The 57,671-nt window shown below is 36.4% G+C and carries 50 protein-coding genes, 1 pseudogene, 1 riboswitch and 1 other annotated feature (2 of these 53 cut by a window edge); of the genes and pseudogenes, 7 read left to right on the top strand and 44 right to left on the bottom strand.

The window, feature by feature from the left end:
- From trmL to GZ996_RS02250, 3 genes are all read left to right on the top strand, one after another.
- A protein-coding gene (gene trmL, locus GZ996_RS02240) for a tRNA (uridine(34)/cytosine(34)/5-carboxymethylaminomethyluridine(34)-2'-O)-methyltransferase TrmL (RefSeq protein WP_156805420.1) crosses the window boundary here: on the top strand, positions 1–16 show its 3' end. 494 nt of this gene lie to the left of the window's left edge; only the last 16 of its 510 coding nucleotides appear in the window; its start codon lies off the left edge, out of view; it ends in the stop codon at positions 14–16.
- 135 nt (positions 17–151) lie between these two features.
- A riboswitch (FMN riboswitch) is annotated at positions 152–350 on the top strand.
- A 74-nt stretch (positions 351–424) separates the two neighbouring features.
- A complete protein-coding gene (locus GZ996_RS02245; RefSeq protein ID WP_162011239.1) occupies positions 425–994 on the top strand; it encodes an ECF transporter S component in 570 nt (189 codons plus the stop codon).
- Between the two features lie 22 nt (positions 995–1,016).
- Positions 1,017–1,667: a phosphatase PAP2 family protein gene (locus tag GZ996_RS02250; RefSeq protein ID WP_162011240.1), complete on the top strand. Its 651-nt coding sequence runs from the start codon at positions 1,017–1,019 to the stop codon at positions 1,665–1,667.
- Between the two features lie 53 nt (positions 1,668–1,720).
- On the opposite strand, the gene GZ996_RS02255 is transcribed toward GZ996_RS02250, so the two are convergent.
- Positions 1,721–8,317 (bottom strand): pullulanase, encoded by a 6,597-nt coding sequence (locus GZ996_RS02255; protein WP_162011241.1) that lies wholly within the window; start codon positions 8,315–8,317, stop codon positions 1,721–1,723.
- Between the two features lie 189 nt (positions 8,318–8,506).
- Positions 8,507–9,409, bottom strand: coding sequence for an HAD family hydrolase (locus tag GZ996_RS02260; protein WP_156805424.1), 903 nt, complete (start codon positions 9,407–9,409; stop codon positions 8,507–8,509).
- 162 nt (positions 9,410–9,571) lie between these two features.
- Between GZ996_RS02260 and lysS the strand changes: the two genes are divergently transcribed.
- On the top strand, positions 9,572–11,062 hold the full coding sequence (lysS, locus tag GZ996_RS02265) for a lysine--tRNA ligase (protein WP_156805425.1): 1,491 nt from the start codon (positions 9,572–9,574) through the stop codon (positions 11,060–11,062).
- Between the two features lie 724 nt (positions 11,063–11,786).
- Positions 11,787–12,737 (top strand): IS30 family transposase, encoded by a 951-nt coding sequence (locus tag GZ996_RS02270; protein ID WP_162011242.1) that lies wholly within the window; start codon positions 11,787–11,789, stop codon positions 12,735–12,737.
- A 46-nt stretch (positions 12,738–12,783) separates the two neighbouring features.
- Here GZ996_RS02270 and sstT read toward each other — a convergent pair whose 3' ends face one another.
- From sstT to GZ996_RS02395, 25 genes and pseudogenes are all read right to left on the bottom strand, one after another.
- Entirely contained in the window at positions 12,784–13,992 is a 1,209-nt protein-coding gene (sstT, locus tag GZ996_RS02275; protein ID WP_162011243.1) for a serine/threonine transporter SstT, read from the bottom strand.
- Positions 13,993–14,811: 819 nt separating this feature from the next.
- Positions 14,812–16,053, bottom strand: a complete 1,242-nt coding sequence (locus GZ996_RS02280) for a CapA family protein (protein ID WP_156805427.1) — start codon at positions 16,051–16,053, stop codon at positions 14,812–14,814.
- Positions 16,054–16,206: 153 nt separating this feature from the next.
- A pseudogene (ldcB, locus tag GZ996_RS02285) lies at positions 16,207–18,642 on the bottom strand (LD-carboxypeptidase LdcB/DacB).
- A 344-nt stretch (positions 18,643–18,986) separates the two neighbouring features.
- A complete protein-coding gene (locus tag GZ996_RS02290) occupies positions 18,987–19,391 on the bottom strand; it encodes a helix-turn-helix domain-containing protein (protein ID WP_443255848.1) in 405 nt (134 codons plus the stop codon).
- A gap of 200 nt (positions 19,392–19,591) precedes the next feature.
- On the bottom strand, positions 19,592–20,116 hold the full coding sequence (locus GZ996_RS02295; RefSeq protein ID WP_238385915.1) for an ABC transporter permease: 525 nt from the start codon (positions 20,114–20,116) through the stop codon (positions 19,592–19,594).
- A 121-nt stretch (positions 20,117–20,237) separates the two neighbouring features.
- The gene (locus tag GZ996_RS02300) at positions 20,238–20,975 is read right to left on the bottom strand and encodes a lantibiotic ABC transporter permease (protein ID WP_156805430.1); all 738 of its coding nucleotides are present in this window, start codon (positions 20,973–20,975) and stop codon (positions 20,238–20,240) included.
- Between the two features lies 1 nt (position 20,976).
- Positions 20,977–21,663 (bottom strand): ATP-binding cassette domain-containing protein, encoded by a 687-nt coding sequence (locus tag GZ996_RS02305; protein ID WP_161980115.1) that lies wholly within the window; start codon positions 21,661–21,663, stop codon positions 20,977–20,979.
- A 113-nt stretch (positions 21,664–21,776) separates the two neighbouring features.
- Positions 21,777–23,120, bottom strand: coding sequence for a sensor histidine kinase (locus GZ996_RS02310; protein ID WP_162011244.1), 1,344 nt, complete (start codon positions 23,118–23,120; stop codon positions 21,777–21,779).
- Positions 23,113–23,796 carry a response regulator transcription factor gene (locus GZ996_RS02315; protein WP_162011245.1) on the bottom strand — a complete coding sequence of 228 codons (684 nt, stop codon included), beginning with the start codon at positions 23,794–23,796 and terminating at the stop codon, positions 23,113–23,115. The genes GZ996_RS02310 and GZ996_RS02315 overlap by 8 nt, the downstream gene beginning before the upstream one ends.
- A 218-nt stretch (positions 23,797–24,014) precedes the next feature.
- Positions 24,015–24,380 carry a 50S ribosomal protein L7/L12 gene (rplL, locus tag GZ996_RS02320; protein WP_156805434.1) on the bottom strand — a complete coding sequence of 122 codons (366 nt, stop codon included), beginning with the start codon at positions 24,378–24,380 and terminating at the stop codon, positions 24,015–24,017.
- 74 nt (positions 24,381–24,454) lie between these two features.
- Complete coding sequence (rplJ, locus tag GZ996_RS02325) at positions 24,455–24,949, bottom strand: 50S ribosomal protein L10 (RefSeq protein WP_156805435.1); 495 nt, start codon at positions 24,947–24,949, stop codon at positions 24,455–24,457.
- 28 nt (positions 24,950–24,977) lie between these two features.
- Positions 24,978–25,111 (bottom strand) — a sequence feature (ribosomal protein L10 leader region).
- Positions 25,112–25,218: 107 nt separating this feature from the next.
- Positions 25,219–26,265, bottom strand: coding sequence for a dTDP-glucose 4,6-dehydratase (gene rfbB, locus GZ996_RS02330; protein WP_161978573.1), 1,047 nt, complete (start codon positions 26,263–26,265; stop codon positions 25,219–25,221).
- Between the two features lie 206 nt (positions 26,266–26,471).
- Positions 26,472–26,960: a phosphoribosylanthranilate isomerase gene (locus GZ996_RS02335; RefSeq protein WP_162011246.1), complete on the bottom strand. Its 489-nt coding sequence runs from the start codon at positions 26,958–26,960 to the stop codon at positions 26,472–26,474.
- A 1-nt stretch (position 26,961) separates the two neighbouring features.
- Positions 26,962–27,555, bottom strand: a complete 594-nt coding sequence (locus GZ996_RS02340) for a dTDP-4-dehydrorhamnose 3,5-epimerase family protein (protein WP_162011247.1) — start codon at positions 27,553–27,555, stop codon at positions 26,962–26,964.
- Positions 27,555–28,424: a glucose-1-phosphate thymidylyltransferase RfbA gene (gene rfbA, locus GZ996_RS02345; RefSeq protein WP_162011248.1), complete on the bottom strand. Its 870-nt coding sequence runs from the start codon at positions 28,422–28,424 to the stop codon at positions 27,555–27,557. The genes GZ996_RS02340 and rfbA overlap by 1 nt, the downstream gene beginning before the upstream one ends.
- Before the next feature lie 54 nt (positions 28,425–28,478).
- On the bottom strand, positions 28,479–29,573 hold the full coding sequence (locus GZ996_RS02350) for an NAD(P)/FAD-dependent oxidoreductase (protein ID WP_162011249.1): 1,095 nt from the start codon (positions 29,571–29,573) through the stop codon (positions 28,479–28,481).
- Between the two features lie 3 nt (positions 29,574–29,576).
- Complete coding sequence (locus tag GZ996_RS02355; protein ID WP_156805441.1) at positions 29,577–30,395, bottom strand: ZIP family metal transporter; 819 nt, start codon at positions 30,393–30,395, stop codon at positions 29,577–29,579.
- A gap of 23 nt (positions 30,396–30,418) precedes the next feature.
- Positions 30,419–31,210 (bottom strand): Nif3-like dinuclear metal center hexameric protein, encoded by a 792-nt coding sequence (locus GZ996_RS02360; RefSeq protein WP_161978577.1) that lies wholly within the window; start codon positions 31,208–31,210, stop codon positions 30,419–30,421.
- Positions 31,194–31,883, bottom strand: a complete 690-nt coding sequence (locus tag GZ996_RS02365) for a tRNA (adenine(22)-N(1))-methyltransferase (RefSeq protein WP_162011250.1) — start codon at positions 31,881–31,883, stop codon at positions 31,194–31,196. The genes GZ996_RS02360 and GZ996_RS02365 overlap by 17 nt, the downstream gene beginning before the upstream one ends.
- A 77-nt stretch (positions 31,884–31,960) precedes the next feature.
- Positions 31,961–32,701, bottom strand: coding sequence for a cyclase family protein (locus tag GZ996_RS02370; RefSeq protein ID WP_161980122.1), 741 nt, complete (start codon positions 32,699–32,701; stop codon positions 31,961–31,963).
- Between the two features lie 32 nt (positions 32,702–32,733).
- Positions 32,734–34,014, bottom strand: coding sequence for an O-acetylhomoserine aminocarboxypropyltransferase/cysteine synthase family protein (locus GZ996_RS02375; protein ID WP_162011251.1), 1,281 nt, complete (start codon positions 34,012–34,014; stop codon positions 32,734–32,736).
- An 89-nt stretch (positions 34,015–34,103) separates the two neighbouring features.
- Positions 34,104–34,928: a metal ABC transporter permease gene (locus tag GZ996_RS02380; RefSeq protein WP_156805446.1), complete on the bottom strand. Its 825-nt coding sequence runs from the start codon at positions 34,926–34,928 to the stop codon at positions 34,104–34,106.
- Entirely contained in the window at positions 34,921–35,778 is an 858-nt protein-coding gene (locus GZ996_RS02385) for a metal ABC transporter permease (protein ID WP_162011252.1), read from the bottom strand. Before GZ996_RS02385 ends, GZ996_RS02380 begins: the two co-directional genes overlap by 8 nt.
- Positions 35,771–36,541: a metal ABC transporter ATP-binding protein gene (locus tag GZ996_RS02390; RefSeq protein WP_161978581.1), complete on the bottom strand. Its 771-nt coding sequence runs from the start codon at positions 36,539–36,541 to the stop codon at positions 35,771–35,773. Before GZ996_RS02390 ends, GZ996_RS02385 begins: the two co-directional genes overlap by 8 nt.
- Positions 36,542–36,553: 12 nt before the next feature.
- Positions 36,554–37,483 (bottom strand): metal ABC transporter solute-binding protein, Zn/Mn family, encoded by a 930-nt coding sequence (locus GZ996_RS02395; RefSeq protein ID WP_162011253.1) that lies wholly within the window; start codon positions 37,481–37,483, stop codon positions 36,554–36,556.
- 142 nt (positions 37,484–37,625) lie between these two features.
- Between GZ996_RS02395 and GZ996_RS02400 the strand changes: the two genes are divergently transcribed.
- Positions 37,626–38,267, top strand: coding sequence for a metal-dependent transcriptional regulator (locus GZ996_RS02400; protein WP_156805450.1), 642 nt, complete (start codon positions 37,626–37,628; stop codon positions 38,265–38,267).
- A 242-nt stretch (positions 38,268–38,509) separates the two neighbouring features.
- On the opposite strand, the gene GZ996_RS02405 is transcribed toward GZ996_RS02400, so the two are convergent.
- From GZ996_RS02405 to GZ996_RS02430, 6 genes are all read right to left on the bottom strand, one after another.
- Positions 38,510–39,466, bottom strand: coding sequence for a sensor histidine kinase (locus GZ996_RS02405; RefSeq protein ID WP_162011254.1), 957 nt, complete (start codon positions 39,464–39,466; stop codon positions 38,510–38,512).
- Positions 39,463–40,128 carry a response regulator transcription factor gene (locus tag GZ996_RS02410; protein WP_161978584.1) on the bottom strand — a complete coding sequence of 222 codons (666 nt, stop codon included), beginning with the start codon at positions 40,126–40,128 and terminating at the stop codon, positions 39,463–39,465. Before GZ996_RS02410 ends, GZ996_RS02405 begins: the two co-directional genes overlap by 4 nt.
- Positions 40,129–40,135: 7 nt before the next feature.
- Positions 40,136–40,399, bottom strand: a complete 264-nt coding sequence (locus tag GZ996_RS02415) for a type II toxin-antitoxin system RelE family toxin (protein WP_156805453.1) — start codon at positions 40,397–40,399, stop codon at positions 40,136–40,138.
- Positions 40,389–40,628, bottom strand: coding sequence for a type II toxin-antitoxin system RelB family antitoxin (gene relB / locus GZ996_RS02420; protein ID WP_156805454.1), 240 nt, complete (start codon positions 40,626–40,628; stop codon positions 40,389–40,391). The genes GZ996_RS02415 and relB overlap by 11 nt, the downstream gene beginning before the upstream one ends.
- 95 nt (positions 40,629–40,723) lie before the next feature.
- Entirely contained in the window at positions 40,724–42,694 is a 1,971-nt protein-coding gene (locus GZ996_RS02425; protein ID WP_162011255.1) for an FtsX-like permease family protein, read from the bottom strand.
- Position 42,695: 1 nt separating this feature from the next.
- Positions 42,696–43,448 (bottom strand): ABC transporter ATP-binding protein, encoded by a 753-nt coding sequence (locus tag GZ996_RS02430; protein WP_161978586.1) that lies wholly within the window; start codon positions 43,446–43,448, stop codon positions 42,696–42,698.
- A gap of 435 nt (positions 43,449–43,883) precedes the next feature.
- Between GZ996_RS02430 and GZ996_RS02435 the strand changes: the two genes are divergently transcribed.
- Positions 43,884–44,363, top strand: a complete 480-nt coding sequence (locus GZ996_RS02435) for a hypothetical protein (RefSeq protein ID WP_156805457.1) — start codon at positions 43,884–43,886, stop codon at positions 44,361–44,363.
- A gap of 277 nt (positions 44,364–44,640) precedes the next feature.
- On the opposite strand, the gene GZ996_RS02440 is transcribed toward GZ996_RS02435, so the two are convergent.
- The 11 genes from GZ996_RS02440 to GZ996_RS02490 form a co-directional block, all read right to left on the bottom strand.
- Positions 44,641–46,530: a GBS Bsp-like repeat-containing protein gene (locus tag GZ996_RS02440; RefSeq protein ID WP_238386380.1), complete on the bottom strand. Its 1,890-nt coding sequence runs from the start codon at positions 46,528–46,530 to the stop codon at positions 44,641–44,643.
- Between the two features lie 560 nt (positions 46,531–47,090).
- A complete protein-coding gene (locus GZ996_RS02445; protein ID WP_162011256.1) occupies positions 47,091–47,591 on the bottom strand; it encodes a GtrA family protein in 501 nt (166 codons plus the stop codon).
- Position 47,592: 1 nt separating this feature from the next.
- Positions 47,593–48,525 (bottom strand): glycosyltransferase family 2 protein, encoded by a 933-nt coding sequence (locus GZ996_RS02450; protein ID WP_156805459.1) that lies wholly within the window; start codon positions 48,523–48,525, stop codon positions 47,593–47,595.
- An 8-nt stretch (positions 48,526–48,533) separates the two neighbouring features.
- Positions 48,534–49,319 carry a glycosyltransferase family A protein gene (locus GZ996_RS02455; protein WP_156805460.1) on the bottom strand — a complete coding sequence of 262 codons (786 nt, stop codon included), beginning with the start codon at positions 49,317–49,319 and terminating at the stop codon, positions 48,534–48,536.
- A 4-nt stretch (positions 49,320–49,323) separates the two neighbouring features.
- A complete protein-coding gene (locus tag GZ996_RS02460) occupies positions 49,324–50,238 on the bottom strand; it encodes an NAD-dependent epimerase/dehydratase family protein (RefSeq protein ID WP_162011257.1) in 915 nt (304 codons plus the stop codon).
- Between the two features lie 16 nt (positions 50,239–50,254).
- Positions 50,255–51,610: a DUF6056 family protein gene (locus GZ996_RS02465; RefSeq protein WP_162011258.1), complete on the bottom strand. Its 1,356-nt coding sequence runs from the start codon at positions 51,608–51,610 to the stop codon at positions 50,255–50,257.
- Positions 51,607–52,104 (bottom strand): hypothetical protein, encoded by a 498-nt coding sequence (locus GZ996_RS02470; protein ID WP_156805463.1) that lies wholly within the window; start codon positions 52,102–52,104, stop codon positions 51,607–51,609. The genes GZ996_RS02465 and GZ996_RS02470 overlap by 4 nt, the downstream gene beginning before the upstream one ends.
- A gap of 12 nt (positions 52,105–52,116) precedes the next feature.
- Positions 52,117–53,727: an LTA synthase family protein gene (locus GZ996_RS02475; protein ID WP_156805464.1), complete on the bottom strand. Its 1,611-nt coding sequence runs from the start codon at positions 53,725–53,727 to the stop codon at positions 52,117–52,119.
- On the bottom strand, positions 53,724–55,481 hold the full coding sequence (locus tag GZ996_RS02480; RefSeq protein WP_156805465.1) for a rhamnan synthesis F family protein: 1,758 nt from the start codon (positions 55,479–55,481) through the stop codon (positions 53,724–53,726). The genes GZ996_RS02475 and GZ996_RS02480 overlap by 4 nt, the downstream gene beginning before the upstream one ends.
- Entirely contained in the window at positions 55,481–57,205 is a 1,725-nt protein-coding gene (locus GZ996_RS02485; RefSeq protein WP_162011259.1) for a glycosyltransferase, read from the bottom strand. Before GZ996_RS02485 ends, GZ996_RS02480 begins: the two co-directional genes overlap by 1 nt.
- Before the next feature lie 15 nt (positions 57,206–57,220).
- Positions 57,221–57,671 carry the end of an ABC transporter ATP-binding protein gene (locus tag GZ996_RS02490; protein WP_156805467.1) on the bottom strand. 743 nt of this gene lie beyond the right edge of the window, so the window shows 451 of its 1,194 coding nt (coding positions 744–1,194); its start codon lies beyond the right edge, outside the window; the stop codon is at positions 57,221–57,223.

Raw genomic sequence — 57,671 nt, forward strand, 5'->3', positions numbered from 1 at the left:
AGATAAACTCAAATAATTAGCATTTGTAACCATATTTCAAGGTAATTCCCTTCCTTGTGGCTGGCAAAATAGTGATACCAACTTTCAAAAACACTAATTAGTTGTTTTACGTGAAAAGTCTTGCAATGTTAAGACTTTTTTGTTATGATGAAATTGTCTTCAGGGCAGGGTGTGATTCCCGACCGGCGGTGACAAGCACAACTATTTTCTTTGAAACTAGTTAGCGATGAGTATATCGAGATAAGCTAATAACCTATGAGAGAAAAAGAGATTGTTTGAAGTCCGTGAGCGCAAGCTGATGTGGTGCGATTCCACAACCGACAGTAAAGTCTGGATGGGAGAAGACCAATGCTTTTTGTGCTACTTTTTGGGTGCAAAAATACTTGGAACTTCTTTCAAATTGTAAAATTTGGAGGAATTTTTTATGTCTACACAGGCAAAGCAAACGCGTCGTTTGGTGTATATCGCCATTTTATCTGCACTGTCATTCTTACTTCTGTATGTACAGTTTCCACTTATTCCAGGAGCAGATTTTTTAAAAATTGATTTTTCAATTTTACCACTTCTAGTTGTTATGCTAGCCTTTGATCTTAAAAGTGCTTGGCTAGCTCTTATTCTACGAAGTGTTTTAACATTGATTCTCAACAATAGTGGTCCTACTACACTCATCGGTATTCCTATGAACATTATGGCCCTTGGTGTATTTATCACTACCTTGGCCTTTCTTTGGAAAAAAGAGCAGAGCCTTAAAAATTATGTCATCGCTTCAATTATTGGAACCTTACTTCTAACACTCGTAATGGTTGTACTAAATATCTTCTATGCAGTACCAGCCTATGCAGCCTTTGCAAACTTTGACATCAACAAATTTATAGGTCTATCAAAATATATTTTTGCCATGGTTATTCCATTTAACATTGCTGAAGGAACTATCTTCGCAATTTCTTTCTATCTTGTTCACCTTACAATGAAACCATTAATTACAAAATTATAAATGATTATGTTATAATCAATACATGAAACAAAAACAAACTTATTTTGTGAAAGCTAGTTTTGCTATTCTAGTTTTCGTCATGTTGGGCTATGTTGTTAAATTCTATCCTGAAGTTCTTACTGGATTTGACAACTCTATTCAATCTACTATTCGAGGACAGTTACCACAACTAGCGACTCACTTTTTTTCAGCAATTACGCTTATTGGCAATGCATCAACACAGATTGCCCTTGTGATCATCACTTTTGCATTGTTACTGAACCAAAAATGGTATGCAGAAAGTGGATTTGTAGCTATCAGCGGGATTTTAGCTGCTATCGTCATTGCAGGGTTCAAAAACATCTACCAACGTCCTAGGCCTAGTCTCGAACACCTTGTTCATGCAGGAGGATTTTCATTTCCAAGTGGTCATTCCTTAGGGACTATGCTTATTATCGGTAGTTTAATTGTTATCCTAAGTCAAAGAATTAAACAGCAACAGTTAAAACTAGTCCTTCAAATCATTTTAGAATTGACTATCTTACTCGTTGGACTTTCTCGGATTTACCTAGGTGTTCATTACCCAACTGATGTGATAGCTGGCTTCACTCTAGGATATGGGCTTTTAAATCTTCTCTATCCTATTTATGATCAAAAACGTTTTGAATGGCGTTTTCAAAATAAACAAAAATGAAGTTGGAATAATCCAGCTTCATTTTTGTTTATAGTCACTGAGACATTTCATTTTTAGCCTTGGTGATATTTTTGGGTTAGTACACCACCAAGTGCTAGCAACTGTACCAAACCAGCCAAAGCAAGATAAACACTATCATCATCTCCCGTGTCTGGCAAAGTTTGTGAATCTGAATGTGACGTTTGATTAGCAACTTTATGAAAAACATTATTAGAAACTTGATTTAGAACAAGCTGTGAACTATTATATGACAGCTCTTTCTCTAAATCCTGCTTCAATGGGTTTTCTTTCTGAGTTACAGACGTGTTACTCATCATCTGATAAATGATACCATAGTGGCTAAAATGCTCCGCAGTAAAGAACACACCAATTTGATTATCATAGACAGTCTCTGTAAACTTAAGTTTTTCAGCCGTTTGCCCATTTGGCAAATAAACAACTGCCTTGACTTTTTTACCAGAGTCAGTTGGTAAGAAAACTTGAGCAGGGGCCGTTAACTCTAAAACACGACCAGCGGCATCTACCACTTCAATATCATAAAGATCAAAATCTATGCCTTCTAAGATTTGGGGAATCTGATCTGATGTTGGCTCTAAGTGAGTAATCTTAAGACCCGCAACAGGAACACTTTCCTTCTTATCCACCAAAACACGTACTCCCGTAGCAGCATCTGTTAATTCAAGAGAGGTTTTTTCATCATTTTTAGCTTTCAGGCGTAAAATGGTTGCTGTTAGAGCATTCAAGCGAATTCCTTTTTCTGTCCATGCAATACCAATAGGATTTTCAATAGCAATAACACCTGCTTGTTCAGCATCGGCAAGTACCTCTGCTCCTCTCAAAGCCTTGAAATCATCCGCCAAGGTAATCACTCGTTCTTTATCATCAGCATTTATCAAAACAGCATAGGTATCACCATTACTTGCTTTTACTTGATAGCCAATAACCAAATCATTTTCTGCTACGCCATTTTCCCCAGGAATTGTTAACAAAGTAACCTGTTTATTAACACTTGCCAAATCTTTGAGACGGAAAGCATCTGTTGATTTCCTTAAGGCAATCACCCCTTTTGTATATGCTTGGCTTTTTGTATTTTCAGGGAAAAGCTGAGCATCGGTTGCTTTTGCCCAGTCAAAATGGTTAATAGCGTCCGTTGAATCATAAGAGTCATGGATAAAGTAAGGATATACAAATGGTTTGCCATCCTTATCAGTCAATAGATGTGATTTATTTGGTACCAGTTCTGCTGAGACAGGCGTTTTATAAGCCTCATCTTTAAATTGCTTGGTTCTTCCGTACTCTTGACCAGAGTGGATAAATGGTGTTCCCTGAGATGTCAAAATTAAAAGGTTTCCTAAACGCAAACGACGGTGAATTTCAGCATTATTCTCAGGAATTGATGGATCTTTCTTAATAGATTGTGCAATAATGTCAAACAAGGTCAAATTGTCATGTGCTGCAATATATTGAATCACATCACCTGGATCATCTGCGGTGAAATTCGTTGGTTGTGCCTTAATATTTTTGAAGATTGTTCTAATATCACGCGCACCTCCTGTCAGAAAGGCAGGCGTTCCTTCATTTGGATAACCTGATTTTAGCTGGTTACGAATATCATCAGAGAAAGATGCTACAGTATCTGTTAATTTCATCCATGTTTGATCTGCTGGTTGACGCTCATCATTAGCATCACCTGTGTAAGTTACCCAACCCTCACCCAGCATCAAGATATTTGGATTGATGGCTTGCGCAGCTTTAAAGGCTAGTTCAATGCTTTCAGCATCATGATCCCCCATCATATCAAAACGGAAACCATCTACTTTATACTCAGATACTAAATACTTAATCGAATCAATCAGAACTCTGCGACTCATGTGATGCGTTGTTCCAAGTCGACCACCGCCAAAACTTGATTTTGCCTTACCTTCACCATCCATAAAGTGGTAATAATTTGGTTCTAAATCTTCAAAGAGATCGACTTTTGCCGTGTGATTGTAAACGACATCTAAGATAACCCCCATCCCCCGCTCGTGAATGGCATTCACTAATTCTTTAAATTCAGAAATGCGCTTCTCAGGATCTTGAGGTTCTGTTGAATAGGCTCCTGTCAAGGCAAAATAACTTTGTGGGTCATATCCCCAGTTATAGTTGGTATCACTAGAATCATAACCTGTCATACGTTCACGTGTTGACAGTTCATTGATAAAATAATAACTCATCACTGGTAGAAGTTGAATGTGGGTAACACCAAGGTCTTTAAGGTAATCCAATTTTTCGATAAAGGCTGAGAAGGTGCCAAATGGATGTGATAATTTTCCTTCAAGAGCTTGATCTGATGTAAAGTCACGCACATGTGCTTCATAAATAATAGCATCTTCACGACTAGTATATCCTTTTATCTTAGCTTCGCTAACTTTTGGCCCAATTGAACTTGGATCTACAAATGCTGCTTTAGCAACTTTAGAAGCAGGATTATCATCACTAACTAAATCACTGTTCCAAGCCGCTAAAGATTTGGCATATGGATCTAACACGAGAACCTCTTTGCCATCTCGGTTAATCTTGTAATGGTAATAATAGCCACGATAATCTGAAATTCCCAAATCATTTTGGTCAGTCAATGATAATTGCCAAATCCCCTTTTCAGAAGCAACCATGGCTACTTCACCCAGCATCTTAGTTTGGTCACCTTTGTCATAAATAACCACAGAGATGCTATCTGCACTCGGTGACCACAAGGTCATCTCAACTGTTTTACCACCATTTTTAACTCGTGAACCCAACTCACCATCATAGGCATAAAGAGAGTCTTTGTACTGCCAACTTTGGCGTGTCATCACGCTATCAGAATGGTAGGACACTTTAAACGGTGCCAATGTTTCCTTGAAATCACCAGTCAAAATAACTTTTTTACCTGCTGTATCCAGTTCAACATCTGTAACAGCAATTGTTTTACCAGCTTGATCTGTTACTTTAATCTCTTGCAACAAGCTTGCGCTATCAATCTCAGCTAGAGTGCTAAAGTTTGCTTCAATTTTACTTTGGCTTAATTGAATGGCACCAGTTACACGAACTAGGTTTGTAAAATATGGATTAGTATAAATGGTTGGATCCTCATTTCTTAAGAAAATTTGTGTGTGGTTTTGTAAATCCTTAAAACTGTAATTATTAGGATTGATTTTTGCAGCATCACCATCCTTACTTTCATCAAGAAGTAAGAAACCAAGTTCATCAAAATTAGCCAATGGCACATCGATATAGACACCATATTTTCCTTTGTTTTCAAAGTCAACACCATTCGGCCAAGTGCCTAATTTATTTGTTATGGATGACTCAGCGCTTCCCCATAACCATAGAGCTTTCTTATCATAATTACCATCTGTACGGAAATAATTGATACGGATGGTTCCCTTAGCTTGTGGACGATAATAGTGGGCTTTGAACTCCTCATCCAACCAAACTTCATTCATCTCTTGACTAATAATATCGATAGATTTATCACCAGTCAGATTAGTGCCACCCACATTATTGATTAAATAAGAAATCTTTGATCGGTTGGTATCAATCAGTTTGACATCTAGATAGTAACCGTAATCATCTTCTTTAGCATCTGCGAAACTTGTCGCACCTGTTGGCCAACCTGCTACCTTTTCAGAAGGTGTTTCCACATCACCCCAAGTCCATAAGCCAAGTGATTTCACGTCTTCACTTGCTAATTTCTTAAAGTGCATACGAAGGGTATTCTCAGCAATTGGAGCCTCATCGGTCGTCGGACTAGTCACACCGACAATGTTTCCAGCGCTTGTGGTCAAAAGCATCGTACCACCATCTGAAAGGCTTGGAACTTCTACCGTAACAAACCATTTTCCTGAGCTATCTTGAGTCGCTTGATAAGATTTCTGACTATAGGCATCTGTGACTATTGCTTGTTCACTGACTTCTAACTGCAAGGTTTGTACTTGGTCTTTTAATTGGTAGAGCATGTAGGCAGAGTCTTTATCTATCTCACGTTTTGCTAAAAGCCATTGCTGGCTATCATTGGCAGCAACCGTGGAACGATTACCTCTCGCCATCAACTCACTATGCGCATTTCGAAAGGCAAGAAGTTTTTGGTAATGGCTGAGCACTGAGCTTGTTGCGACCTTATCCCAATCAAAAAGATAACGATTATCATAAACTGGCCAGTTATTAGCTCCGCTTTGTCCCAACTCTTCCCCATAATAAATCACAGGTTGACCTTTAGCTGTCAATAAAAGGCTTGCAGCTAGTTTTAGCTTTCCTTCATCTCCGCCAATACTGTACAAGAACCCGTCTTCATCATGACTTCCTAGAAATTGTGCTAGAGTATAATTGCTAGAAAGAACATCATTTCTAGCTACTAACTCTTCATTAGCAGCTTTTAGACGTCCACCAACAGCTAATTTAGCGATCTCTTTAAAACCAAAGTCAAGAAGACTATCCATGGTTCCTGTTCCTAGATCCCCCTTGGTATCTTTATAGTTTGCTCCCCAAGATTCCCCAACTAAATGGAAGTCTGGATCTTTCAGAGCCAACTCATTTTTAAAATGTTGCCAGGTCACATCATCAACATGCTTCACCGTGTCAACACGAAAACCATAGATACTATTTCCTTTTGGTGTCGTTGCTGTTTTTAACCATGCGGTTTGCCAGTTGACCAACTGTTGACGCACAGTCATTTCCTCTGTTTTAAAATCAGGAAGATTTGATAAGGAGCTTTTTTGGTCATCTCCTGAAATTTCTTCTTCTGGTTTTCTAACTAACCCTGAGAACTGATCGGTTGTTCCGTAACCAGAATGATTCAATACCACATCAACGATAATATTTATACCACGCGCTGCAGCTTCATCAATCAAGGTATGAAAGTCTTTTAAAGTCCCTAGATGTGGGTTCAATTTTTCAAAATTTTTAGCCCAGTAACCATGATAAGCATAGTATTCACCATCTTTTTCTGTTCCAAAATTATCAGAAACATTTTCAACAATTGGCGTAATCCAAATTGACGATACCCCTAGTTGCTTCAAATAATCTAACTTATTCGTAACACCTTTAAAATCGCCGCCTTGATAAGCACCCGCTTTATTTTTTACGGATGACAGCACTTTAGCATCATCATTAGAAGAATCCCCATTGTTAAAACGATCCGTCACCATAAAATAGATCACTTGCTCGTCCCAGTCACGCTCACCTTTTACTTTGTTACGCTCTTTCACAGTCACAGTTACCTTGGTATCGTAGTGACCATTATTTTCGTCATAGACTCGAACTGGTAACTCATAATTACCTGCTGCGGTAGTTGAAGAGGCCGTAATCGTAACGCGATTAAGTTCACTTGATATTTCAATCACACCACCACCAATAGCTTTTGTATCAACCTCCATGCGTGTTACTTTTACCTGATTAGGATTGATAACGGAAAGGTCAATGAGACCTGTTTCATTGTAGTGGAATGGTCGGTAACTACTAGCTGAGACTGTGATGCCACCTTGACCAGGTGTTGCCTTGCTGAAATCTTGTGTAGTCTGTGTTGCAACACCATACGGATTTGTATAGACAGCATCATCACCTGCTGTAATAAAGACATGACTGTGATTTTCACGGTCAGCAAATGCTAGGTCTTTTGTTTTATTTCCCGGTGCTTGATCATCCTTTTGATTAACGAGTAAAAAGCCAATATTTGAAGCTTTGCCTTTTGAAAGAGGAATATCTAGATAAACACCTTTATCATCACGTCCAGTGAAATCTAAAGCATCGCTCGGCCATTTTTCAAATGAAGCTGATGTATCACCCCAAGCCCAAACACCCCAACCATCATATTTTCCATCCTCTCGTTTGTAGTGCAAGCGAAGTATGTTTTCATCCATTAGCGGTTTATAGCTGTAGGTCGTAAAATCTGAACGAATCCAAACCTCATTCATTTCTGGGGTTAACGGTATAAGCTCACGATCATCTTCACCTACTTTTTCACCATTTTTTAGAAGAAGATAACCAATTTTCCCCAGCGATTCACTTTGTTTAACATCAATGTAGTAACCAAAATCATCTTTTTGAGATTCGACAAATGGTTTAACATCCGTTGGCCATTTGTTACCATCTGATGGCTCTGCAACTGCTCCCCACATCCAAAGTCCGTAAGAGGAAATATTATCCTCTTCCAAGCCTTCAAAGTGCAAACGGATACGCTGCTTTTCAATTGGAGTTGCCTTTTCTTGATCTGTCTCACTAGCCGTGTTTAATGGAGTGGCTGAAACTGTCTCAGAAGTTTTAGCAGGTATCGCTTCTAACTCTTCAGGAGTTGTCACTGCAACCGGTTCCTCTATAGAGGTTGTACTAGCTTCCACAGGAGATACTTGCTCATCAACTGTTTCAGATGTAATGGGTTGTAATGTCTCATTACCTGTCTGATTTGAAGTCTTCGTATCAGTTGTTACTGGTATTTCCTTCTTCGGTACAATAACAGTCTCAGTGTCTTCGACTAAAACATCTGCCGATACAGTTCTATTTCCGACTGTTGTTCCTAGAAAAAGAGCTGAGGCAATCGTGACAGAAGCGACGCCTACTTTTAAACGACGAATGCTGAAAACAACTCGTTTTTCTGAGTAGGAACGTCCTTGTTTTTTAGGATTGAAAAACATATTAACTCTCCTTAAAGTAAATGTTATGATAGTACATACATTATAGCATTCATTTCAAATTATGCAATCGCTTTCTGTTGTTTTTATAATTTTATTTTCACTTTTTAAACTATTTATTTAGAAAAATCAATTCAAAATAAAACAATCGATTGCTTTAAAAATATGGAAAAAGCCTAGCATTGCTAGACCTTATTTCACATATTTCAATCGCAAAATTTTCTCTTGACTTTTTGTCAAGCGTAATAAGATAACAACCTTGTCAATAGACATATTACTTTCCAAAAGACGTTCTGCTGCCATCATGAGACCGTTATTGATTCCCATTTCAAGAACAGGATTCTTCTTATCATTAACATCAAAGATAAATTTATTATCTGGTAAGTCGAAAAGGACCTTGACTGCACCAAAGAGTTGTTCAAAGTTATCAATCGCCACATCATAAACCGGTTTTGTCCCAGGCTTTAAAGTACGTCCACGATGGTTAAACCACATTGAGTGCCAACCACCATTATGCGCTCCCATAATGTCATTATCGTAAGAATCACCAACATAAAGGGTTGTCTGTGGATTCATATCAAACTGCTCTGCTGCAAGGTTAAAAATCTCTTTTTCTGGTTTTTGGAAACCCGTTGCTTGACTAACAATAACACGTTTAGGATCTACATAATCATAGAGACCCAACTTCTTAACTTTTTTTAGTTGATGCTCAGTTGGTCCGTTAGTAATAATTCCCATCGGAACACCTTTTGACTTAAGGAAATCTAAAGTCATGCGCATTTCATCAAGCATGGTAATATTTTCAAGCTCACGCTCATAAACCTCTTGGAAATGATTTCCTTCTTCTTCCGTAATGTCATGATGTCCAAATTCTAAAAGGGTCTCTTTACAACGCCAAAAACGGAAATACTCAGTCGTCCACTCTCCAGCCATTACACGTGGGAAACCAACATCAGAATAATGACGAAAACGAATGTAGGCTTGTTTGATATAACTCATGTCAAACTCAGGAAAACATTTTTTCATCGCAATACGATAAGGTGCCTGCTGATCGTAAATTGTATCATCAACGTCAAAAACAATTGAAGTTATCATTACAGTCTCTTTTCTTCAAGATTTTTCAATACAGCTTAATTATACATTGTTTCAGAACTTTTTTCAATCTTTCCTCCATTTTCAAAACTAGAACTGTTAAAAATACGTGTATTCTCTTGATTTTTATGGTAGAATAGATAAGAATATCTATTGGAGGATAACATGTCAAACGAACATATTGAAGAATTAAATGATCAACAGATTGTTCGCCGTGAAAAAATGGCGGCCCTTGCTGAACAAGGTATTGATCCTTTTGGAAAACGTTTCGAACGTAGCCACAATTCCGCGAAATTAAAAGAACTCTACGCAGATAAAGATAAGGATCAATTGCATGACCTTGGTGAAACGGCTACGATTGCTGGTCGTATAATGACCAAGCGTGGTAAGGGGAAAGTTGGTTTTGCCCACATCCAAGACCGCGAAGGCCAAATTCAAATTTACGTGCGTAAAGACGCTGTTGGTGAAGAAAATTACGAAATCTTCAAAAAAGCAGATCTTGGGGACTTCCTTGGTGTTGAAGGTGAAGTGATGCGTACCGATATGGGTGAGCTTTCTATCAAAGCGACAAAACTCACCCACTTGTCTAAAGCTCTTCGCCCACTTCCTGAAAAATTCCACGGTTTAACTGACGTTGAAACCATTTACCGTAAACGTCATCTTGACTTAATTTCAAATCGTGAAAGCTTTGAACGTTTTGTAACTCGTTCAAAAGTGATTTCTGAAATGCGTCGTTACCTTGACGGACTTGGTTTCCTAGAAGTGGAAACACCTGTCCTTCACAATGAAGCTGGTGGTGCTGCTGCTCGTCCATTTATCACTCACCACAATGCTCAAAATATTGACATGGTGCTTCGTATTGCACTTGAATTGCACTTGAAACGCCTAATCGTTGGTGGTATGGAACGCGTCTATGAAATCGGACGTATCTTCCGTAACGAAGGAATGGATGCAACTCATAATCCTGAGTTTACCATGATTGAACTTTATCAAGCCTATGCTGATTTCCAAGATATTATGAACTTAACTGAAGGTGTCATTCAACATGTTGCTAAAGCAGTTAAGGGAGATGAACCAGTTATCTATCAAGGAACTAAAATCAACATCCACGAACCATTCAAACGCGTTCACATGGTCGATGCAGTTAAAGAAATCGCAGGTGTTGATTTCTGGCAAGAAATGACTGTTGAAGAAGCTATCGCTATTGCCAAAGAAAAACATGTTCCAGTTGAAAAACACTTCACTTCTGTTGGCCATATTATCAACGCTTTCTTTGAAGAATTCGTTGAAGAAACTCTAATCCAACCAACTTTCGTCTACGGGCATCCTGTTGAAGTCTCACCACTCGCTAAGAAAAATGATAAAGACCCACGCTTCACAGATCGCTTTGAACTCTTTATCATGACTAAAGAATACGGTAATGCATATTCTGAGTTGAATGATCCAATAGACCAATTGTCACGCTTTGAAGCACAAGCAGCAGCTAAAGAACTCGGTGACGATGAAGCCACAGGTATTGACTACGACTACGTTGAAGCCCTCGAATACGGTATGCCACCAACAGGTGGACTTGGTATCGGTATCGACCGCCTCTGCATGCTCCTAACTGATACTACAACTATTCGTGATGTGCTGCTTTTCCCTACTATGAAGTAAGAATGAGCTAACATCTTGCTGAAGGATTCACGTATAAACCATGGCTCTCTTGTTTTCAAGCCATAGGCTGAAACAGTGCACTGTACTGTTTCACTCCATACGATAAAATAAGTTGGACTGACTTGCTCGTATCTACTTCACAGTGTGCTCCACTCACTCTTGTGTTTTCAAGCGAGTGGCTGAGGTTGGGACAAAAATATCTCAACCTTTTTTTTGATAACAATAACAGATTGACGCAGTGGTTGATTGGAGGTCTGCAACTGGACACCTCTTCGTTTTCAAGTGTCCACCTAAAACATCCACTGGACTATTTTAGTACTACGCAATCGTTAGCGGTCATCCTATACGAATGTGATGAACATCGTTCATCTTATTTCCAACCTCCAAAGGTCTCTCAGACCTTTGGAGCTGTGCGGAGGTGGGAGTGAAAGTGTCCAGTGGACACTTTCAGCCTGAGCTTAGAGACCAGAGAGCGAGGGGAAGTCAAGACTTCGAAATCATAACTTCTGTCTCACTCTCACTCCTTACAACGAAGTAATTGACATTAAAAAACGTTGATTCAAAAAAATTAAAAACAGAACTATCTCAACCATAGAAACGAATTTCTAAGTGAGATGTTCGTTTTTTTTTATAAACCCAAATTGTAAAATTAAGCTAGACAGAAAAAGCCATCTATGTTAGTCTCAGATAACCTACCACATTTGTCTGAAAGGGACTAACATAAATGACCTACACTCATCTTACCACAAACGAACTCGTAATGATAGAGGCCTATTACCAAGCAGGTAAGAAAGTTTGCGACATTTCAAAGTCACTTGGCAGATCACGACAAACGATTTACAATGTTCTTTCTTTTCTGAAAACTGGTCATTCGGCTTATGACTATTATGAGCGTTACCAAACCAACAAGAAGCGTTGTGGCCGGAAAAACACTCAACTCACAAAACCAGTACAAGACTTTATCCAATCATATTTAGAATTAGATTGGAGTTTCGATGTGATAAAAGGTACCTATCCTGATAACATCCCTTGTTCTATGAGAACCCTCTATCGCTTAGCTGACCGTGGCATCTTCCATAAAAATGATTTACCCTGGCAAGGGAAACGAAACCCCAATGGGAAGAAAGAAACGCGTGGAAAACAAGCTTTTCGCAGAGATATTCGTGAGCGTGCTAAAAGGTATCCAGCGTTCGAAAGTGAATTCGGTCATCTTGAAGGGGACACCATTGTTGGCAAGAATCATAAAAGTGCTGTCATTACGCTGGTTGAGAAGCAGTCAAAAGCCATTATCACACTTCAAACTAATGGACGAAAAGCGAGTGACATTGAGGAATCTGTCAGCAAGTGGATGTCACAGTTTCCAAGACATCTCTTCAAGTCCATTACCTTTGATTGCGGGAAAGAGTTCTCCAATTGGAAATCCATTTCCAATAAACATGACATTGACATTTTCTTTGCGGATCCAGGCTGTCCGGGTCAACGAGGTCTTAATGAACATTCTAATGGTCTATTAAGACGGCACGGACTTCCTAAGCAGATGGACTTCAAGGGTATTTCTCAAAAATGTCTATCAGCTATAGCTGTTAGACGAAATAACATTCCTAGGAAATCTTTAAATTATCAAACACCATATCAAGTTTTTCTGACTAACTTGAAAATGTCTAACTTAATTTGACAAATGAGGAAACATAAACTCACCTCGAACCTGAGGTGAGTTTCTTTTATTTCTTCCAAGCCGATTTTTCTGCGACTGCTGTAAATAAAACATCGGTTGAAGAGTTAAGGGCTGTCTCACAAGAATCTTGAACAACACCAACAACAAATCCTACTCCTACAACCTGCATTGCAATATCATTCGGAATTCCAAAGAGGCTACATGCTACAGGAATCAAAAGAAGTGACCCACCAGCTACACCTGAAGCTCCTGCTGCTGACAGAGCTGCTACAATTGATAGAAGAAAAGCTGACCCAAAATCAACCTGAACTCCTAAAGTATGAACTGCTGCCATTGTCAGCACATTTATCGTAATTGCTGCACCTGCCATATTAATAGTAGCTCCAAGTGGAATAGATACTGAATAAGTATCTGAATCCAGCCCTAGCTTTTCACACAATTTCATATTAACTGGAATATTTGCAGCCGAACTTCGAGTGAAGAAGGCAGTTACTCCACTTTCACGCAAACATTGAAAAACTAATGGGTAAGGATTTGTTCTCATCACCAGCAAAGCGATAATAGGATTAATAACTAGGGCAACAAAAGCCATACTTCCTACCAAAACAAATAAAAGCAAGCCGTAATTTTTTAACGCAGAAAGGCCATTGTCTGACACTGTTGAAAAAACAAGTCCCATAATTCCAAACGGAGCCATGCCAATAACCCAAGTCACCACCTTCGAGGTAACTTCTGCCGCTGATTTCAGCAAATCTTTTGTTGAATCACTAACATGTCGAAGAGCTAATCCAAAAATAACAGCCCAAGATAAAACACCAATATAGTTAGCCGTTGCAAGAGCGTTAATCGGATTATCCACGACATTCAAAAGAAGGGTTTGAAAGACTTGCCCCACACCCTGAGGAGGTGTAATGTCTGTCTTTGCTGTAACGTCTGATAATATCAAATTGATTGGGAAAAGGTAGCTTGCCATAACCGCTACAAGTGCTGCCGCAAAGGTTCCTAACAGGTATAAAAAAACAATCATTTTCATATTAGTTTTTTGACCTTTTTGGGTTTGAGATAAAGCATGCGCTACTAAGGCAAAAACTAGAAGCGGAGCAACTGCTTTTAAAGCACCCACAAATAATGTTCCCAAAAGACCAATTACCTTTACATTAGGCATAACAATACCTAAAATCCCCCCCAAAACAATGCCTAAAAATATCTTTTTAATCAAATCTATTTTTTTCCAAATCGTTATCATAACCAACATTTCCTTATATTTCTAAATAATTATCTGACTATTATAATAATTTTATATTTTATTGTCAATTAATACGAAATTTAAAAAGGTAAAAAAATCATAATTTCCTATGGTTATAGCTTTTAGAGCTTAGTAAAACAGCAGCTTTCCAAAATCTGTAGAAAGGATAGTACTACTTTTTAACCTCATCACACACTTAAAAAGTTCTTTGACTCCTTATAGTGTCCCATACACAATAAGAATAAATACCAATAATCAATTGAGAAATGAATAATTATAGCATATTGATAAATAAAATAGGCTGCAAAATATGTCCCACTCCTTAAAATATAAAGTAACAACAATTCTCTCCAACGAATAGCCAGAAGCCTATCACTGAACACTTCTTCATTTTTAAACATCCATATTAAATAATCCTCTTAACTATCCTCCCTCTTTAGTTTTCAAACCCGAACCTAAAACAGTCCGCACACGATTTTAGTACCACGTGTAATTAATGGTTTGCTTATCCTAGTGCCATGAACTCAAGTCTCATTGATGCTGGCTTTATCACTTCAAAAAAAAAAAAAACTGAGACAAAAAATTTTTAGTTTAGAAAAATCTATATCATTAAATATAATTTTCTTATAAAATGTATATAAAACCGAACAAAGATGCTCTTTAAATATATAAGATACAACCTTTGTTCGGTTTCAGTGCCAAGAATTTTCTCCAAGACTCTTTGAGTAGTGCAGAGGTATTTAGTGGATTATTTCATCCAGAGCTTACAATTAAATTGCCAAAGAAAGTATTGAACTTAAAACAGTAACTTCTGTATCACTCTCTAAATCATTTCCAATGCAATCCGACCAACTCATTCATTTCAGTGTAAGCAATATCAACTTTCTCTTGAATATTAACTGGTATCTCAGAGCGGTATTTACCACCTTCAAGAAAATCTTCCAAAATCATCACTCGGTAATCAAAATTAGGGTAATTATAGTCAAGATTATAAGTTCCTTTATTCCAAGCCCAGACCATTGTTGGATGTGCCTCAGCTGTTTTAATAACCGTCTTATCTCCTTTTTTCTCAAAAGTAACATCCATGAGAAGACCTCTCTCTGTCCAATAATTTCCCAGCATTTCATAGGTCTGATTAGAAATAAAGTTTCCCATTGAGTAGATAATCAACTTTTTGTCACCTTTATGTTCAACAATTTCTGACGGCTCTGCCACATGAGGATGTCCCCCAAACACAACGTCTGCCCCCCAATCAATCATCTTATGATATAAGTCTACCTGCTCTGCTGTTGGCTCCAAGGCATACTCAACCCCCATCTGAGGCATGACAAGCGTCACATCCGCCAATTTCTCAGCTTTTTTAAGCTCCTTTTTAATCTTAGCTTCATCCAAATCAGACATATGCTTCTGGTACTCTTCATCGGTAAGGGTAGTCTCCATGCCATTGTAACCATAAGAATATCCTAAAATAGCAATTTTAATCCCATTGACTTCTTTGATAAGAAAATCTTGTTTTTCCCGATTTTTGGTATAAATACCAATGGTATCAATCCCAAGGGCATTGAAAGTTTCAACCGTATTTAAAGCTCCAGATAAATGTGAATCTAAAATATGATTGTGTGCCAAATCAACAACGTCATATCCTGTCTTTTTAATGGTTTGTGCAATTTCTGACGGCGCATTGAACAAAGGATAACCAGCTAATGGAAAATCTGGGCTTATCGTCCCCTCGTAGTCACCAATTGCTAAGTCAGCAGACTGAATCCACTCCTTAACATAAGTAAAATAAGGATCAAAATGGTAAGAACCATCCTCTTGAGCAGCTGAGGTGTAAAGAATGTCGTGAATCAAAATATCACCATTAGCGACTACACGTGCAGTTTGAACCTTATGTTCCTTAGTTTTTTCCTGTTCTAAACTTGTTTTAATCGTATTGTTTAAAACAAAGTCACCCGTGCTTAGACGTCTTTCGAGTAAAAATGCTAAAAAAAGCACTAATACCAGCAGACTAACTAGCAAGCCCAAACGACGATCTTTTTTTCGTTGTCTCTCTACGTGTCTTTTATCCATTCTTGGTCCTCCTTTGCGACCATTATAACATTTTATCAAAAGATAAGAAAGCGGTTTATAGAAGCATTAAGAACACCCAAATATAAAAAGAGTGAACAAAGAAGTCAATATTTCATAGAAATAGCTTCTCGTTCACTCTCTAACTCAAGCTTGCTAACTAATTGCGATGTATCTTCTATTGCCGCTGTAACTGATGTAAGAAATCCATCGACGCCCTTCAGAGGTTAACACGCTATCATAATTAACGGTTTCTCCAGCATCATAGTAAGCTAATTCTAAACTGGACATCTTTGGCTCTGCTTTGATTGAAGAACGTTTGGTAAAGGTATAAACACCCTTTGGAGCGATTGAAGTGGGACTTGGCTGTAATGTGGTTGCTGATTTCTCATAATCTCCGCCATCAAATCCATAATACTCTTCTAAGGTCTTTCTAGAAGCATAGATTTCCTCAGCTTCTTTACCAATATACCTCACATGCCAAGGTTCATCCATATAACCTGTCACAGCTTCTTTTCCTGGTAAATATCTAATCACAAAACCATATTTATGAGCATTGTGAGACAACCAATCTGCCGCTGCTTTATCCTCAAGTAAACGTCCAGATTTATCTGTAAAATCATAAGCTAAACCTGTCTGATGTTCACTATGCCCAGCACGTGCAGAATAACGATCCGCAGCTGCGTGACCATCACTATTGGCATACGTTTGATAGAGTGAGCGTTGCGTCTCATAACTTCTAAATCCGCTATAGGTTTTCCCAACATTGAATCCTTGATTAATCATATCGTTGCGCAAGCGGATAAATGCTTCCCTAGCTTCTGGTTACTCGCCAGGGTTATAAGTTGATGCCAAAGGATACTTTTTATTGGCAATGATAATCTCATCATATTTCCCTTGAATGCTATAATATGAACCGTTGTAGGTCACTTCCCTAGTAGCTATAGAATCTGTAGCTTTCACATCTGCTGTCGTTTGGCTAACAAATTTTAACTGACCATCATTTTGACGATAGTATAAATGAATATTGTATTCACCACTATTATTTTTATGGTTGCTAACCTTCACAGAAACCTTGTAATTGCCCTGAGTTTGTTTAACAGCTTGATACCACTGAATATCATCTTGACCAGCTGAAGTAGACCATATAGGAACTAACACTTCCTTGATGCATTGCGAAATCCCTACATTAGAAATAACCACATCGAATCCTTCTGTAGTCATATGTTCAACGGTAAGATTTCCTGTGACAACATCTTCCTGTGGCATTTCTACTGTCACTTTTTCTTTAGCGACAAACTTCTGAGTTCCATCTAATAAGGTGTAATAAAGATGAATATGATAATCATCAAAATCATTTTTGTGCTGTTTAATATCTACTCTCGTCTTATAACTACCATCTAGTTGTTTTTCAGCACTATACCAGATAAGATCATCCTGTCCTCCCTTATCTGACCAGATAGGAAGCCTAACTGCTGAAATTTTTTCAGAACTCTTAACATCATTAATGATAACATCAAATCCCTTGTCAGATTTATTTTCAATTTGCATGTGCCCAGAAACTGTAATCTCTTTTGTCTCAGATACAGGTTTGTCAGTTTCTTTTACCTGAGTTGACGAATCATTCTTGACAACTTCCTTTGTCACAACCTGACCTAAATCTACATAGCGTCGAATACCACTATAACTGATATAAGAAATCCAGTTATGATTATCATTGGTTAAAACCTTATCGTAGTTGACACTCTCCCCCTTATCGAAATTAAACTGAACAGGCGCCCCCATACTAGCTTCATTTCTAACATCTGCTGCCTTGTCAAAATGATATGTTCCTTTTTCAGGAATATTTAATTTGACAGTCTCTTTTACAACTGATTTGATTTCTGTCTTTGAAGTATCCTGAGCTGTCGTTTTTGTTTCTGGTTTTGTTTCAACCTTCCCCAAATCTGCGTAGCGACGGATGCCGTTGTAGCTGATGTAAGATAGCCATTGGTGACCATCGTTTACCAAGACTTTATCATAATTAACCTTGTCACCTTTTGGATAATAGAATTCTACTGGTGCTGAAACTTTGGCTTCGTTTTTGACATCCGTGTTTTCTGTGAAGGTGTAACTACCTTGAGGAGCTAGTGTTGGAACAACTGGTTGAACTTCAATTTTATCTTCTGAAGCCTGTGCTTCAACTATTTTAACATCTGCCATTACAGTAGCATTATTGACTACTGGCGCTGGTTCTTTTTCAGGTGTAAGTTGTCCTGTTGTAATATTTTCAGAAGATGTCAAAGCATTATCTACCAGCAGTTCTGAATTAACTTCATTACCTTCATTCGCTTGTGTAGCTTCTTCTGATATAGAAATTTCTCCCCCACTGCCAGTTTTCTCTAGCGATTGATCTACTGGAGTTGTTGGACTTGTTTCTGCAACCACTTGATTTTTCGGTTGACACCCACAGCAACAATGAGACACCTCATCTGCCATAGCAACCTTATGACCAAATATTAACATACTACCAAGTAATACCGAAGCAGCTCCAAAGAAATATTTTCGAATAGAAAAACGTTGTTTTTGATGTCCAAAAAGTTCTTGTTTCATGACTACTTCCTCACTATTCTTTTTTTCACCTTCATTATAATCCTTTATATTTCCATCATCAACACATAATTGTAATTTTTGTCATTTATTTGTAACATTGGTAACTATAAAGAAACTAAAATACTCTAGAATAGATAATTAATTAAACACAAACTGGATCGTTTTTTAAGTAATCAAACACTACTCTGCCATTTAATAATGATATAAGTATAAAGCTGAGATTCTCTTTCCCAGCTTCATATTATTATTCGATTTTTATGATATTTTTCTAACTAATTATTAATGATTATATTATTTTTTAATAACTAATTTATAAAAAATGGATGTAAATCAGCATCCTCTCCCTAGCCAATCACTATACTATCGGGTTGTTTAGGGCTACCAATATGCGGATTAGGTACTCCACTTGGAACAACCAATAAAAGATGCATTATCATATTCTGACTTTGAATTATAAATAGTTGTATAATAACAATCCATGACAAGTACAATTGATCAGAAAGAGGGAGTTTTTGTTTTTTCTCAATTTCTAATTCATATAGATGCTTGAACGATTCGTAGTCCCTATCAGCTAATAATTTATTGGAGAGTATCTTGAAATTCTGAATTGTACTATCTTCTTTTATAACACTCTCATCAAAAAAATAATTCATAGGAACATTCAATTTCAGTGACAATTTATACAATAATTCTGCCCCTGGATTATATTTCCCTTTTTCAATTCTACTAATTTGGCCTTGCTCACAAATTCCTTCTGCTAATTCAGCCTAAGATAAATTTAATTCTAACCTTCTAGCTCTTAAACGAGTTGGTAATAATGTCATTTGTCACCTTCCAAATATCTTTTCATAGTAGAGATTCTAACACGACTTTATTTACTATTCAAGTAAAAATTATCACTATAGTTATTATTTTACTCTGATATATGGACAATTCTCTGACAGTAATTTCAATAGCGCTTGATGTTTGATTTGCTAATCACTATCAACTGACCAATTAGTGATAAAATAATAAAACAAACCAATGCTATAATATACTTTTCATTTCCATATAATAAAATAGCATTTACCGGCAAAGCAATTGGCATCCAAATGACATCTAAAAAGGTTTTATTGGTCGCAAAAATAATGAATAAACACTCAACAAATGATAGGAGAAGATTTCCTCCTTTACCTATAAAAAGGATCAAAAACATGTGGAAATGGTTCAAGAATATGGCCAATAACCATGTGACAACGCCTACAAACATATAATAGGGCACCTTATGTAATTCTAGCCCAATGATTAGCCAAACAATCAAACTTGGTAAGGCTAACAACAAATCAGCTGAAATGATTTTCATTCCCCAGATGGCAACTCGATTTTTATCACTCTTGATATGTTGAAAATGATTGGCTTGTTCTTCTTGTTCCTGAACAAGAATGGAAATAATAGCCACAAATACACAATAACCAAGCATTGATAAAAAGATCATATTTTCCAATATAATAGGATTATGGCTAATAACCAAGATATATGGGACTATGGTTATTAGCTGTAACAGAGATATGGTAATAATGAGATAAAAACTATAAGACCCTTTCCATTTCAAGAGTTCACTTTTTAAATACTTGCTCATGAGACAATCTCCATTTCAATAAAGCTAAAAAAACTATAAATACAATGACTGATAGTACCACAGCTAGTATTGGTGTTGCCATATCAACTCCACGAATCACTGACTCTAAATCACCGGAAGGTTTTAAATGAAGTAGGCCTTGAGCTACTTTGTAATGATAGGTATAAGGAAAGAGATACCAAACATTAGTTTGAGCAATAAAAGGCGCTACCAATAAACAAACTAGTGAATTCACGACTAAAAGAAGATAAGGATTCAACCAGGTAGATAATACATACAAAAATGGTAATACCCAAATAGACGCTAATAACATAAGCAAAAGACATACCAAATCATTGAACAGATTGACATCTATCATACCTTCAAATAAGTGGATTTCTAAGTAAAAAATTCCTAAAAAACATAGACTAGCAATAACCATATCTTTAATTTTTAATAACATTTTAGCGATATAAACCTTAATGGTATCTTTTCCTAGAGAAATGTTTTGAAAATGCCCTGCTTTTTCTTCTACTTTGTAATCATGTAAAAAGAGTAAACCAATAAGTGTGACTAAAAAGATAGCTTCCCACCAATAAATGGAAAAACTTTCGATTAATGTTGGTCCCACCAATAAAAAGGCCACAAAAATAGCTAAAAACGGTACAAAAACTAATTGTTTTTTATCGGCACTAGCTTTTTGTTTGAGCCACTCTGATTGTAAAATTTTAATCATACTAAATACCACCGTGTACAATGTTAAAGAACAATTGCTCTAAATCGTCGTCATGTGAATTAATCTGATTATAAAAAATCTCTCCATCATGCAATATGATAATACGGTCTGCAACCTTGCTCACCTCATGTAATTGATGACTTGATAAGAGAATCGTCATTCCTGATTCTTTTAAGGTTATCATCAAGTCAAGTAATTCTTTAATGCCATCTGGGTCAAGACCGTTCGTCGGTTCATCTAAAATGAGCAAATCTGGATTTGTAATAATGGCCATTCCCAGACCAAGGCGTTGTTTCATCCCTAAAGAAAAATGACCTGCCTTCTTTTTACCGGTATGTGATAATCCTATAAGTTCTAACACTTGATGAATACGTTCATTAGAAATATCATATAACAGAGCTCTCGTTTTCAAATTATCAAAAGCAGAGAGGTTCATGTAAATAGCAGGTGCTTCAATTAAAGCTCCCATTTCATAATCACCATGGGGTGCCTTCTTTTTACCAGAATAACTAATTGTTCCACTATCTATAGCCTCTAAGCCAAAGATAATTTTCATAATAGTAGATTTCCCTGCACCATTCACACCTAAAAGACCACAAATCGTTCCTTCTTCAATCCTAAAAGTGACACCTTTTAAAATCTCTCTATCCTTATAAGCTTTTCGTAAATGATTAATCTGTGCTTCCATTATCAGTACCTTCCTTTCTATATAGAACACTATACTAAGGATTTGTCAGAATTTATTCAGAAAAAAGAAGCTAAGACAAAATTCTCAACTTCCCTATCAATTTTTAATAAGTATTAAATATCATTTTTGATTAAAAGGGTCACCAGTGCACCTCCTTTGGAAGGATTTGATAACACCAACTGTCCTTGGTATCTCTGTGCAACTTTGTGAGCAAAAGATAACCCAATACCATAATGGTTCTTATCTCTGCCTTTATTATCCGTATAAAATAGCCCACTAGCATGAGTTAAGGCTTCTTCTGTAAAAGGTTGCCCATTATTCCATACTTCAAATACTAAAAAATCGTTATCATCTTTCACGGATAGGGTAACCATTCTTTCTCCGGAACTATATCTGACTGCGTTAGCTAATATATTAATGAGAGCACGATTAAGATTTAATTTATTCCCTCTTAAAAACTGTCTTTCAGTTAAGTTATCTACAACTAGAGTCACTTGTTCTGCTGCCATCATCTCCTTTGCTTCACCTGTCAATTCACTAAGAAACTTTGTCAACTCAATTTTTTCTTGATAATCCTTATCTTCAATCAACAATCTTGAATAGTTCACCATTGAATTAAAATATTTTTCAAAAGTTATGACACTATTAGTCATTGAGCTCACAAAATCTACTTGTTTTTCATCCAAATCAGTCATTTCAAGAAGTTCAAGATTTCCTTTTAGCACCGTTAAAGGCGTTTTGACATCATGCGCTAGCGCTGCAACTTGAAAGGATAAGTCTTTTCTATCTTGCCTTTCAGCTTCTAAAAGTGCTACCAATTCATCATCTTTCTGGTAAAGCATGTTTAAAATGGTATTGAACTCAATCATCTCAGTTTCTCTTCGATCAATACTCACATCTTTACTTCCCATATTTAAGGATATGACTTCAATCAATCGGAAATTTCTTGTAAATTCTCTCAACAATTTAGCAACTGACCAAATCAGTAATATCAGTTCTAATCCTGAGATTAGGAAATATGAAAATGTATTATAGGGAATCTGACGTAATTTAGGATTAACAAACTCAGGAAGGATAGGCTGTCTCACAATAAGCAATGCTTCTGAATTTTTATACTCAGTATATCTAACAGAACCTATTTGGACAGAGTTGTTCTGTTTAATGACCCGTTCATAATAAGCCCAATCTGATTTTTGGTAATTTCCCGCAATCTCTTTATTTTTTTCACGATCAATCAAAAGATAATCAAATGTGGATGTTTCCATCAATGATATGGTATCAGACTTAGAAAGTGACTCAATAGGTATCTTAACAGTCAAATCATAGGTATTCAACTGTCCTGAGACCACCAATGCATAACTGACTGCAAAAAATATAAGTAAAATAGCTAGGGTTCCTAAAACAATTTCCCACACTGTCCTAAAAACTCGTTTTTTAATGGAATAGTGTTTAATCATGCCATTGGTACCCCACACCTCTTACGGTTTTGATTGGATTAATATCATAGGGTGAAAACTTATTTCTAATCTGATAAATATATTCAGAAATAGAGCGAAATAGGGTATCGGAATCCTCATCATAAACCTGTTCATAGATGTCCTCTCTTGTAAATACCTTATTGGTTTTCCTAGATAGCAATTCTAGGATATTGTATTCACGACTAGTTAAAGCAATTGTTTCTCCATTGATACAGACACGTCTTTCCTGTAAATAAAATGTGATTGGTAATAATTCTCGAACAACCTGTTCTGTGTGCTCAAAATGGTTGCGACGTTCTTCACGCTTCAAATGCGCAGCTACTTTGGCAACAAGCTGCTTAACGCTAAACGGCTTTGTAATGTAATCATCTCCACCTAAGTTTAAGGCATCAATAATATCTTCTTCAGTATCCTTAGCACTGACAAAAATAATCGGAGTTAGCACCTTATCTCTAATCTGACGACACAATTGTAACCCATCAATATTGGGCATCATCACATCAAGTAATATCAGATCAAAACCTTTAAACTCATCAATAACGATTGGCGTCCTAACCTTCTGGAAAACCGTCACATCATAATTTTTCATTTCTAAAATATTTCTCATCAATTTTAAAATCTCAAAATCATCATCTACAACTAATAGTTTATACATACTATCCCCCATTGTTATATTATTATTTTACACTATTTCCATAACTATATCGATGAACTAAAAAGTGTTTTTTGGGATGGTTATCTCATTTTAAGATAAGGGTATCAAGAAAAATTCAGAATTTGTTCAGAACATCTTTATTTTTAGGCAAAAAAAAACCGCTACTCCAAAGAATAGCGGTTTAATCATGTTTTTAGGCTACTTGAGTAGTCGCTCTATTATTTAAGAGTAACTGAAGCTCCAGCTTCTTCAAGTTTAGCTTTGATTTCTTCAGCTTCTGCAGTTGCAACGCCTTCTTTAACCATAGCTGGCGCACCATCAACAAGTTCTTTAGCTTCTTTAAGACCAAGACCTGTGATTTCGCGAACAACTTTGATAACGCCAACTTTTTTGTCGCCAGCAGCTGTCAATTCAACATCGAATGAATCTTTAGCTTCTTCAGCAGCACCACCAGCAGCAGCAACAGCAACTGGAGCAGCAGCAGTTACGCCAAACTCTTCTTCGATTGCTTTAACAAGGTCGTTAAGTTCAAGGATTGTAGCTTCTTTAATTTCAGCAATAATGTTTTCAATGTTCAATGCCATTGTGAATTTCCTCCAAATAGGTATTTTATAATATTAATTGTAGCTTTAAGCCGCTACTTGCTGACGCCATTTGATTAAGCTGCGTCTTCTTTTTCTGCAACTGCTTTGACAGCATATGCAACGTTGCGAACTGGCGCTTGAAGTACAGAAAGGAGCATAGAAAGCATACCTTCACGGTTTGGCAATGTAGCAAGTGCTTCGATTTCAGCTTTAGTTGAAACTTTACCTTCTACAGCACCACCCTTGATTTCAAGAGCGTCAGCAGTTTTTGCAAAATCGTAAACGATTTTAGCTGGAGCAACAGCATCATCTGAAAATGCAACAGCTGATGGTCCTACGAACAATTCAGCCATTCCTTCAAGACCAGCTTTTTCAGCAGCACGACGTAAGATAGAGTTTTTGATAACTTTATACTCAACGCCTTCACCACGAAGATTACGACGAAGAACAGTATCTTGTTCTACAGTCAAACCACGTGCGTCAACTACAACGATTGAAGTAGCTGCTTTCATTTGCTCAGCAACAGCGTCCACAAGTTCCGCTTTTTTAGCAATAATAGCTTCTGACATTTAAGTTTACCTCCGTTTTTATTTTGGGCTAGGCACAAAAAAATCGCACCTAAACCTAGACACGAAAGTACAAAATACACATAAAAAATATGGTTTTTGTCCTCGGTAGGATGTTTATGAGTCCAGCTCCCCTACTGTCTTAGGTCAGTTTTATTCAAAACCTCAATTATTGTACCATGCTAAACTATCTCTGTCAAGAAAAAATGTTATTTTTATCAAAAAACCTTGCCATCCTCAACAAAGGTTGATATGACAAGGTTTTTTGATTTCTATTTGATAACTTCTTGTGTCTTAGCGTAATTAGCCTCGACGGCTTCTTTTTCGGCTTTCCACCAATCTTGGTTTTCTGTGTACCAAGCGATGGTTTCTTCCAAACCTTCTGAGAAGTTGGTGAATTGTGGTTCCCAACCAAGTTCTTCACGGAGTTTTGTAGAATCAATCGCATAACGAAGGTCATGACCGGCACGGTCAGTGACATGATCATAAGCATCTTTTGGTTGTCCCATTTTCTCAAGAATCAACTCAAGCACTTCTTTATTATTTTTCTCACCATCGGCTCCGATAAGATAAGTCTCACCGATACGACCCTTCGTCAAGATAGCCCAGACACCTGTTGAGTGGTCATTGGTGTGAATCCAGTCACGAACGTTTTTACCTTCACCATAGAGTTTTGGTTTAATCCCTGCCAAGATATTTGTAATTTGACGCGGAATAAATTTCTCAATGTGTTGGTATGGTCCGTAGTTATTTGAACAGTTTGAAATGGTTGCCTTGACACCAAATGAACGAACCCATGCTTTAACAATCAAATCAGAAGCTGCCTTAGTTGATGAGTAAGGTGATGATGGATTGTAATTGGTTTCAGCGGTAAATTTCTCACCTGGTCCCTCTCCGTGACCTGGTAAATCTTCACGAAGGGGAAGATCGCCGTAAACTTCATCAGTTGACACATGGTGGAAACGAATATCGTATTTACGAGCTGCTTCCAAAAGTGTGTAAGTGCCAATAAAGTTCGTGTGGATGAACGGACTTGGGTCGTTCAATGAGTTATCATTGTGACTTTCAGCTGCATAGTGAACGATAGCATCTGCTTTCGCTGCTAATTGGTTTACTAACTCAGCGTCAGCGATGTCACCGACAACCAACTCCACACGATCGCCTAAGATAGCTTCCAAGTTCGCACGGTTACCAGCGTAAGTCAATTTATCCAAGACGGTTACGTGAACGTCTGGATGATTGTTGTAAACGTAGTGCACAAAGTTAGAACCAATAAAACCTGCTCCACCTGTGACGATAATATTTTTAAATTCTGACATATTTTAAGATACAAAGGGACGATTCGCTTGCGAAACATTCCGTAGAAGTCAAATAATCTACTGAATTATTTTAGCTTTGAGCCTGACGCTTCAAAAGCGAAAAGGAAATCTGACAAAGACGTTTTGCGTCTAGGAAGATTCATCTTTTCCTAGGAATTTAGTCCCGTGTTCAATTTTACGAAGAAAACTGAACAATCCTTTCTTGCTTATTTTCTTAATGCTTGTTTTAAGTAATCAATTTTTGCGAAATCTTTGCGGTTATTATTCTCAGCACGATAGCTATCCTTTGATGAAGCCTGGTAAATTTTGAGGTATTGTCCCAAATTTGGCAGGTAGTAATGAACATCTTCATCTTCTACCTCTTCTAGGTCTTCCAGTTCTACACCAGCAAAACTCGGCAGAGAATGCAGTCCGCCAAATTCAACGGAATGTCCCTCCTTTTGAAACTCGTGTTCATGGCGATTGACCAAATGATAACCTAGCTTTTCCATGATAGCATTAAGTTCATCAAATCGGTAAATCCGCCCTTCATCAGGCGCTGCCCAGCCACGAGGGTCGCTAGGAACATGGATGTCCAAATCTCTTGCCTGCCAAGATTGACCTGTTCGCACTTCTAATCCGACAGATCCCATCAAGAGCGGAACGATGCCAATCTGGTTTAATTCTCTGGCAATCGTTAAAAATTCTTGATACATCTTACAAATCCTCAACTCTCAAAGGTTTGACGTTCTTGAGTAGCGGATGGTTTTTATCAGCTTCTGAGACTTCAGCTTCTGCGAGATTCTCCCACTCAATGCCAAGACTTGGATCTGCGTAATTGACAAAGGCATATTTCGGTTTAAGTTCCAATGCCCAATAATCATTGACCAAGTAAGTATAAGCTGCTGTATCTGACAACACTTGGAACCCATTGGCAACACCACGTGGTACGAAAATACCTTTTGACGCATCAATGACCGTTTGGTAGGTATTTCCAAAAGTATCTCCTTCACGAAGGTCAACCCAAGAACCGATCACTCGCCCTTCATCCGCTATAGAAACGTATTTATCCCAAGGCTCAGCATGGAGACCACGAAGAGTATGTTTCTTATTGAATGAAATGTTGTTTTGTAACTTGCCTTCTGCAAAGAAACTTTCTGGAAAACCAAGGGGTACCATTTTTTCTTTTTGGAAGTTTTCTTTAAACCACCCACGGTTATCACCACGAACTGGAATATCAAATTCTAACATCCCTGGAATACCTGGAACTTCGCGACAAGCTAGTTCTTTGTCAAAAAACTGTTCTGTCATTAGGCCTCTCCAATCAAACGTAGCAAGTATTGCCCGTACTCATTTTTCTTCAATGGCTGTGCCAATTCGAGTACCTGCTCTTTAGTAATATAGCCCATGCGATAGGCAATTTCTTCAAGATTTGCCACTTGAACATTTTGCATACGTTGAACAGTTTCAATATATTGCGCTGCTTCAAGCAGACTTTCATGGGTACCTGTATCGAGCCACGCAAAACCACGTCCCATGACTTCAACTGACAAGTCACCACGCTCAAGGTAAACCTTATTAACATCTGTGATTTCCAATTCACCACGAGGAGATGGTTTGATGTTTTTGGCAATCTCTACAACATCATTATCATAGAAATAAAGACCTGTAACTGCGTAATTTGATTTCGGTTGTTCTGGTTTTTCTTCGATAGAAATAGCATTCATATCCGCGTCAAATTCAACGACACCAAAACGCTCTGGATCTTTAACTTGGTAGCCAAAAACAGTCGCACCTAACTCTTTAGCCGCAGCACGCTGCAACATTGCTGATAAGCCTGGACCATGATAAATGTTATCCCCTAAAATAAGAGCAACATTATCATCACCAATAAATTCTTCACCAATGATAAAGGCTTGCGCCAAACCATCTGGACTTGGTTGTTCCGCATAAGAGAGCGAAACACCAAATTCCGCACCGTTCCCAAGTAGTTCCTCAAAACGTGGCAAATCTTGTGGCGTTGAGATAATCAAAATTTCCTTAATACCAGCCAACATCAAAACTGATAATGGATAGTAAATCATTGGTTTATCATAAATCGGCATCAATTGTTTTGATGCAGCACGAGTCAATGGGTATAAACGTGTTCCTGATCCACCAGCTAGAATAATACCTTTCATGGTTCTCTCCTTAAATATATAATCACTTTATTTTATCATATTTTGTATAGTGTGTCATTTCTTAATATAGCGACTAATTAGATAATCACTAGCAGAAAGAGCTGTTTGTTGCCCCATCACTAATTGACTAAGCATTTTTCCTAAGAGTGGCCCCGTCGTGAGTCCTGATGACCCAAGTCCACTAACAGCATAAACACCTTTGAGGCCTGGAACTTCACCTATAAAGGGACAAAAATCTTCCGTATAAGCCCTAATTCCCACACGATCACGCGTTTTTATCGCTTCTGTTATTTTAGGGAAAAAGTCTTGCGCTCTTACTTCAAAATCTGCCAAAATCCTTTCATTAACAGTTAAGTCAAATCCCATATTTTTTTCATGACTAGCACCTACAGAAACTTTTCCACCAGCAAACGGGATAACATCAATCTCCCCCTCTGGAATAATCACAGGATTGTGTCCTGTTTCCAAGTCATCAAAATAATAATCTCTTAATTGTCCTTTTTGTGGACTAACATCAACTTGATACCCTAACGGTTCTAAAATATCTGGCAACCAAGCACCGCAGGCTAAAAGAACTGAATCAAATACCTGACCATTAACGTCATAAGTACCATCTGACAAACGTTTTAGCTCCGCTTTTTCCTTTAAAAGAGAAAAGCCAGATGCCTCAATTAACGTTTCAGTCAGTTGTGAACCTTCAACTCGTGCTGCACCACTCGCTAAAATCCCTTTGTCAAAGCCAGCTAAATCTGGAAAACTTTTTTGAGCTTCTGCTAACGTTTGGACAGAGAGGGAACCAATTAGTGGGGATTCCACCAATCGTGACTCAGCCAGCTCACGTAGTTCTTCCAAATATTCTGGACGAGATTTCAAGAGAAGAGCTCCCGATTGATCATAAAAATCTGTAGCGATGCCATCATTTTTTAAATCCGACAAGAGTTCCTGATAAAAATCTGCTCCTGAACATGCCAGACGATACCAAGCTTTATGACGGCGACGAGAAAACCAAGGACAAATAATACCTGCCGCAGCTTTTGTAGCTTGTCCGTGACCTTCGTCAAAAATTATTACAGTCATGTCACTCTTTGAGAGATAATAAGCTACTGTTGAGCCTACAATTCCTGCCCCAATAATTGCAATTTTTTTCATGATTTACCCCAACGCTACATCCATCACCATCATAATCACAAAGCCAAGCATCAGTCCAAGTGTTGCCAAATCAGTATTCCCGTTCGTTTGAGATTCAGGAATTAATTCTTCAACAACAACAAAAATCATAGCTCCTGCTGCAAATGCTAACGCATAAGGAATAATCGCTAACATCCACATCACAAGCGCTGCCCCTAATACTGCTCCGAACGGTTCAACAATTGCTGACATAGCTCCCCAATAAAACGCATGCTTACGTGATTTTCCTTCTGCACGAATAGGAATAGATAAAGCTGCTCCTTCTGGAATATTTTGAAGTCCAATTCCCAAAGCCAAGCCCATTGCCCCTGCAATAGCCGCTTGAGACATACTACCATTAGCAAGTGATCCAAAAGTCACCCCAATTGCTAAGCCCTCTGGAAAATTATGAATTGTAATCGCCAAAAAAAGTAAAGCTGTCTTTGATAATTTTTCTGGTTCAATTCCTTCAGCCTCGGATTTATTTTTCCCAAGATGTAAATGTGGGACAACAGCATCAATCAACCGCAGACTAAAACCACCTGCTAAAAATCCTATTGCTACTGGTCCCCATGCCCACTTACCATAAGCAGGTTCTGCGTATTCTAAGGCTGGTGCTAAAAGTGACCAGAAAGAAGCTGCAATCATCACACCTGCTGCAAAGCCATTCATGGTGTCCAGTAATTTTCGATTAATCATTTTAAAAAAGATAACAATGGCAGCTCCTAAAATAGTACACCCCCATGTAAAGAGTCCAGCTAAAAAAGCCAATAAAATCGGATTTAAAGACAATAAATTAATCATCGTTAGTCAAACACTTTCTAATCTCAAAGATGATAAAAAGGATTGGTATTGCTAGAAGCTCCCAAAACTTCAATGCCCCAATGATTTTCTAGGGTCCAATGCCTTAACAGCTCTGCTATTTTTTCAATAAAAAGCACTTCGATATGATGACCAGGATCAATTCCTAATAGTCCTTCTGTAAGCATCTCCTGCGCAGTGTGATAATAAATATCTCCCGTCACATAAACATCTGCACCTTTAGCAAGTGCCTGTTGGTAAAATTCATCGCCTGAACCACCACAAATAGCTACTCGAGAAATGACAGGATTTTCTTTGTCATAAGAAATTAAGCGAACACTGTCAAGTCCAAATACTGCTTTAACTTTTAGGGCAAAGTTTTCAAATCTTTGCTCTGCTATTGTTCCGATACGGCCAAGTCCATAACCAGTAGCTATTGGCGATAAAACTTCTGCTTCATGGATTTCTAACAGCTCACAAAACCAATCGTTTAAACCACCAGGAACGACATCAATATTAGTGTGACTAACATAAACTGCTATATCATGCTTAACCAAATCCAGTAAAATATCACGCTGTGGACTGGACACTAGATCTTTAATCCCTTTAAAAATCGGAGCATGTTTAGTGATAATGAGGTCTACCTTATTTGCAACAGCTTCTGCCACGACATTTTCACGGACATCTAAAGTAACCATGACACGCTTGATGTCTTTATCTAAGGTTCCTATTTGAAGCCCTACAACATCACCCTCCATCGTCAATTCCTTAGGGCAAAAAGCTTCATATCTTGCAATCACATCACTTGCCAGAACCATCGAGTACCTCCTGAATTGTTTTGATTTTTTGGGAAATAGCAGAGCGGTCACCGTCATTACTTTCAGGAATTTGTGACAAAGCTACTTCTAGTTTACCAATTTCACGCGCCCATTTTGCTAGGAAAACTTCTGATTTTTCAGCTAACAAATGTTTGCCAAAACGCAGTTCAGTTGTCGTCAACTTTTCTTCACCGTGCTCAGCAACTAAAATTTCGTAAAACTTGCGATTTTCAGTCATGATTTTTTCTGTGACGATTGTAAAATGATTTTGAACGACCCAAGTCCGTAAATCATCCTCACGGTTATTCGGTTGTAAAATCAAACGTTCTACTTGCGCCAGCTTTTCTTTTCCTGCTTCTAAGATATCAGCAATAAGGCGTCCTCCCATACCACAGATAGTAATTGTTGTGACACCGTCATTCTGCTGAAAAGCAGCTAGCCCATTAGCTAAGCGTACCTCAATCTTATCCGATAAACCATATTCAGCAACATTTTTCACCGCAGAGTCATAGGGACCTTGAGCAACCTCCCCTGCAATTGCCGAAGAAATGTGACCAGATTGGATTAGAGCAATTGGTAAATAAGCGTGGTCACTTCCCACATCTAACAGTTTGCTACCTTTGGGAACAAATGTTGCTACCTCAGTTAGGCGACTTGATAAAATCGTATCCATAATTATTCTTTCTACTTGTTTAATCCTTTTTATTATACCAAAAAAACTCGCTATAAGAACGAGTTTTCGATAGGTTATCATTTATTCACATAAGCAACTGCACGAACTGGTGAACCTGTTGCCTCTTTCCAATTAGGATAGGCAATTGAAATGATACTTCCAGTCGCTGGTACTTGATCTAAGTTTGCTAGCACTTCGACTTGATAGATCCCTTGTTCGAGAAGATAGTATTCTTGTTTCAAAGCTCCACCATTATCAAATGCAGACTTACCGCTGTCTGTATCTAGGGTTTCATGGCCGACCGCCTTAACGCCTCGTTCATGAATTAAAAATTCTAAAGCTTCGTGAGTCCAGCCTGGTGTTTGTTGGGCACCATTTTCATCTAAATTACGGATAGCACCCTGGTCAGGCCAACGTTTATGCCAGTCGCTACGAAAAGCAACAAAAGCACCTGATTCAATTTTGCCATACTCTGTTTCAAAATCCAAGATATCCTGTTTTGTTAATTCATAATTAGGGTTTTCTGCCACCGCTTGTGACTTATCAATCACATAAAGAGGTAACAGAAGGTCTTCCAAAGCGATTTGGTCTAGCCATTTTCCGCCTTCTACGAAGTGAATTGGGGCATCAATATGCGTTCCATATTGCCCAACTACTGTAAATTGTTGCACATGAAAACCATCTTTTAAGGTGAAAATATCCTTTTTCTCAAGACTAGGCAGAGCTGGAAAATGTGGACTATTTTCATCAATTTTGTGAGTTAAATTCACTAATCTTGCTGATTTAAAAACCTGAAAGGCGTCTAATAACTTTGTCATAAGCACTCCAATTCTTTCTCTTTAATAATCACTCAAATCTTTTCCAAGGCTAAATTCAAATCTTCAATCAAATCATCAACATTTTCAAGACCAACAGAAATACGGATTTGATTTGGTGTCACACCACATGCCGCTAAATCTTCTGAAGAAAGCTGTGCATGCGTTGTTGTATAAGGGTGCACGACTAATGATTTGGCATCAGCAACATTGGCAAGGTTGGAGAATATTTCAAGGTTATCGATAACCGTCGCAGCAGCCTTATCATCTCCCTTAACATGGAAGGTAAAAATAGAACCAGCACCTTTCGGTAAGTATTTTTGCGCCAAGTCAAAGTAGGGACTAGATGGCAAACTTGGGTAATTAACCTTTTCAATTTTGGGATGGTTTTCGAGAAAGGCTGCAATTTTTTTCGCATTCTCAACATGACGTTCAACACGCAACGACAAGGTTTCCAAACCTTGTAACAGAAGAAAAGCATTAAATGGTGAAATAGCTGCTCCCGTATCACGTAAGAGTTGCACGCGCAAAGCTGTAATAAAAGCGGCAGCCCCAATATCACGAGTATAAGAAATATTGTGATAAGAGGCATCTTCTTCTACAAATTGTGGGAATTTACCAGAATCTTCCCAGTCGAATCTACCACTATCAACAATAATGCCACCAATCGTCGTACCATGTCCACCAATAAATTTCGTTGCTGAATGAACTGAGATATCAACTCCATGTTCAAATACATTGATAAGATAAGGGGTACCGAAGGTATTATCAGCAACCAGCGGAATCTTGTGAGCATGTGTTAACTCTGCCACTTTTTCAATATCTGGAATGTTAATCAATGGATTACCTAAGGTTTCAATCAACACCAATTTTGTATTGTCTTGAATAGCAGCTTCCACTTCTTCTAGATTTTCAATATTGACAAAGGTTGTCGTAATCCCGTAACGTGGCAAGGTTTCTTTCAGAAGATTAAAAGTGCCACCGTAAATCGTTGTAGCCGCCACCACATGGTCTCCTGCATGTGCTAATCCTAGTATGGTGTAAGTCAGAGCAGCCATTCCTGATGCTGTCGCTAAAGCTCCTACACCCTTTTCAAGCGCAGCCACCCGGTCTTCAAAAACTGCCACCGTAGGATTACCAATACGCGTATAAATATTTCCAGGCTTTCTCAAGGCAAAAAGATCTTCACCTTCTTGTACATCATCAAAAACATAAGAAGTCGTTTGATAAATAGGCACTGCACGTGATTTTGTCTCAGCATCAGTTTTTTGCCCAGCATGCAATTGTAAAGTTTCAAATGAAAATTCTCTTATCATATCAATTCTCGCTTTCGTTTTTTCTTATTTTAACGAAAAAAAGCAGAGCTGACCAATACTTATTCCATGAAAAAAGGTATAGTTTCAAACTATACCTTTATTTTTTTAATAAGTAAAGATGTGACATACAGTCCTAAACCAGTTACCGCACAAATTCCTGATAAACTAAGATCAAAGTGCATGCCTAAAGCATATCCAATAACAACCATCAAACAGCTAAAAAAAGCAACCATTCCCAGAAAACTATGAAAATGCCTTGCCCAAAGCTGTGCAGCCATTGCTGGAGCAACTAGAAATCCGATAACAGCTATAGAGCCTGCGATATCAAATGCAAGGACCACTGTCAGCGATACTAAAAAGACAATTATTATCTGCAACCTTCTGACTGATAATCCCGACAGCTGTGCATGATTCTTATCAAATAAGAAGATTTTTAGATGTTGATAAGTCAGTCCCAAAAAAAGTACAATCGCTAAAAGTAACCCACCTGACTTTACCAAAGCAACCGGTAAAGATATCCCTAACAATTCAACTCTATTCAAGGGTGTAAACAAGACCTCACCCATTAACACCATATCTAGGTCCAAATGTACATTTCTAGCAAAAATTGAAATCAAAATGACTGCCGTAGCAAAAAAAGTTGTAAAAACTAAACCAGTTGCTGCATCATGAGTCAATTTAACAGAGCTAAGTCCTTCAATAGCCAAAACAGCTAAAACGCCAAATAAAGTAGCTCCTAATATCAAAATAGGGCTATCTAAACTTCTCACAAGGAAAAAGCCTAGAACAATTCCTAAAAGTACCGAATGAGCTAAAGCATCTGCTAACATTGATTGGTTACGTAGCACTAGAAGACTTCCAAGAAGACCGCAAGAAAGCCCTGTTAAAAGCAAAATAATTAAAACTTCAAACATGGTAACCCAACCTCCGTGCCTTAGTCACTACATAGGATATCAATGCCAATACACTCATAACTAAAATAATGGTTGGACCAGTTGATAAACCTGAAATAATAGAACTCAAGTAGGTTCCTATTAAGGTTGAAAAAATAGCTGAGGCTCCTGCTAAAATCAAGGTTGTTTTATAATGCCTTGCCCAAAAAAGACCAATGGTTGCTGGAGCAATTAAGAAGGCAGAAATAAGAACAGCACCTACAACTTTTAAACCAACCGAAATAAGACTAATCATCAACAAAACAATAAGTTGCTCTAAAAAAATACTTGAAATCCCGATACTTTTAGCAAAACCTTGATCAAAAAGATAAAGCTTCAGTGCTGGATAAATTATTCCAAATAGCAAAAGAGCAATGCCAGATACGCCTGCGATCAACAAGATATCTTCAAACTGAATAAAAGCTGCTTGCCCAAAAAGATAATTTTGTAAACCTGCCTGCGAACTTTTAGAAAAATACTCATTACCTTGTAACAATTGTTTTAGTACCATCCCAACTCCAAAAAAGGAAACCGAAACAAGGGATAACACATTTAATAACGGCTGCCCGCTCTGCTTTTTTATCCAGTAAACTAACGTATAAGAAAAATACCCTGAAAACACCGCACCAATCATAAGGAGTAATGGATTTCGAGAGTGAAACACAATGAAAGCTAAAATAACACCAGGGTAAGAAGCATGTCCCAAGGTATCTCCAACCAAGCTTTGCTTTGTTAAAACACTAATTGTACCAATTAAGCCAGTCGCTAAGGCAAATAGCGTAATTCCTACCGCTACTGTTAAAAAGGAATAATCGGTTAAAACCTTAAGCATGGCGCCAACCTCCTTGTTCCTTTTCCTTGAAAAGTAACTGAGCTGAACTTTGATAAGCTTTTTGATAATTTTCAAAAGTTAAAACTTCTGCTAGCTCCCCACTAGCTACTACGGTTTTATTCAGCCAAACCAAATAATCAAAGTAGTTTTCTATTGTGTTTAAATCATGATGGATAACCACCGATGTTTTTCCTTCTTCTTGAAACTCTCTCAAAATGGACATAATGATTTCTTCAGTCTTGATATCAATACCAGCTAAGGGCTCGTCCATTAAATAAAGCTCCGCTTCTTGAGCAAGGGCACGTGCAATAAACACACGTTGTCTTTGTCCGCCTGATAACTCACTAATTTGCCGATTTTTTAAATCTAACAAATTCATTTTTTCTAAAGACGCAAAAACAATTTCTTTATCTTTTGCTGTAGGTCGTTTTAACCAATTTTTAATGTGGGGGTAGCGTCCCATAAGGACGATGTCATAAACAGTTGCAGGATACTGCCAGTTCACTTGACTTGCTTGTGGAATATAAGCTACCCTAGTCGCTATCATTTGCGACAAATGATCTGATTGTCCTAGAAGTTTAATTTGACCACTTCTAGCTTTTTCAAAGCCTAAAAGACTCTTGAATAAAGTTGACTTTCCGGCTCCATTAGGGCCTACAATAGCACAGCGACTCCCTTGTGGAATGATAAGATTCACATTCTCTAATGCTGAGACTTGTTGATAGGCTACCGTTAGTTCAGAGACTTGGATAGCTGGATTCATGATTTCCTCCTTTTATTTAAGATAGTCAACAATTAATTTAATATTATGTTTATACATGTCGACATAATTATCTCCCTCTTCACCTGCTGGGGCTAGTGAGTCTGAGAAGAGTTCTTTATGCTCTCCAGTAACAACGCTAACTGAACCACCCTTAGCTTTGACCGCTTCTTGCAGTTTCTTCATACGATCTGGATTTGTTGTTGACTCAGTGAAAATAGCTTTAATATTGTGATCAATGATCAAATCAACGGTTTTAATCATATCACTATTAGCAACTTCTGACTCTGTGCTAACGCCTTGTGGTGCATAAAGTGTAAATCCGTAGCGATTTGCAAAATAGTTAAATGCATCGTGTGGTGTCACAAGGTAACGGCTTTGTTCTGGAATAAGTGACAATTGCTCCTTGTTCCATTTATCTAGCTCATCTAATTCATTTAAATAAGCCTTCTCATTTTTTTCAATTGTTTCTTTTTTATCAGGCAAAAGTTCTTGCAAATCGTCTGAAGCTGCTTCTACTGCTTTTTGGTAAAGATCTATATCAAACCAAAAATGTGGATCAACGACATCTTCCCCGTCTTCTTCCATGGTTCCAATTTCAGTTTTAGTAAAATCACGAGTAACAGCAGAACCTGTTTTTTCCAAAGCTTCAATCATCTTACCTTCAAAATGCAGACCATGATAAAGGACTAAATCCGCTTCTTGTAATTTCTTTAAATCACTTGATTTGGCAGTATAAAGGTGTGGGTCTTCTCCAGCTGGAATAATGAGCTGACGTTCAACTAAATCTCCGGCTAATTCACTAACCATGTCATCTAAGAAAGAAGTGGTCACAGTAACAACGGGCTTTTCTTTTTCGTTTTTAGCATCTGTAGATTGATTTTGACAAGCTGCCAAAGCTAATAAGGCAACAGAAGTTAATATAATAGTATTTAATTTTTTCATCTTTAAAGACTCCTAGGTTTTATTATTCACATAGTTAGGTAATCCTAACTTTATAAAAAGGATAACCGATATGAGAGTTTTTGTCAACCATTTACCTACAATTTTGTTATAATTAAGGAGTGAAAAATAGATGAGGTTTAATATGACACCTAACAAAGAAGATTATTTAAAATGTATCCACGACCTAAGGGAACGTGGTGATAAAATTTCCAATAAAATGATTGCAGACTATATCCAAGTTTCCACTCCTTCTGTCTCAGAAATGCTAAAAAAAATGCAGGCTGAAGACTGGGTGGTTAAGGATAAGTTTTTTGGATATGCCTTAACCGAAAAAGCGGAACTTATTGTCACCGAACTCTATCGTAAACATCGATTGCTAGAAGTTTTCTTACAAAATCACCTTCACTATACAACCGAGGAGACACACCAAGAAGCTGAAATTTTAGAGCATGCTGTCTCTACGATGTTTATTGATCGCTTGGAAGAAAGCCTAAATTTTCCAGAATTTTGTCCACATGGTGGTACGATTCCTAAAAAAAATGCTCCTTTAAAAGAGAAAAATCACCAGACTCTTGCTCAAATTGCTCAAGAAGGGAACTATCAACTGGTTCGTGTGCATGACGAAATTGAACTATTAGACTATTTACAACGTCATAATTTTCATCTGGGGACTGAGTTTACTTTAACTGAAATCGATTCTTACGCTCAAACTTATCAGATCCATTTTGGTAACAAGAATTTAACGATTCCCTTGACAATTGCTAAGTTAATTTTTGTTAAATGATGATCTTCTTCCACATTAATACTACTGAAAGAAAAGTTTACAAAGATAAAAAACGAATGTTGATACCTAGTAAAAAGCTAGATATCCTTCATTCGTTTTTTTACAATTAATACTCATTAAGAATCAAAATTAGACATTAACAAAAACATTAATTTTTGATTGACATAAACAGAACTATGACTGTTTCTTCCAAAGAGTGACATTATCTGCTCAGTTTTAAAATCTACTTTGCAATTACTCTTTTAGAACGCCTCATTTTTTCTCTTTGAAACAACCACTTCTGTTCCGATATCAATCTGACTGGTCACTTCAATTGCTAGATTTAGCTGATTTAAAACCTGTTTGGTCATGTATAGTCCAAATCCTGAAGCCTTTTGGTGTTCGTGTCCATTATAACCTGTGAAGCCTTCCTCAAAAAGACGCGGGAGATCTTCTGGCAAGATACCGATCCCCTGATCAGCGATTGTGATGCTATTTTCTGTTAAGGTAATCGTAATTTTTCCACCTGCGGTACTATACTTAATCGCATTATCCAAAATTTGAGACAAAGCAAAGCTCAACCACTTTTTATCTGTTTTTAACTGCCAATCACCTGTCACCTCTACAGATAATTGTTTGTGGAAGAAGAGAATTCGATTTTTTTTAATTACTTCCTTGATTAGTTCATTAACTGAAATCTGTTCAAAACGAAAGTCATCTTGTCTTTCACTGAACTTCAAATAAGTCAAGAGATTCTCCAAATAATGTTCTAATCGTATGACCTGTTGATTAACATCATCCGATTGAAGTTGATTAGTTTGTGCCATTAGTGAAACGGCTGATAAGGGAACCTTCATCTGATGAACCCACATTTTGATTAAATCTTGTTGACGAGAAGCCTGGCTTTGAGCTCGAAAAACTTCCTGTTGAGCCTTATCATTATGTGCAGATAAGGCTTTTTGATAACTCTCATCCAATGGACTTGACAGCTCTGCTATTTCCCACAAATCCCTAAAATTCGCTAAGAGTCTCAACTGATGCCGAAAGCTCAGAAAATGCCAGATACTAAAGGGAATTAACACTATTAAATTAAAAAGAAGCGTCATGCCAAAATAAATCATTGGTAGATGGTAGAGAGCAAAGGATACTAAAAATCCTACTGACAAAAAGCTTATCACAAGATACCAAATCCCATGTTGCTTTATATATTTCATCATCATCTTAGTAAATATCCGACTCCTCTTACTGTATGAATATGGTCAAACCCAAGCCCAGCTACCTTCTTGCGCAGTCGTGCTATATTAACATTGAGGGTATTCTGATCAATGAACTCATCACTCTCCCACAATTTCTCTAAAATCGTCTCCTTACTCACCACTTCTTCCTTATGAGAAAATAGCAAAGCTAGTATTTTATTTTCCGTGGGTGACAGCTGGATGTGTTCAGAACCAATAGAAAGAGCACCGTCACGGCTGAGCGAAAAATCCTTAAATGTTAATTCTTCACTGGTAAACTGATGCGAACGACGTAAAAAAGCTCCAATCTTAGCATCCAGAAGACCAATCGAAAATGGTTTAGCAATGTAATCATCGCCTCCCATATTTAATGCCATAACCATATTCATCTCATCATTGCTAGACGAAATAAAAATAATAGGTACCATTAACGTTTTTCGAATCTCTGCCGTCCAATAAAATCCATTAAAATAAGGAAGGGTAATATCAAGTAAAATCAAGTCTGGCTTAACTTCCTCAATCTCCTGCTTAACTGCACGAAAATTAGACGCACTAAACACCTGATACTGCTGTCCCAAATGCCCTTTCAACAACGATACAATGGTCTCATCATCTTCAACAATAAAAATTTTATCTTTAGTCATCATTGCTTTCTCAATAATTATCTCTGCGGTAACCAATCGTAACTGCAAGAACTACTAACTCATTATCTATAATGTCACAAATCACACGATAATCACCAACACGATAGCGCCATTGCCCAGAACGATTTACCGTCAATCCTTTACCTTTTGACCTGGGATTTTCTATTCCATCAATATTCTTATATAGATATTTTATAATTAAACTCGAAATTCCCTTGTCTAATTTTCGAAGTTGCTTTTGAGCTCGTGGTGATAAAATAACTTTATAACTCAATTCCAAGCTCCTCTGCCATCTCCTCCAATGTCATTGGCTCAAGTCCATTAGCTAAATCATCTAAATATTCCTCATAGGCTAGCTCACCTACCCTAGCATCATATTCATCTTCCAAAGCTTCTAAGGTTTTGGTACGAATCAACTCAGAAAGAGAAACTCCTTCAAATTTCGCCATTGCCTTCATAAAATTTTTATCAGCTTCAGAGACTTTTAAGGTTATTGTTGGCATATCAAACTCCTTTAGATTAGTAACACTATTGTATTACTTTTGATATTAAAAATCAAGAAAGCACCTGCTCATTTAAAAACAAGTACTTCCAATCATTATCTTTCTACCAATTTGTAGTAGGTTCTGCTGGTAACTTTGTAACTGATGAAATAGAGAATACCAACCACAAGCATGGTAATCCCAGCCACTAGGTAAACTAAATTACTGCTAGCAACCCCAAAGAAAAGAAGCATTTGTTTTAACATCGGAATAGCCACTACATAATGCAGCGCCGCAATTCCCAGTGGCATAAAGAAGACTAAAATGGTTTGAGACGAAATCGTTTTCTTAACCTCTTCTTTTGACATCCCAACTTCTTGGAGAATCTTATACGATTTCTTATCTTCTTGACCTTCTGAATATTGTTTATAGTAAATAATCAAAGCTGCACCAAGTAGGAATGAAAGACCTAGAACCACACCTGTAAAGAGCATACCACCAAATAATGTGTAGCCTTCATCCAGAACATCTTGTTTAAATTGAATGTCACCAATGCCATTTCCAGCATCATCGACAATACCAACATCATTAGCCAAGTTTAGTTTCTCAGCCTCCTCTTTCGTTAAATTGAGATGAGCCGTGTAGGTATTTGGTGGAAAAGTCACTGCATAATCCATAATCTCTTTAAAAGATATTTTTAGTTTAGTCGCAACTTCTTCATTGGCAACGACCATCACTGCACCATTATAGATATAATAAACTTCAGGGATAATAGCTGTTTGATAATTCTTGACAACATCAAATTTGTTGCCTAACAAGTTCATGGTCTTGTAATGACTGTTTCCTTGTTGTTTTAAGAAGGCAACTTGATTTGCGGATAGTTTTGGCACATCATTACCCAGCTTCTTAAAATCATCTTGGGTAACAACAAAGACAAATCCTGTCTCAGCGGCCGCACTCATAAATTCTTCAGCATTTGCATAAGAAAGATGCTCACGATTAGCAAGTGGAAAACTAATCAAGGATGATGTATAACCAACGACCTTTTTCTCATCATCCAGTTTACTCAAGACATATTTATCCAGTAATGCCTGACCTTCATCTGAAAAGCCATCTACAGTTAAGGAAACCTTGGCATTGTTAATAAACTGTTTGTTGACCTGTGTTTGCGTATTGGCATAAAGCGCAGCTGTTGTCCCAATTGAAACAAAAGCCATAACAGATAAAAGTGTGATACTTGCCAGACCAGCTGCGTTAGCCTTCATACGGAAAATCATCTGACTGGTTGTGATAAAGTGCTTCGGTTGATAGAAATAAGCTTTGTTGCTCCGCTTTTTCTTCAAATACCAAGCCATAAAGCTAATATAGAAGAGATAGGTTCCTAAGATAACTAGCACCACCGCTACAAAGAAGTAGAGAATAACCAAGAGAGCTGACAAATCCTTAGAATAAATCGAAATCCCGTAGCCTGCACCAATAAAGAGAACGCTGAGAAAAGCTAGAAGCATATTACCACGTGGTTCTTTTTCACCCTGCTCACTACTTTTGAACAAGCTGAGCGGAGAGGTTTTACCAATACGACGCAACCCAACTAGCATAAGAATAAAGAAAATCCCCACAAAAAGCGATGCATTCAAGATAAACGCTAACGGTGACAAGGTCAAAATCAGCTTGTCATAATTGATGATATTAACAAAAATCAGATAAAGAAAATTGGCAAAAATTCCAGAGAATATTGATCCTAAAATCACTAAAAAGATGAAAATGATTCCCAATTCTAAGGTTGATACCCAGCCCACTTGACGCTTGTTCATCCCTAGAATATTATAAAGTCCAAATTCCTTGCTTCGCTGTTTAAGGAGGATATTATAGCTATAAATCTCCATGGCAATGGATAAAATGGTTAACACAACCACACCAAGAGGCAAGATAATGGCAGCCGTATCCATTCCTTCTCTCATCGGACTGGTCATGATAAGCAAAATGGAACACGTTAAACTATAAAGAACAAAACTTGCTAAGAGAAACGGTGCATAGGCTTTTTTCGATGACTTGATGTTATTCCAAGCCAGTTTTAAGTAAAACATATTATTCACCTCCTAAAAGAGCTGACATAGCAAGTGAAATCTCACGGTTAAAATCTGTTGAGGTCTTATCACCACGATAAAGCTGGTGGAAAATACGTCCATCTTTAATAAAGAGAACTCGTTTGGCATGACTGGCTGCATTGGCAGAGTGAGTTACCATCAAAATGGTTTGACCTGTTTCGTTGATTCCTTCAAAAAGCTTCAATAAATCTTCTGAGTTTTTATAATCCAAAGCAGCTGTTGGTTCATCTGCCAACAACAGCTGAGGTCTCGTAATTAAGGCACGTGCAATAGCCACCCGTTGTTTTTGACCACCAGAAAGTTCAAAGGGACGTTTATTCAAAAGCGTGTCAATTCTCAGGTTACTAGCTAATCCCTGCAATCGCATCTCCATTTCCTTATACGATTTTTTATCAAGTACAAGTGGCAAGAAAATATTATCCTTAATAGACAGGGTATCTAAAAGGTTAAAATCTTGGAAGACAAATCCTAAGTTTTTCAGACGATAACTAGCAAGTTTGCTTTCTTTAATTTTAGTAATATCCTCACCATTTAAAATAACCTGACCCTTACTAGGTTTATCAAGAGTCGCTAGAATGTTAAGCAAGGTTGTCTTACCAGAACCAGACTCACCCATAATAGCAATAAATTCACCTTTTTCAACCTTAAAATCCACATCTTGCAAAGCGCGTGTTTCTTCCTTTGAAAAACGTGTACGATAAACTTTTTCTAAATGATTGATTTGTAAAAACATAATACGATTCCTTCCTTACTGTCCATACTTTCTAACTGATAGCTATACTTTCTCTACTACTATATCAGAAAGTTCTCACTTCCTACATCTTTCAGCCCTGCATTTTTTCCTAAAACAAGCGGTGCAGACCGATACGACGATCAAACCCAATATCATGATAGTATAACCTAATTTATTCATTTCACTCACTTCCATTTCTTGATGGTCACATTTCCTAACAAAATAGTTCCTGCCAAAACACCTAACTCCCACGGTAACAGTCAGAGGTTCCTTTTAATTGCTTCTAGTGACATCGTTTTCTTCCTTTCTTTTGATACTCCTATTTTACTAGAAAATAGCAGAGCGAATCTTACAATAAAGTGCTTAAACCTTACAAATTTGTAAGGCTTTGATATAATGGAAAAAAACTCTAGAAAATTAGCACGAGGACTTATTATGGCAAAAAAACTTGGAAAATTATTCGGTGCTGTTGGTAATCTCTTAGCTATCCCAGACACTATTGATGCCATCAAGCATGTAACCGATAAAACAACACCCATCATTGAAAAAGAATTAGACCGCAGATACGAGCATAAACAATCACTCATTCAACTCGATGATGTTCATAATGTGCCACTAGATTATGCCCAAACACTCTTGGAAAGTCGCGGGTTTACTGTTTTACCCATCTTAGCCAAGGCCCATACAAAGTACGCCAACAAACGAGCTTTAGAAGTCGTTGCAATGCAACCACGTCCCGGTAAACATCAGCCAAACACCCTCGTCAAACTCTACTTTGTCAACGACGAAATCATTGAACAAAGTCAGATGCTCAAAAAACAAACTGCAAATTATCTGGCAATGCTTCAAAAAAATGTTAATCAACAACTTGATTCCCTCAAAAAAGTCAAACTCCCACTTGGTAAGAAAAAATAAAAAAACACCTAGACCCGTATCATCATATTTCGGGCCTAGGCGTTTTTTTATTATAGCAACAATTGATACTTGCTAAAATTCAAAAATTACTTTTTGCTTCTTTCTTAGAAAGTTCGTTCTTCTCAAGAGTAGCATCCAAGCTCTCTCATTTCTAAGCTTAAGCTGAAACTATCCACTAGACAGTTTCACTCCAAATTAAGTTCTATCAGATATGTTGTCTTACTCCGTTTTCAATCCATCGTAGCCATAAACAATGAATTGAGAACTCTAGAAGGTATCAGTCTACTTGAATATATCGACGCGCTCCTGAATAAGATAAGTAAGAAATCCACTGTTTTCCTTCAGCGATAAGTACCCTATCATAGTTGACCTTTTCTCCCTTATCGTAAGTTGCAAGAGTTGGGCTTACTGATTTTGCTTCTGCTTTAATTGGTGATGATTTTTTAAAAACATATATCCCTTTTGATGGCAGTGTAATCTGTGCTTTTATTTGTACTGGTAGCTGAGTCGTTATTTGAGAAATATAGGTTTGATTACCACCGTTATCTTGATAATACAGGTGTGCGTGATACGTTCCACGATCGTTTTTATGATTCGAACTATCAACAGTCACTTTATAAGTGCCATCTGGCTGCTTACTTGCAATATACCAAGCAATGTCATCTTGTCCAGCGTTTTCTGACCAAACAGGAACATACACTTCTTTTAATTCTGCGTGACTAACATCAGATACAACAATATCGAAGGTACCTTTATGATTGTTTTTATTCACAATCTTGATATTTCCTGTCGTTGGTTGTTGAACACGAGTTGTTACAACTGGAACAGTTGTTGTCTGTGCTACAAAAGTTTGTTTGCCATCGTTAGATTGATAATATAGGTGAACATGATAGATTCCACGATCATTTTTGTGGTTGGAAATATCCACAGTCACTTTATAGGTGCCATCTGATTGCTTCGTGGCAACATACCAAGCGATATCATCTTGCCCTCCTTTATCTGACCAAATTGGAACTTGTACCTCTTTCAATTGGTTATGACTCACATTTGAAATAACAACATCAAAAGTTCCTTTGGCATCATTCTGATTTTTAATCGTAAGTTTTCCTTTAGTTGGTACCGAAAGTGCCTCAATTGCAATATAGCGTCTGTTTCCACTATAAGAAAGATAAGACAACCATTTATAGCCTTCAGCTTCAACAACTTTATCATAATGAACAGACTGCCCTGCTTCATAATAATCTAATTCAGGACTAGACGTTTTTGCTTCTGCTCTAATCACAGACTTCTTAGAAAATGTATAGGTACCACTTGAAGACAGACCTGACTGATTGACCGATACTGGTGATGACGTTTGAATACTAGATGAAGCGGACAAATCTTTAAAATGAATAAAGCCGTCAACTTTGCTTCTATGAATGGTTCGCTTATGATATCGATGAGTATAGTCATAATTGTATTCTTCAATAGTCACGTAATCACCCGATACTTCTGAGACCCAGGCCACATGACAACTATTCCACCAAGCCACAGCTCCAACAGCTGGCTGTTTATTAACTAGGTAACCCTCACGTCTTGCACGCGGCCCCCATTCATTAGCATTACCATAAGCTCCTGGAATGGTAAAGCCATTAACTGAGGATAGTCTATAAGCCACAAATGATACACACTCTCGATTAAACAGACGCCAAGGGTCAATAAGGCTATCTGCTGCTGCATTTTTGAGATAAGCAGGGTAGTCATCTCCCAGATGTAAAAAATTCAACTTAGGCATCTCTTGAGCCTTTTTTACTTTGGGCACTTCCACTATTGGGGGAATCGTCTTCTTAGGTGCTACTTCTTTATTAGGAATAGTAACTTTAGGAGTTTCCTTTTTAGCTTCAGGTATAGTTACTTTTGGAACTGTAACCACTGGCTCCTCAACTTTCTGTTCAGTCATTTCTGAAGGAATAGCATCTCTGTTTTCTTGAGTCGTGGTACTAGTAGCATTTGTCATCTCTGAAGAAGTAACTTGCGTTACTAACTGAGAGGTAATCTCAGAGGTGGTTGAAACCTCTTCCGCCAGAACACTACCTGTCATTAGAAATGTTCCCAACAGAACCGACGCAGCTCCAACACCACACTTACGAATTGAAAAACGTTGAACAGTTTGCATACCTTTTTGCATTCATTAACTCCTTGTAAACTTAATCTTTCAGGCCTGTACCTAATTATTCGCAAGAAGAAGAAAAAATTAAGGATTTAAAAAATAATATTTTGCTGGGAAGATTGAGAAGAAAAAATAGATTTCAAAATTATTCTCTCAAATAATAACCTAGTCTTTTCTAACAGGTAGCAAATCAGTACGAAAAATTAGATATTTTCGCAAATCTCTCAAGAAGTTAGTCAATACCCATCATCATGAGTTTACTTGAGAGGCCAAGAGACACGACTTGAATACTGAAAAATACATCACCTATCTTCTAGAACATCTTCCAAATGAGAAGACACTCGCAAAAAAGGAGGTGCTAGAGGCTTATTTACCATGGAATGAAACGATTCAAAAAATTGTAGAAAGAAAAAAACTTCCAGAGTCAACAAAGACTTTGGAAGTTTCAATATAGTCTGTTATTGGACACTTACTTTTTATTAACTCAAAAAGCCTGTACTATCTAAATAGTATTAGCTACTAAAGAAATTATAACTCTCTTAAATAATTGATATTTACTTCTAAAATGTAACATACCTCTACTTGAAGGCCCAAAATTTATTTAATAAAAAATTAATCGGAACACTAATAATTAAATTAAGAATAGGTGCAATCAGTTCAGAAAGATTAAAAAATTTAATCCATATAATTAATAATAGACTATTCAAAAAAAGTCCTGTTATAGAATACGAAGCAAAAGTTTTCAATAGAGCCTTCCAGATATGACGCTCCTCTCTTGACTCAGTAAAAACCAATTTGTTGTTCCAATAAAAAGACCATAATACTCCTACAATAAAAGCTATTGTTTGAGCGCTCAAATAACGAAACTCGCCTGATATTCCTAACCATTTTATGCCGGACCATGAAACTAAGTAAATCATATACGATAATAATGTATTGCTAAGACCTACAATTCCAAATTTAAAAAATTCATAGATTGTTTCAACCCAATGGTCACTTATTTTTCGTTTAGTCAATTTTGTTAAAATTTCTAATCCCTTACGAATAAAAGATTTTAACAACTTTTCAATAACTATCATCCTACTCCTCGTTTGAGATATACTCTCTGATAACAAATTGCGGTGCCTTGTTACCATTTAGATAAATCCGTCCAACATATTCTCCCAGTAGACCAATCATCATCATTAGCACACCACCAGTAATCAGTAAGACAGACATCAGTGAAGCCCATCCTTGGGTACTGATTCCAAAGAAAAGCATCGAAATCAAGATGTAAGTTACAAATAAGAATCCAAGCAAAGCAAATACAGCACCTAACAAGGAGGCAAACCGTAATGGAATAACAGAAAATGCTGTGAAACCATTGAGCCAAAGTCCTAACAATTTAGCAAAAGTATAGGTCGTTTCTCCAACCTCTCGTTCTCTGTGCTCGATAATTTGGTTAGCAATACGATTCGTAGAGCGCAAAATTAATCCCCAAACATATGGAAAAGCTCCATCATATTTGACAATCTCTTTAGCAACAAAAGAGGTCATGATAAAATAGCTACACAAACGAAGATCTTGTGGTTTACCGATTACAACATTAGCCATTTTATCATTGACTTTGCTACCAAAGTTCTTAAACCAACTGTGTTTCTTAACTAGATATTCACCAAAGACAACATCGTAACCTTCTTCTAATTTTGCAATCAATTTATGCGCCTCAGCTGGAGGATTCTGCCCATCATCATCTAGTGAGATAATATAATCTCCTGTACAATAACGATAACCTGCCATTCTCGCTCCATCTTGTCCAAAATTCTTTGCCAAGTTAATCCCTTTGATGAATGAATACTTCTGACACAAGTCTTGAATAACTCTAAAAGTATTATCAGTTGAACCATCATTTACTAAAACTAATTCAATATCATATTTTGTGTGAAATTCAGCTATAACAGTTTCAACAACATCTGCTAGAGTTTGCTCTGAAAAATAGCATGGAATCACGAAAGATAATTTTTTTTTGTCCATAGACCACCTCAATCATACGTCTTATAACTTCTTTGATAAAGTTTAAACCCAATTTTTATCAACCAATTCGGCCAAAACTGACGGAACATATACATTTCATCATTAACACGGATATTATTTTCAGTGAAGGATTTACTTGTTGCTTCTTCATGGATACGATAATAAAATAATTTTTTATGAATATAAATAAAAGGTTCATTATATCCTGCAAACTTCACAAAAGTGTCCCAATCCAACGCAAATTTCAACGGAGAAGTAAAAACTTTACCATTAATTAAAGATTTATTATATGCAACAGATGGACAAGAAATAGCATTTCCAAAGCCTTGAAAATATTTCTTAAAGAACTTATTATGACGTAACACTTTAAAGCGCATTGGGGTTCTAAAAAGGCGCTTCATTCGAGAATTTAAGTCAGTTCCAATTCTCCCATTTTTTATCGGTAAATAATCTGTAAATGCCATTATAGCGTTAGGTTCTTTAGAAATTTCTAAAAGAAGCTCTTTAGCATAATTCTCATCATAAATGTCATCCTGATGAGTGACAGTAACCCACTCAGTCTGGGCTTTCTCACAACAAAAATTCCAATCATCCTGTATATCACTTTTCCCTTCTCGTATAAAAAGAGGGATATCATAAGCGTTGGCGAGATTAGATAAAAAATCGCTTGGTGTAGAAGTACACATAATAATATTACTATAGGCATTTTGCTTAACAACAGACTGTATACAAGTTTCTAAATGTGGCGACTCTTTGTAGGCACAGATAGCAAATGTATGTTTTTTTGGTTTCATGGTATTATTTATTTTCCTCTTTCATTACTGTATAAAGTTTTTTCATTCCTTCACTTAGTGAAAGCATTTGATGACTTGGAAATTCATTCTGATAACGTTTTATATCTAAAACACTATAGTCTAAGTCAGAATCTCTTTGTGGAAAATAATTCACATCAACTTTTTTCCCATTAAGAAGATAAATTTGTTCTAAAATATCATTTAAAGAAGTTCCAATGCCTGAACCCAAATTATAAACTTCTTCATTGTTCTCAGAATGAGCAATGTTAATAATACCTTGGATAGCATCAGAAATATATATATAATCTCTAACAGATGATCCATCGCCAAAAATAGAAATTTCTTTTCCTGAAAGAGCACGATCCATGAAGACTGTTACTGCACCTACCGCACCATTTGGATTTTGACCAGGTCCATAAGGATTTGCCAAACGAACAACTCGAAAATCTAAATTAAATTTATGCTTATAAAGATTCAGATACTTTTCAATCATTAATTTTTGGATACCATATGAGGCGATTGGATTTGTAACAGCACTTTCTTTAAATGGCCTCCTATTAGATTTTCCATATACTGTGCCTCCTGAAGAGATAAAGACAATACGCTTAACATTTTCTTTTACGCAAGCCTCTAGGAGTGATAAGGTACTAAAAACATTATCCGTTATTTCTTGAGTTAAGGATTGATTTGTACTTGGCAAAGTAGTACTTATTAGATGAAAAATAACATCGTGCCCCCTTACTAAATTATCAAATGGATAATCTGGCGAAAACTTTCCTTCAACAAATTTTATCCTACCGCTTTCAAATTCGTCTGCATGTTTGATGTCAAAAGCTGTCACTCTTTGCCCCGACTCCAGCAAAGTACGTGTCAGATGTTTTCCTATAAAACCTGACGCTCCTAGTACTAAATAATTCATTATATGATTCATATCCTTACGTATGTGTTAATAAAAGTGAAGAGATACCTGCTAGTGTCGAAATCACTAACATTGTAATTGTGATTAATTTTGCCTCTTTGTTAGTAATAACCTTTTCCTTAAGAGCATAGCTGTAAATTAAAATACCAATTCCAATTAAAGAAAAATATAACGGTGTCGCCGTTCTAAAACCCGAAGCATATATCGTTGGAGAAAATCCCATAGCTACCCTAGAGGCTACTCCAGAAATTAAAAGAGAAAATGCAAGTAAATTAGGATATAGCTTTTCTAAACAAAGAAACACTGTTACCATAAAACAAAAAGCAAAAAGAGCAACTAAACTATATTTGGCAAGTGAAAATAAACTATTGGTAGTAATACTAAACAAACCATTTGGGGCAATTTCTACTGTCAGCAAGTTTAGGTTACTAAAAAATATTAAAATCACATTTTTCAATAAGCCAAAAAATAAAATCATAACGAATGGAATAGTAGCAAATCCCTTTAAAAAAATACTCGTGTATTTTTTATAAACGATATAGAACATCATGCTAGTTATCACTAGTATAAACAAATGATTTTCAAAAATAACATTTTGCATCGTTGAGAAAAAGCCAATATCAAGCTTATCCACCGTATCTAGCATATTATAAGTGGGAAACCAATGAAATGTCTCCGAACCGCTTCGATTACCATTCCCCGGAGCAGTTACTGTAAAAATAAGACTCAAAACTAATAAGGCTAACTGTACCCACATAAAAAAGTGATTTTTTTTAGATAGTAGGAAATAAATGAGAAAAACTAAATAAACAAAAAGCAGTACGACTAATTCTAATTCTTCATTAGCTGCATAAATAAGAGTGATACCATAGATGAAGAATTGCCACCATTTAAACCTTTCAACATCTTGGATTTTACGAATTGGAACAAGTGCAATAAAACCTGCTGCCATTGGCCAAAAGTAAGTCATAAACGTCACCAACCATCCAGCCGATCCTAAATACTCAATAGGATAAATCAAAATCATTCCAATAATAAAAATATTTATAAAAACATTATCATATCCAAATAATTTTGAAAAAGCTTTCGCTAAGGCCAATCCAACAAAGGCATTTATCATTGTAAATACTATAGTCGGTTTCCCTAATAGATAGTGAATGACAAAATTTACCAAAACCCTAGATGACCACAAATAATAATCTTTTAAGATGAGTTCCCAATGATCCGCCCAAGTCAAATTTTGATATTCTCCCATTAAAGCTGCATCATCATTAGCGATTTTTACTGAAAAGAAAATCACGAGGTATGCAATAAAAAGCAATAAAAATGGTATATTTTCTTTTCGTAATCTATTGTTTATTAATGCCTTCACTTCGTCAATTCCTCTTTTATACTATTACTTATTTTTATAATATTCTTCTCTCCATCAGAGTTGTCAACTATAAATACTTCATAGTCATGTTTTTTAATCATATCACTTGCTGATATGACAGCATAAAAACCACTATCTGAATAATTGACACCATCTCCAAGATATGTTTCTAAATCTGGCCGATTAACAATCTCGGTAGCAATTTCAATATACTTTTTTGAAGTTTTGTCTTTCAGAACTACTGTACGCTCAATAACTCCTATATCAACACCTTCTTTAATTAACCAACCACTTATCGCATAGCCGTCATTAGCAGTAACATCATCAATCCAAAACTGATACCCATCATTCACTACCTTAGACTTATCAAATTTATAACTAGCCACCGCTACTTCATGTTTTCTTAAAAAGATAAAACACAAAACAAACAAGAGTACCGTCACCATAGAAATTAGAAAAATTAACTTTTGATACTTCTCTTCATTAGTCTTCACAAAATAACTCCTTTATGGTTTTGGTAAATTAGGTTGTTGCAATTTAGCAGTATAATAATCCTTAACAATTTTCTCATAATCAGCCGTCTCATCTTCTGTTAAAAAATTAATAACATTATCTTGACTGGTCATATAGTTTCCCTCGGAAACATATAAATAGCTTAATTTACTATATGGTTCATCACTAAACAAGCTATTTCCTAAGAAATAATTCGGAGCAGTGATATCCAGAAAATCTAATATCGTCGGAGCAAAATCTAAAGAATTTCTTCCTCTAGCATCCACTTTTTTAGACTGAACTCCTTTGTGATAAAGGATGAAAGGAACTTTATCAAAACTAGGGTACGCTCTTGATTTCCAAGCTTCAATATATGCTGCATCAGTATAAGTTGCATGATCTGTTGTAAAAATCAAAATAGTATTTTTAGCTAGCTCAGATGAATTAAATTTTTCTAAAAATTTCCCAATTTGATAATCAGAATCAAAAAATTTATTAAAAAGACTATTTTTACCATCTTTATAAACTTTATCTGTAGAATCTAACGATAAGTGAGTTCCAAAGGTATACATCGAAATAAAGAAGGGCTTAGTAAACTTATCCTGTCTAACCATCTCATCATATAAAAAACGGTAAGCTTCTCTATCGGTTGTTGAACCATCCATTCCCTTATTTATTTTTGAACTTATGACATTGTCAAAATTAAAGTTTTCTAAATAATTTTTAAAATCACTATTATGTGGTTCTGTATTAATAAAAGTAGTTCGATAACCTTGGTTTCTAAAAATATCTTGCAACCCAATTAAAGAATTACTATCATAATTTTGTAATTGATAACCTGAATACAGTTGCCCACTTAAACCACGATAAGTAGCAAAAGTATGATTATAATAATTAACAAAATCTATAGACTCTTCTTGAAGCCTTTTCACATTAGGCATCAGATTTTCTTGACTATCAATCACTGATTGTGATAATCCTTCAACAAAAACGATAACGACATTAGGCTGCTTTACCAGGGAATCGTCCTTCGAATAATAGTCATCTATTCCATCTCTGTAAAACTCACCTGTTACATCAGTAGCTGTTGATACTTCAGCTATTAATTTTTGCTGATATTGATATTCTTTAAAAACTTGATAATAATTTACAAATGGTGTTATTGAAACAAGGTGAGTTGCTAAAACACTCATTTCGATCATCAGAAAAACTAACAACAATGAGGCATTTACAAATCTAGGAAATGTTATCTCAGAAATAGGCAATATTGCCAAAATAATAACAAATAGTGTTGCCGATATATAGAGTCCTGCATTTCCAGAAAGAGTGGAGAGTGAATCTATATTGGTTAGCATAACCAATGTCAAGTATGTACCACCAAAAATTTGAACCATTTTTTCAACATAGTACAGAAACATAAAGAGACTGTTGAATAAAAAACCTAACCATCTATTGCGTACTACTAAAAAATTACTGATAAAGACAATAATACTTAATTCCGTAAAACTTATTAATAAATCTTCCCAATTTTCTGTTAGCTTAAAAGCCCAAAAAGTAATTGCAATTGAAAAAGCATATTTAATAACTGTCAATGCTTTCGGTGATACTATTTTTTTTAAATTCATTTTCCTTTTCGTAAGAGTCGCTTAATAATATATTTAATCGCACTACCTGGTCCACGATAAATATAATGCAGAGCTCCTTTTATTCCTCCAATGTTATCAAAATTTATAAAAGTATTTGGAAGTGACTCAGGTCTAATATTTAAAACTTTATTATCCACAAACGGTGTAATATAAATATTATTTTTTGAAATGGCATAGTCATAATCATTTGCCCAAGCTAAATAAACCAAAATACGCTCAATTGAATGTAAAATTGTATGCTGTGGAATTGGTTCTGATGGGATTTCGTTATCAGCTAGTTCAAGTTCAAATAATGGTTGTAATGTTTTATTTTTAAACCAGATAAAAGTGCCGTAGCTCATTATAAAAGTATCCAATTGTGAAAAATCAATCTGGCGTGGCATATTCATTCGTTTCCATAAGACATTCATATCATCCGCAAATCTGTTTTCATTCCAAGGGTCAACAATTTTGGTATATCGAAAGAATGAAGGAATGTCAGCAATAACTAGGCCGAGATTTTCATTTGTCTCTAAATTGGCTAAAATATTATCAGCAGGTTCAAGAAGCATCTGATATAATTCTCTTCGCCATGAATCACCTACCCAATATGGATATTCCGGTGATTTTTTAGTATGAAAATGACCAATGTAATCATAACTTTCCAATTCTTTTTTCAGCTTTAACATCGGTATAATATCACGCCCTTTATTCCCAGTTAAGAATACCTGAGCTCTTTTACCATTTTTATCTAGAATAACTTGGATTTGTTCTTTTTTCTCCTCTGTATCCGTCGTCAAAAACAAATCATAGTCAAAATGGAAATGTTCAAACTGTGTTAAAAACTCCTCGAGTAAATCAACATAAAATGTATGCAAATGAACAGCAACTTTTTTAGTATTTGAATAAACTTTAGGTGCCTTTTCCAATACTTTTCGATCTAACAAATACGGTGGCGTTGGCAGACTAACATCTGACATATGATCTAGAATATGCTTAATCGGGTACTTTGTCTTCTCCTCAATAGCTTGTAACAAATACGGCGATAAATGTTGTGACAAATCAAATGTTTTTATTTTAATAAACGGTACCTTATGATCCAATAAAACATGTGGATAATGAATCGTAAAGTTGGAATGGAAAAAATCATCTGCTAATGGTACTGTGTCTAATACAGGCTTATACTTAAATCCCGCATCTGTAAATAATTTTGTATATTGAGTTTCGTAATTGTCAATAACTTTTTGAACATCTGAATAGGATTCAACATGTTCCCAAAAATTTTGGAATACATCCGATTGAATAATTGATTTTTTAAAAGACATAAAATAGGATTGAAGATGCTCATTAATAAATATATGACGCACATCAACCTTAGCATGATTTGTCATTCCCCAAAAGTCAATGTCATCAGTTGATTCAAAGGAATCATAATAAGATTGCATATCCCAAAGCGGACCAAAACAAGTATCATTCATACAAGTAATTGAATCATAATTTTTTAAGCTATCAAAACCAATTAATTGCATCCCATCATGCCAAGCCGCAAAATCATATCCTAAGTTTTGTCTTTGAATAAAAAACTCAATTAATTGTTTCTCTTTTAACTTTTCCTCAATTTCGTGAGTCAACTGACTATTTGAAATGAACACAACCGTTGAAAACAGAGGTCGCATTTTCTCTAATTGGTAATAAACATGATCGCTAATCTTATTATTTTTATTAAAATGGACATACAATAGTAAACGTCGCATTATTTTCTCCTAATGATATTAATAATTTTTGTAGGTATGGTCCATCGTTTTGAACCAATCACTGCACGATATTGATTGCTAACTACTTTTATTTCATCAGATAAATCTTTATTCTTAGCTTCTAAATCTACAAATTTTTGAGTCAACTCCTGATGAAAAGATATTCCTGTATCTTCAATCATGTTCAACTTTTCATATGATAAAACAAACTTTTCCCCAAAATGAGCGATATTATATATGAGTTGAGGATCTGAATTACCAAAAATGACACCATTAGTATATCTCAACCCATTTGAGGAATGAGGTAAAATCTCAGTTTTAAAATTGAAAGAACTTAGACAAACATTTTGAAAAATCATGGGTACTTCTCCTAAATCAATTCTTAAAACTTTCACTCCTTGAGGGATTTGAAATTCAAGGATGTCTTTATTTTTTAAGCAAAATGCCATGCTATTATTTATAGAAAATCCTTCATTTTCATATTGGTAAAAAATTCTTACCTCTTGATTCATTAATTGAAGAATATCTAGGTCTTCTTTGAATCGGCCAAATAGGCTCTCTAATGCCCTTATTGATTTTGGAGACGGCATTGCCATTTGATCAATGCTTTCAATAACCTCTTTAAAACATGTCCTTAGCGTAAATTGATTAGCGAGTTCCGATTTTCTCTTAATAAGTTCATATTTCTCAATATCAAAATTGGCTATCATTTGCTGAATCGTAGAAACTAATCGATCCAAATTCCCCAATGGATATAATCTTCCTACATTAAAAAAGTCATGTACTGTTAAAAATCCAGGATTATCTGAAACTATAGTTGGGATTCCATTTAAAATTGCCTCAACATAGACAAGCCCAAAGGTTTCCATTTTTGATGAAAAAATCGCTATATCTTTTTCTGAAATATGTTCCCACGGATTATCTTTGTGCCCCATAAAAACAACAGATTTTAAACGATGTTCTTTAATGAAACGATCGCACTGCTTCTTATATTCATCATCCCAGCCACCTATAAAAATTAAAGGATTTGAAATACCTAATTGGCTATATGCTTTTATAATTTCAAGCTGATTTTTATTTTCATTAATTTTCCCAACTGAAATTAAACGAATCTCATCTCCTTGTTCATCTAGAAAATCTTGGTGGTTTTTTATCTCTGAATAGGGAATAAAAGTCCCCATTTTACATGATGAAAATGTGCTAGTCAATCTATTCAATTCATTTGCTAAATTTCCCCTAACCGCAAAAACTTTGTCAGAATTTTCAATAATAAATGGTAATTTATCTTTATAGTACTCAAATTCTGCATTAGGAAATTCATGAATTAACCAATAATGTGCCACACCTTCACACGCAGCTGCAATCGCTCCATAAAAAGTATTAACAGTATTAGTAATAACTAAATCAATATCAGATTCTCTTATGACTTTTCTGATTTGATAAAGGTTTTCACGATAAAAAGCAAGCTTAGTAGATTCTTCAAAATCAGAAGGTTCTGGCGCCTCCATCCACCACCACTCTGGAGTGGCTAATGGAATGTTTTGAACCCCAAAATCTTTTAATTTTTCAACATAATTAACTTGCGAAGGATGAGGACTTACTGGGTAAATATTAAAAATATTATATCTTTTCTCCTCTATCAGAAACCCCATTAAATTAGTAATAGAAATTTCTGCACCATTATCTAATGTACCTGTAGGTGAGATAAAAAGGATATTTTTCATAGAGCCACCAATCGACTATTTCCAAGAGCCACTACGTCTCATCATTCCAGTATTAGCATCCCACTCACTTTCAAAAACAGAGTCTACTATTCTATCAATTACAATAATCGGAGCTGTTGTAGCTGGCGAAAAGGCTAGTGGATGTTTTTCAGAATCACGAACAGTCGCTGCTAATTTTAATTTTGCATGATTTAGATAATCTAATTTACAAGTAAATGTTACAACTTTTCTACCAGTACCTGTCGTTTTTAAATCAATAGAATTATCATTATATAATCCAAAACTAGTGTCTATATCTAAAAACGATAGAGCGATATGAGTATCAATATCTTGTAAAACATTATATGTAAATTCAAGGATAATATCTTCATCTGGTCGAATCTGAGCGGGTGTTAGCAATTTAACATCAAAATCTTGGATGACTTGACTCACTTTTTCTTCATTTTTTTCCGAAATTTTTTCAGCA

Source organism: Streptococcus sp. S784/96/1 (genome assembly GCF_902729355.1).
In the GTDB taxonomy this organism is placed as follows: Bacteria; Bacillota; Bacilli; order Lactobacillales; family Streptococcaceae; genus Streptococcus; species Streptococcus caledonicus.

What these genes read in the sequence shown, in the direction of transcription:
- GZ996_RS02245 (WP_162011239.1), top strand. Translation starts at nt 425, where the DNA reads ATGTCTACACAGGCAAAGCAAACGCGTCGTTTGGTGTATATCGCCATT.
- GZ996_RS02250 (WP_162011240.1), top strand. Translation starts at nt 1,017, where the DNA reads ATGAAACAAAAACAAACTTATTTTGTGAAAGCTAGTTTTGCTATTCTA.
- GZ996_RS02255 (WP_162011241.1), bottom strand. Translation starts at nt 8,317, where the DNA reads ATGTTTTTCAATCCTAAAAAACAAGGACGTTCCTACTCAGAAAAACGA.
- GZ996_RS02260 (WP_156805424.1), bottom strand. Translation starts at nt 9,409, where the DNA reads ATGATAACTTCAATTGTTTTTGACGTTGATGATACAATTTACGATCAG.
- lysS (WP_156805425.1), top strand. Translation starts at nt 9,572, where the DNA reads ATGTCAAACGAACATATTGAAGAATTAAATGATCAACAGATTGTTCGC.
- GZ996_RS02270 (WP_162011242.1), top strand. Translation starts at nt 11,787, where the DNA reads ATGACCTACACTCATCTTACCACAAACGAACTCGTAATGATAGAGGCC.
- sstT (WP_162011243.1), bottom strand. Translation starts at nt 13,992, where the DNA reads ATGTTGGTTATGATAACGATTTGGAAAAAAATAGATTTGATTAAAAAG.
- GZ996_RS02280 (WP_156805427.1), bottom strand. Translation starts at nt 16,053, where the DNA reads ATGGATAAAAGACACGTAGAGAGACAACGAAAAAAAGATCGTCGTTTG.
- GZ996_RS02295 (WP_238385915.1), bottom strand. Translation starts at nt 20,116, where the DNA reads ATGATCTTTTTATCAATGCTTGGTTATTGTGTATTTGTGGCTATTATT.
- GZ996_RS02300 (WP_156805430.1), bottom strand. Translation starts at nt 20,975, where the DNA reads ATGATTAAAATTTTACAATCAGAGTGGCTCAAACAAAAAGCTAGTGCC.
- GZ996_RS02305 (WP_161980115.1), bottom strand. Translation starts at nt 21,663, where the DNA reads ATGGAAGCACAGATTAATCATTTACGAAAAGCTTATAAGGATAGAGAG.
- GZ996_RS02310 (WP_162011244.1), bottom strand. Translation starts at nt 23,120, where the DNA reads ATGATTAAACACTATTCCATTAAAAAACGAGTTTTTAGGACAGTGTGG.
- GZ996_RS02315 (WP_162011245.1), bottom strand. Translation starts at nt 23,796, where the DNA reads ATGTATAAACTATTAGTTGTAGATGATGATTTTGAGATTTTAAAATTG.
- rplL (WP_156805434.1), bottom strand. Translation starts at nt 24,380, where the DNA reads ATGGCATTGAACATTGAAAACATTATTGCTGAAATTAAAGAAGCTACA.
- rplJ (WP_156805435.1), bottom strand. Translation starts at nt 24,949, where the DNA reads ATGTCAGAAGCTATTATTGCTAAAAAAGCGGAACTTGTGGACGCTGTT.
- rfbB (WP_161978573.1), bottom strand. Translation starts at nt 26,265, where the DNA reads ATGTCAGAATTTAAAAATATTATCGTCACAGGTGGAGCAGGTTTTATT.
- GZ996_RS02335 (WP_162011246.1), bottom strand. Translation starts at nt 26,960, where the DNA reads ATGTATCAAGAATTTTTAACGATTGCCAGAGAATTAAACCAGATTGGC.
- GZ996_RS02340 (WP_162011247.1), bottom strand. Translation starts at nt 27,555, where the DNA reads ATGACAGAACAGTTTTTTGACAAAGAACTAGCTTGTCGCGAAGTTCCA.
- rfbA (WP_162011248.1), bottom strand. Translation starts at nt 28,424, where the DNA reads ATGAAAGGTATTATTCTAGCTGGTGGATCAGGAACACGTTTATACCCA.
- GZ996_RS02350 (WP_162011249.1), bottom strand. Translation starts at nt 29,573, where the DNA reads ATGAAAAAAATTGCAATTATTGGGGCAGGAATTGTAGGCTCAACAGTA.
- GZ996_RS02355 (WP_156805441.1), bottom strand. Translation starts at nt 30,395, where the DNA reads ATGATTAATTTATTGTCTTTAAATCCGATTTTATTGGCTTTTTTAGCT.
- GZ996_RS02360 (WP_161978577.1), bottom strand. Translation starts at nt 31,210, where the DNA reads ATGGTTCTGGCAAGTGATGTGATTGCAAGATATGAAGCTTTTTGCCCT.
- GZ996_RS02365 (WP_162011250.1), bottom strand. Translation starts at nt 31,883, where the DNA reads ATGGATACGATTTTATCAAGTCGCCTAACTGAGGTAGCAACATTTGTT.
- GZ996_RS02370 (WP_161980122.1), bottom strand. Translation starts at nt 32,701, where the DNA reads ATGACAAAGTTATTAGACGCCTTTCAGGTTTTTAAATCAGCAAGATTA.
- GZ996_RS02375 (WP_162011251.1), bottom strand. Translation starts at nt 34,014, where the DNA reads ATGATAAGAGAATTTTCATTTGAAACTTTACAATTGCATGCTGGGCAA.
- GZ996_RS02380 (WP_156805446.1), bottom strand. Translation starts at nt 34,928, where the DNA reads ATGTTTGAAGTTTTAATTATTTTGCTTTTAACAGGGCTTTCTTGCGGT.
- GZ996_RS02385 (WP_162011252.1), bottom strand. Translation starts at nt 35,778, where the DNA reads ATGCTTAAGGTTTTAACCGATTATTCCTTTTTAACAGTAGCGGTAGGA.
- GZ996_RS02390 (WP_161978581.1), bottom strand. Translation starts at nt 36,541, where the DNA reads ATGAATCCAGCTATCCAAGTCTCTGAACTAACGGTAGCCTATCAACAA.
- GZ996_RS02395 (WP_162011253.1), bottom strand. Translation starts at nt 37,483, where the DNA reads ATGAAAAAATTAAATACTATTATATTAACTTCTGTTGCCTTATTAGCT.
- GZ996_RS02400 (WP_156805450.1), top strand. Translation starts at nt 37,626, where the DNA reads ATGACACCTAACAAAGAAGATTATTTAAAATGTATCCACGACCTAAGG.
- GZ996_RS02405 (WP_162011254.1), bottom strand. Translation starts at nt 39,466, where the DNA reads ATGATGATGAAATATATAAAGCAACATGGGATTTGGTATCTTGTGATA.
- GZ996_RS02410 (WP_161978584.1), bottom strand. Translation starts at nt 40,128, where the DNA reads ATGATGACTAAAGATAAAATTTTTATTGTTGAAGATGATGAGACCATT.
- relB (WP_156805454.1), bottom strand. Translation starts at nt 40,628, where the DNA reads ATGCCAACAATAACCTTAAAAGTCTCTGAAGCTGATAAAAATTTTATG.
- GZ996_RS02425 (WP_162011255.1), bottom strand. Translation starts at nt 42,694, where the DNA reads ATGTTTTACTTAAAACTGGCTTGGAATAACATCAAGTCATCGAAAAAA.
- GZ996_RS02430 (WP_161978586.1), bottom strand. Translation starts at nt 43,448, where the DNA reads ATGTTTTTACAAATCAATCATTTAGAAAAAGTTTATCGTACACGTTTT.
- GZ996_RS02435 (WP_156805457.1), top strand. Translation starts at nt 43,884, where the DNA reads ATGGCAAAAAAACTTGGAAAATTATTCGGTGCTGTTGGTAATCTCTTA.
- GZ996_RS02440 (WP_238386380.1), bottom strand. Translation starts at nt 46,530, where the DNA reads ATGCAAAAAGGTATGCAAACTGTTCAACGTTTTTCAATTCGTAAGTGT.
- GZ996_RS02445 (WP_162011256.1), bottom strand. Translation starts at nt 47,591, where the DNA reads ATGATAGTTATTGAAAAGTTGTTAAAATCTTTTATTCGTAAGGGATTA.
- GZ996_RS02450 (WP_156805459.1), bottom strand. Translation starts at nt 48,525, where the DNA reads ATGGACAAAAAAAAATTATCTTTCGTGATTCCATGCTATTTTTCAGAG.
- GZ996_RS02455 (WP_156805460.1), bottom strand. Translation starts at nt 49,319, where the DNA reads ATGAAACCAAAAAAACATACATTTGCTATCTGTGCCTACAAAGAGTCG.
- GZ996_RS02460 (WP_162011257.1), bottom strand. Translation starts at nt 50,238, where the DNA reads ATGAATTATTTAGTACTAGGAGCGTCAGGTTTTATAGGAAAACATCTG.
- GZ996_RS02475 (WP_156805464.1), bottom strand. Translation starts at nt 53,727, where the DNA reads ATGAATTTAAAAAAAATAGTATCACCGAAAGCATTGACAGTTATTAAA.
- GZ996_RS02480 (WP_156805465.1), bottom strand. Translation starts at nt 55,481, where the DNA reads ATGCGACGTTTACTATTGTATGTCCATTTTAATAAAAATAATAAGATT.
- GZ996_RS02485 (WP_162011259.1), bottom strand. Translation starts at nt 57,205, where the DNA reads ATGAAAAATATCCTTTTTATCTCACCTACAGGTACATTAGATAATGGT.